This is a genomic window from Sulfurimonas limnophila, assembly GCF_059705345.1.
Window position 1 is genome coordinate 1 of record NZ_AP046127.1, and the last position, 57,671, is coordinate 57,671.

At 35.1% G+C, this 57,671-nt stretch carries 56 protein-coding genes and 1 tRNA gene (1 of these 57 running past the window's edge); 50 read left to right on the forward strand and 7 right to left on the reverse strand.

The features are described from left to right. From dnaA to queF, 5 genes are all read left to right on the forward strand, one after another. Entirely contained in the window at positions 1 to 1,308 is a 1,308-nt protein-coding gene (gene dnaA / locus AC6H33_RS00005) for a chromosomal replication initiator protein DnaA (RefSeq protein ID WP_497604953.1), read from the forward strand. Between the two features lie 166 nt (positions 1,309 to 1,474). Further along, on the forward strand, positions 1,475 to 2,542 hold the full coding sequence (gene dnaN / locus AC6H33_RS00010; protein ID WP_497604954.1) for a DNA polymerase III subunit beta: 1,068 nt from the start codon (positions 1,475 to 1,477) through the stop codon (positions 2,540 to 2,542). A gap of 147 nt (positions 2,543 to 2,689) precedes the next feature. Beyond that, complete coding sequence (gyrB, locus tag AC6H33_RS00015) at positions 2,690 to 4,999, forward strand: DNA topoisomerase (ATP-hydrolyzing) subunit B (RefSeq protein WP_497604955.1); 2,310 nt, start codon at positions 2,690 to 2,692, stop codon at positions 4,997 to 4,999. Between the two features lie 267 nt (positions 5,000 to 5,266). Further along, positions 5,267 to 6,406, forward strand: a complete 1,140-nt coding sequence (locus tag AC6H33_RS00020; RefSeq protein ID WP_497604956.1) for a bifunctional diguanylate cyclase/phosphodiesterase — start codon at positions 5,267 to 5,269, stop codon at positions 6,404 to 6,406. Between the two features lie 18 nt (positions 6,407 to 6,424). Beyond that, on the forward strand, positions 6,425 to 6,802 hold the full coding sequence (gene queF, locus AC6H33_RS00025) for a preQ(1) synthase (RefSeq protein ID WP_497604957.1): 378 nt from the start codon (positions 6,425 to 6,427) through the stop codon (positions 6,800 to 6,802). Here queF and AC6H33_RS00030 read toward each other — a convergent pair. Further along, positions 6,791 to 8,026 (reverse strand): tRNA nucleotidyltransferase/poly(A) polymerase-related protein, encoded by a 1,236-nt coding sequence (locus AC6H33_RS00030; RefSeq protein WP_497604958.1) that lies wholly within the window; start codon positions 8,024 to 8,026, stop codon positions 6,791 to 6,793. The genes queF and AC6H33_RS00030 overlap by 12 nt on opposite strands. A gap of 156 nt (positions 8,027 to 8,182) precedes the next feature. Between AC6H33_RS00030 and typA the strand changes: the two genes are divergently transcribed. Next, on the forward strand, positions 8,183 to 9,985 hold the full coding sequence (gene typA, locus AC6H33_RS00035) for a translational GTPase TypA (RefSeq protein ID WP_497604959.1): 1,803 nt from the start codon (positions 8,183 to 8,185) through the stop codon (positions 9,983 to 9,985). A gap of 109 nt (positions 9,986 to 10,094) precedes the next feature. Further along, positions 10,095 to 10,358: a hypothetical protein gene (locus AC6H33_RS00040; protein ID WP_497604960.1), complete on the forward strand. Its 264-nt coding sequence runs from the start codon at positions 10,095 to 10,097 to the stop codon at positions 10,356 to 10,358. Here AC6H33_RS00040 and AC6H33_RS00045 read toward each other — a convergent pair. Continuing rightward, complete coding sequence (locus AC6H33_RS00045) at positions 10,355 to 11,236, reverse strand: bifunctional methionine sulfoxide reductase B/A protein (RefSeq protein ID WP_497606002.1); 882 nt, start codon at positions 11,234 to 11,236, stop codon at positions 10,355 to 10,357. The two genes, AC6H33_RS00040 and AC6H33_RS00045, sit on opposite strands and share 4 nt — an antisense overlap. 204 nt (positions 11,237 to 11,440) lie before the next feature. Here AC6H33_RS00045 and AC6H33_RS00050 point away from each other — a divergent pair, with 204 nt between their 5' ends. The 9 genes from AC6H33_RS00050 to AC6H33_RS00090 all read left to right on the forward strand — a co-directional run bounded on the left by AC6H33_RS00050 (position 11,441) and on the right by AC6H33_RS00090 (position 19,200). Further along, positions 11,441 to 12,463 (forward strand): ribonucleotide-diphosphate reductase subunit beta, encoded by a 1,023-nt coding sequence (locus AC6H33_RS00050; RefSeq protein ID WP_497604961.1) that lies wholly within the window; start codon positions 11,441 to 11,443, stop codon positions 12,461 to 12,463. Then, positions 12,450 to 13,193, forward strand: coding sequence for a carbon-nitrogen hydrolase family protein (locus AC6H33_RS00055; RefSeq protein WP_497604962.1), 744 nt, complete (start codon positions 12,450 to 12,452; stop codon positions 13,191 to 13,193). Before AC6H33_RS00050 ends, AC6H33_RS00055 begins: the two co-directional genes overlap by 14 nt. After that, positions 13,177 to 13,824, forward strand: a complete 648-nt coding sequence (locus AC6H33_RS00060) for a protein-L-isoaspartate(D-aspartate) O-methyltransferase (RefSeq protein WP_497604963.1) — start codon at positions 13,177 to 13,179, stop codon at positions 13,822 to 13,824. The genes AC6H33_RS00055 and AC6H33_RS00060 overlap by 17 nt, the downstream gene beginning before the upstream one ends. Positions 13,825 to 13,895: 71 nt before the next feature. Further along, a complete protein-coding gene (locus AC6H33_RS00065; RefSeq protein ID WP_497604964.1) occupies positions 13,896 to 14,900 on the forward strand; it encodes a phospholipase A in 1,005 nt (334 codons plus the stop codon). Positions 14,901 to 14,959: 59 nt separating this feature from the next. Continuing rightward, positions 14,960 to 15,793, forward strand: a complete 834-nt coding sequence (locus AC6H33_RS00070) for an FAD-dependent thymidylate synthase (protein WP_497604965.1) — start codon at positions 14,960 to 14,962, stop codon at positions 15,791 to 15,793. A gap of 4 nt (positions 15,794 to 15,797) precedes the next feature. Beyond that, positions 15,798 to 16,016, forward strand: a complete 219-nt coding sequence (locus AC6H33_RS00075) for a hypothetical protein (RefSeq protein ID WP_497604966.1) — start codon at positions 15,798 to 15,800, stop codon at positions 16,014 to 16,016. 8 nt (positions 16,017 to 16,024) lie between these two features. Further along, positions 16,025 to 16,579, forward strand: a complete 555-nt coding sequence (locus AC6H33_RS00080) for a PhnA domain-containing protein (RefSeq protein ID WP_497604967.1) — start codon at positions 16,025 to 16,027, stop codon at positions 16,577 to 16,579. A 15-nt stretch (positions 16,580 to 16,594) separates the two neighbouring features. Continuing rightward, positions 16,595 to 17,692, forward strand: a complete 1,098-nt coding sequence (locus AC6H33_RS00085; protein ID WP_497606003.1) for a deoxyguanosinetriphosphate triphosphohydrolase family protein — start codon at positions 16,595 to 16,597, stop codon at positions 17,690 to 17,692. Positions 17,693 to 17,700: 8 nt separating this feature from the next. After that, the gene (locus AC6H33_RS00090) at positions 17,701 to 19,200 is read left to right on the forward strand and encodes a porin (protein WP_497604968.1); all 1,500 of its coding nucleotides are present in this window, start codon (positions 17,701 to 17,703) and stop codon (positions 19,198 to 19,200) included. Between the two features lie 51 nt (positions 19,201 to 19,251). Here the strand turns inward: AC6H33_RS00090 and rpsU are convergent, their stop codons facing one another. Next, entirely contained in the window at positions 19,252 to 19,464 is a 213-nt protein-coding gene (rpsU, locus tag AC6H33_RS00095) for a 30S ribosomal protein S21 (RefSeq protein WP_294890544.1), read from the reverse strand. Between the two features lie 193 nt (positions 19,465 to 19,657). On the opposite strand from rpsU, the gene AC6H33_RS00100 reads away from it, so the two are divergent. Then, positions 19,658 to 19,789, forward strand: a complete 132-nt coding sequence (locus AC6H33_RS00100) for a hypothetical protein (RefSeq protein WP_497604969.1) — start codon at positions 19,658 to 19,660, stop codon at positions 19,787 to 19,789. Between the two features lie 111 nt (positions 19,790 to 19,900). Continuing rightward, positions 19,901 to 21,553, forward strand: a complete 1,653-nt coding sequence (dnaG, locus tag AC6H33_RS00105) for a DNA primase (protein ID WP_497604970.1) — start codon at positions 19,901 to 19,903, stop codon at positions 21,551 to 21,553. Here the strand turns inward: dnaG and AC6H33_RS00110 are convergent. Beyond that, positions 21,543 to 22,490 (reverse strand): hypothetical protein, encoded by a 948-nt coding sequence (locus tag AC6H33_RS00110; RefSeq protein WP_497604971.1) that lies wholly within the window; start codon positions 22,488 to 22,490, stop codon positions 21,543 to 21,545. The two genes, dnaG and AC6H33_RS00110, sit on opposite strands and share 11 nt — an antisense overlap. Before the next feature lie 138 nt (positions 22,491 to 22,628). Here AC6H33_RS00110 and AC6H33_RS00115 point away from each other — a divergent pair, with 138 nt between their 5' ends. The 3 genes from AC6H33_RS00115 to AC6H33_RS00125 are packed head-to-tail and all read left to right on the forward strand — an operon-like array spanning position 22,629 to position 25,328. Continuing rightward, positions 22,629 to 23,825 carry a DEAD/DEAH box helicase gene (locus AC6H33_RS00115; RefSeq protein WP_497604972.1) on the forward strand — a complete coding sequence of 399 codons (1,197 nt, stop codon included), beginning with the start codon at positions 22,629 to 22,631 and terminating at the stop codon, positions 23,823 to 23,825. A 48-nt stretch (positions 23,826 to 23,873) separates the two neighbouring features. Beyond that, a complete protein-coding gene (locus AC6H33_RS00120) occupies positions 23,874 to 24,854 on the forward strand; it encodes an argininosuccinate synthase domain-containing protein (RefSeq protein WP_497604973.1) in 981 nt (326 codons plus the stop codon). Positions 24,855 to 24,911: 57 nt separating this feature from the next. After that, entirely contained in the window at positions 24,912 to 25,328 is a 417-nt protein-coding gene (locus AC6H33_RS00125) for a hypothetical protein (RefSeq protein ID WP_497604974.1), read from the forward strand. Here AC6H33_RS00125 and AC6H33_RS00130 read toward each other — a convergent pair. Then, a complete protein-coding gene (locus tag AC6H33_RS00130; RefSeq protein WP_497604975.1) occupies positions 25,315 to 25,563 on the reverse strand; it encodes a hypothetical protein in 249 nt (82 codons plus the stop codon). The genes AC6H33_RS00125 and AC6H33_RS00130 overlap by 14 nt on opposite strands. A 79-nt stretch (positions 25,564 to 25,642) precedes the next feature. On the opposite strand from AC6H33_RS00130, the gene fliK reads away from it, so the two are divergent. The 29 genes from fliK to AC6H33_RS00275 all read left to right on the forward strand — a co-directional run bounded on the left by fliK (position 25,643) and on the right by AC6H33_RS00275 (position 56,372). After that, a complete protein-coding gene (gene fliK / locus AC6H33_RS00135) occupies positions 25,643 to 27,304 on the forward strand; it encodes a flagellar hook-length control protein FliK (RefSeq protein WP_497604976.1) in 1,662 nt (553 codons plus the stop codon). Positions 27,305 to 27,320: 16 nt separating this feature from the next. Then, complete coding sequence (locus tag AC6H33_RS00140) at positions 27,321 to 27,986, forward strand: FlgD immunoglobulin-like domain containing protein (RefSeq protein ID WP_497604977.1); 666 nt, start codon at positions 27,321 to 27,323, stop codon at positions 27,984 to 27,986. An 11-nt stretch (positions 27,987 to 27,997) separates the two neighbouring features. Continuing rightward, positions 27,998 to 29,290, forward strand: a complete 1,293-nt coding sequence (locus tag AC6H33_RS00145) for a flagellar hook protein FlgE (protein ID WP_497604978.1) — start codon at positions 27,998 to 28,000, stop codon at positions 29,288 to 29,290. Positions 29,291 to 29,434: 144 nt separating this feature from the next. Next, positions 29,435 to 31,591 carry a flagellar hook protein FlgE gene (gene flgE, locus AC6H33_RS00150; protein ID WP_497604979.1) on the forward strand — a complete coding sequence of 719 codons (2,157 nt, stop codon included), beginning with the start codon at positions 29,435 to 29,437 and terminating at the stop codon, positions 31,589 to 31,591. A gap of 127 nt (positions 31,592 to 31,718) precedes the next feature. Next, a complete protein-coding gene (gene purT / locus AC6H33_RS00155) occupies positions 31,719 to 32,882 on the forward strand; it encodes a formate-dependent phosphoribosylglycinamide formyltransferase (RefSeq protein WP_497604980.1) in 1,164 nt (387 codons plus the stop codon). Between the two features lies 1 nt (position 32,883). Further along, positions 32,884 to 33,819, forward strand: a complete 936-nt coding sequence (locus AC6H33_RS00160; protein WP_497604981.1) for a D-2-hydroxyacid dehydrogenase — start codon at positions 32,884 to 32,886, stop codon at positions 33,817 to 33,819. Between the two features lie 29 nt (positions 33,820 to 33,848). After that, positions 33,849 to 34,220, forward strand: coding sequence for a YqaA family protein (locus tag AC6H33_RS00165; RefSeq protein ID WP_497604982.1), 372 nt, complete (start codon positions 33,849 to 33,851; stop codon positions 34,218 to 34,220). A gap of 29 nt (positions 34,221 to 34,249) precedes the next feature. Then, on the forward strand, positions 34,250 to 36,820 hold the full coding sequence (locus tag AC6H33_RS00170) for an ABC transporter substrate-binding protein (protein WP_497604983.1): 2,571 nt from the start codon (positions 34,250 to 34,252) through the stop codon (positions 36,818 to 36,820). Next, a complete protein-coding gene (locus AC6H33_RS00175; RefSeq protein WP_497604984.1) occupies positions 36,810 to 38,414 on the forward strand; it encodes an FAD-dependent oxidoreductase in 1,605 nt (534 codons plus the stop codon). The genes AC6H33_RS00170 and AC6H33_RS00175 overlap by 11 nt, the downstream gene beginning before the upstream one ends. Then, positions 38,404 to 39,108: a succinate dehydrogenase/fumarate reductase iron-sulfur subunit gene (locus AC6H33_RS00180; protein WP_497604985.1), complete on the forward strand. Its 705-nt coding sequence runs from the start codon at positions 38,404 to 38,406 to the stop codon at positions 39,106 to 39,108. Before AC6H33_RS00175 ends, AC6H33_RS00180 begins: the two co-directional genes overlap by 11 nt. Before the next feature lie 173 nt (positions 39,109 to 39,281). Continuing rightward, positions 39,282 to 39,779, forward strand: a complete 498-nt coding sequence (locus tag AC6H33_RS00185) for a YajQ family cyclic di-GMP-binding protein (RefSeq protein ID WP_497604986.1) — start codon at positions 39,282 to 39,284, stop codon at positions 39,777 to 39,779. Positions 39,780 to 39,788: 9 nt separating this feature from the next. Beyond that, a complete protein-coding gene (locus AC6H33_RS00190; RefSeq protein ID WP_497604987.1) occupies positions 39,789 to 40,451 on the forward strand; it encodes a helix-turn-helix domain-containing protein in 663 nt (220 codons plus the stop codon). A gap of 34 nt (positions 40,452 to 40,485) precedes the next feature. Further along, positions 40,486 to 40,574, forward strand: a tRNA-Ser gene (locus tag AC6H33_RS00195). A gap of 63 nt (positions 40,575 to 40,637) precedes the next feature. Continuing rightward, complete coding sequence (locus AC6H33_RS00200; RefSeq protein ID WP_497604988.1) at positions 40,638 to 40,967, forward strand: hypothetical protein; 330 nt, start codon at positions 40,638 to 40,640, stop codon at positions 40,965 to 40,967. 34 nt (positions 40,968 to 41,001) lie between these two features. Next, the gene (locus tag AC6H33_RS00205) at positions 41,002 to 42,891 is read left to right on the forward strand and encodes a TonB-dependent receptor plug domain-containing protein (RefSeq protein WP_497604989.1); all 1,890 of its coding nucleotides are present in this window, start codon (positions 41,002 to 41,004) and stop codon (positions 42,889 to 42,891) included. Positions 42,892 to 42,893: 2 nt separating this feature from the next. Then, positions 42,894 to 43,712 carry an ABC transporter substrate-binding protein gene (locus tag AC6H33_RS00210; protein WP_497604990.1) on the forward strand — a complete coding sequence of 273 codons (819 nt, stop codon included), beginning with the start codon at positions 42,894 to 42,896 and terminating at the stop codon, positions 43,710 to 43,712. Further along, positions 43,709 to 44,434: an ABC transporter ATP-binding protein gene (locus tag AC6H33_RS00215; RefSeq protein ID WP_497604991.1), complete on the forward strand. Its 726-nt coding sequence runs from the start codon at positions 43,709 to 43,711 to the stop codon at positions 44,432 to 44,434. Before AC6H33_RS00210 ends, AC6H33_RS00215 begins: the two co-directional genes overlap by 4 nt. Further along, positions 44,427 to 45,389, forward strand: coding sequence for a FecCD family ABC transporter permease (locus AC6H33_RS00220; protein WP_497604992.1), 963 nt, complete (start codon positions 44,427 to 44,429; stop codon positions 45,387 to 45,389). Before AC6H33_RS00215 ends, AC6H33_RS00220 begins: the two co-directional genes overlap by 8 nt. Then, a complete protein-coding gene (locus AC6H33_RS00225; RefSeq protein WP_497604993.1) occupies positions 45,386 to 46,984 on the forward strand; it encodes a YcaO-like family protein in 1,599 nt (532 codons plus the stop codon). Before AC6H33_RS00220 ends, AC6H33_RS00225 begins: the two co-directional genes overlap by 4 nt. A 10-nt stretch (positions 46,985 to 46,994) precedes the next feature. Further along, positions 46,995 to 47,420, forward strand: coding sequence for a hypothetical protein (locus tag AC6H33_RS00230; protein ID WP_497606004.1), 426 nt, complete (start codon positions 46,995 to 46,997; stop codon positions 47,418 to 47,420). A gap of 61 nt (positions 47,421 to 47,481) precedes the next feature. After that, positions 47,482 to 47,922, forward strand: a complete 441-nt coding sequence (gene mscL, locus AC6H33_RS00235; protein ID WP_497604994.1) for a large conductance mechanosensitive channel protein MscL — start codon at positions 47,482 to 47,484, stop codon at positions 47,920 to 47,922. After that, positions 47,919 to 48,416 (forward strand): bifunctional adenosylcobinamide kinase/adenosylcobinamide-phosphate guanylyltransferase, encoded by a 498-nt coding sequence (locus AC6H33_RS00240; protein WP_497604995.1) that lies wholly within the window; start codon positions 47,919 to 47,921, stop codon positions 48,414 to 48,416. The genes mscL and AC6H33_RS00240 overlap by 4 nt, the downstream gene beginning before the upstream one ends. Next, positions 48,413 to 49,135, forward strand: coding sequence for an adenosylcobinamide-GDP ribazoletransferase (locus AC6H33_RS00245; protein WP_497604996.1), 723 nt, complete (start codon positions 48,413 to 48,415; stop codon positions 49,133 to 49,135). The genes AC6H33_RS00240 and AC6H33_RS00245 overlap by 4 nt, the downstream gene beginning before the upstream one ends. Beyond that, a complete protein-coding gene (gene cobC, locus AC6H33_RS00250) occupies positions 49,132 to 49,668 on the forward strand; it encodes an alpha-ribazole phosphatase family protein (protein ID WP_497604997.1) in 537 nt (178 codons plus the stop codon). Before AC6H33_RS00245 ends, cobC begins: the two co-directional genes overlap by 4 nt. A 36-nt stretch (positions 49,669 to 49,704) precedes the next feature. Continuing rightward, positions 49,705 to 50,937, forward strand: coding sequence for a hypothetical protein (locus tag AC6H33_RS00255; protein WP_497604998.1), 1,233 nt, complete (start codon positions 49,705 to 49,707; stop codon positions 50,935 to 50,937). A gap of 12 nt (positions 50,938 to 50,949) precedes the next feature. Then, positions 50,950 to 51,801, forward strand: a complete 852-nt coding sequence (locus AC6H33_RS00260) for a mechanosensitive ion channel family protein (protein WP_497604999.1) — start codon at positions 50,950 to 50,952, stop codon at positions 51,799 to 51,801. 15 nt (positions 51,802 to 51,816) lie between these two features. Further along, positions 51,817 to 52,872, forward strand: coding sequence for a nicotinate-nucleotide--dimethylbenzimidazole phosphoribosyltransferase (locus tag AC6H33_RS00265; RefSeq protein WP_497606005.1), 1,056 nt, complete (start codon positions 51,817 to 51,819; stop codon positions 52,870 to 52,872). A gap of 86 nt (positions 52,873 to 52,958) precedes the next feature. After that, positions 52,959 to 55,946, forward strand: a complete 2,988-nt coding sequence (locus AC6H33_RS00270; RefSeq protein ID WP_497605000.1) for an EAL domain-containing protein — start codon at positions 52,959 to 52,961, stop codon at positions 55,944 to 55,946. A gap of 72 nt (positions 55,947 to 56,018) precedes the next feature. Continuing rightward, positions 56,019 to 56,372: a hypothetical protein gene (locus tag AC6H33_RS00275; RefSeq protein ID WP_497605001.1), complete on the forward strand. Its 354-nt coding sequence runs from the start codon at positions 56,019 to 56,021 to the stop codon at positions 56,370 to 56,372. Here the strand turns inward: AC6H33_RS00275 and AC6H33_RS00280 are convergent. Next, positions 56,369 to 57,553 carry an acetate/propionate family kinase gene (locus tag AC6H33_RS00280; RefSeq protein WP_497605002.1) on the reverse strand — a complete coding sequence of 395 codons (1,185 nt, stop codon included), beginning with the start codon at positions 57,551 to 57,553 and terminating at the stop codon, positions 56,369 to 56,371. The two genes, AC6H33_RS00275 and AC6H33_RS00280, sit on opposite strands and share 4 nt — an antisense overlap. Beyond that, positions 57,550 to 57,671, reverse strand: partial view of a phosphate acetyltransferase gene (gene pta / locus AC6H33_RS00285; protein WP_497605003.1) — the 3' end only. It continues 1,933 nt past the right edge of the window; the window shows 122 of its 2,055 coding nt (coding positions 1,934-2,055); the start codon falls outside the window, past its right edge — the gene reads right to left on this strand; the stop codon is at positions 57,550 to 57,552. Before pta ends, AC6H33_RS00280 begins: the two co-directional genes overlap by 4 nt.

Genomic DNA, 57,671 nt, shown 5'->3' on the forward strand with positions numbered 1-57,671 from the left:
GTGAACATCGGTCAAAAAATTTTGCTTTTGTTAAAAGAAGAGATTCCAGAAGTAGAGTACAACAGATATATAAAACATTTAACTTACGATATAAAAAAATCCACAGAAGATAATGCTATATTTCATGCCCCAAATTCTCTTGTTTTAAACTGGATAAAAAATAAATACAGCTCAAAAATAAAACATCTATTTGAAATTCAAAACTCTACAAAAGTAAATGTTAGTATTTCACTAAAAAATCAAATTGAATCTAAAAAACCAGAACAAAAAAATCTACAAAAACAGCAACATTCACTCCTAAATCCTTCACATACGTTTGAAAATTTTATGGTTGGCGGTTCCAATCAGTTTGCATATGCTGCTGTTAAAAGTGTTAGTGAAAAAGCTGGTGTTTTATACAATCCTCTTTTTATCCATGGTGGAGTAGGTCTTGGAAAAACGCATCTTATGCAAGCAGCTGGAAATGTTTTTCAAAATCAAGGCAAAGTTGTTATTTATACAACAGTCGAACAATTTTTAAATGATTTTATCCGCCATGTAAGAAATAAAACTATGGAGAGATTTCAAGAAAAATATCGCAAATGTGATGTTCTTCTTATCGATGATATACAATTTCTAAGCAATAAAGAGGGTATTCAAGAAGAATTTTTTCATACATTTGAAGCACTAAAGGGTGTTGGAAAACAGATTATCTTAACAGCTGATAAACATCCAAAAAAAATAGCAGGACTTGAAAAAAGACTTCAGAGCAGATTTGAACATGGACTTGTTGCAGATATACAACCGCCAGAACTTGAGACAAAAATAGCTATTATAGAAAACAAGTGTAAGATAAATAAAGTTGTTTTAACTAAAGATATAATCCACTACATAGCAACAGTAATAGAGAGTAATGTTCGTGAGATAGAGGGAATTTTATCAAAACTGCATGCATATTCACAGCTTATGCATGTTGATATAGATTTACAATTTACAAAAAATGTCCTAAAAGATCAACTTCAAGAAAATCGTGCAAATCTAACTCTAGATATTATTACTCAACAGGTTTCAAAAGATTTAAATATAAAACCAAGTGAAATTCGCTCAAAAGGAAGAAGTAAAAATTTAGTTTATGCCAGAAGAATTGCTATTTATCTCTGCCGTGAATTAACCCAAAATACTATGCCTCAACTTGCACAATATTTTGGTATGCAAGATCATACCGCAATAAGCCATACACTCAAAAAAATAGCCGAATTAATGCAAAATGATGAGGATTTTAAAGTAAAAATAGAAGAGCTTACAAATAAAATTACTTCATCTTCTTAAAAAATAAAAAAAAAGATATAATTTCTTAAGTGAGCAGATGTGAAATTGACTATGTTATTTCATCACATTCAAAAAGCTCTAAAATAGGGGGAAAGTGGTGTTATTCACATAATCACTCCCTCCTACTACTAATACTATAAAATTTATATAATAAATAGGAAATCAGATGAAGATAACGATACAAAAATCTATCATTGAAAATATATTAATTCATTCACAACCATTCTTAGAAAAAAAAGATACATCTCAAATTACATCACATGTTTTTATCGATGCAACAAATTCTAAATTAACTATAAAAGCTACTGATTATGAAATCGGACTAATAGTTTCTACTAACAATTTAAATATCTCTCAAGATGGAAATGTTACAGCTAATGGTAAAAAATTACTTGACATTGTAAGAATTTTAAAAGATGGAGAAATAAATTTAGAAGTTAAGGGCGATATTTTATACATATCACAATCACATTCTAAATTTAAACTTCCAACTTTTTCATATAGTGAATTTCCAGCATTTCCTACAAGCGAAGGAAAAGCACGTATACTAATTGATTCTCATACACTAATTGATTCATTAAGAAAAATAACACCATCAATTGATATAAATAATCCTAAATTTGAGTTAAATGGTGCACTTATAGATATAAAAGAGAGTAATATAAATTTTGCCTCAACTGATACAAGAAGATTAGCAGTAGTAAATGTTAATAACCAAAGTAGCTCAGAGTTATCAATAATAGTACCAAAAAAAGCAATAATAGAAATACAAAAACTGTTTTTTGATGATATCGAACTATATTATGATGAAAATAATTTAATAATTCACTCTAAAGAGTATATTTTCTTTACAAAGTTGATTAATGGAAAATTTCCTGAATACTCTAGAATAATTCCAAAAGAGATAAAAAATAGTATTACTCTACAAAAAGCCAAAATGATAGAAGCAATAAAGCAAATTACTACAATATCTACAGATGTAAAAATAACATTTTTAAATGACACAATTACATTTGAATCTTTAAGTGATGATAATATAGAAGCTAAAACAGAAATTGACTCTAAAACAGGTTTTTTATCTCCTTTTGTTATTGCCGTTAACAGCAGATACCTTTTAGACTTTTTAAATACAATAAACAACTCTGAATTTAACATAGGATTAAATGAGAGCAATCTTCCTTTTATATTAAGTGATGGCAATTTTAAAACAGTTGTTATGCCAATAGTCATCTAATTTTTTTATTTTATTGCTTTTTTATTTATCTAATCAAAAAGCAATAAACCCCCTTAAAACAGAACACTTCATAGATATAAAACTTCTTTTTAGAATATATTAGATAAAATATCTCCAATTATGTAAAAAGTTATAATGGAGTATTGAATGGAAAATTACGGCGCTAGTAATATTAAAGTCCTTAAAGGATTAGAAGCAGTTCGTAAAAGACCTGGTATGTATATCGGTGATACAGGTCATAGAGGTTTACATCATTTAGTTTATGAAGTTATAGATAACTCTATAGATGAAGCAATGGCTGGTCACTGCGATACCATTAATGTGACTCTTACAAAAAATGGAACGTGTAAAGTAACTGATAATGGTCGCGGAATTCCTACTGATATGCATCCAACTGAAGGTATGAGTGCTGCTACGGTTGTTTTAACAGTTTTACATGCTGGAGGTAAATTTGATAAAGATACTTATAAAGTTTCAGGCGGTTTACATGGTGTTGGTGTATCTGTTGTAAATGCTCTTTCATCTGATTTAAAAATGACGATTCAAAGAGAGGGCGAAATTTTTGAACAAGATTTTAAAAAAGGTATTCCTCAAGAAGTTCTAAAAGTAATTGGAACTTCTAAAAAAACTGGAACAACTATAGAGTTTTCACCAGATCCAAGTATATTTACAGAAACAGTAATTTTTGAATATGAATATTTAGCAAGAAGATTTAAAGAGTTAGCTTACTTAAACCCATTTATAACTATTATTTTCAAAGATGAAAGAACAAATGTAAAAGAAGAGTACCACTTTGAAGGCGGTATCGCTCAATATGTAACCGATTTAAATAAAAAACAAGAAGTTGCTAAAGTTTTTGTTTTTAGTTCAAAAATAGAAGATATAGAGTTTGATATCTCTCTTATGTATAATGATACTTATGATGAAAAAGTTTACTCATTTGTAAATAATATTCGTACCCCAAATGGAGGAACTCATGAAGCTGGTTTTAGAGCAGGGCTTACTCGTGTTATCTCAAACTATAATACTCAAAATGGCGCAGCAAAAGAGAAAGATGTAAAAATTAGCGGAGAAGATACAAGTGAAGGTTTAATAGCTGTTGTATCTGTTCGTGTTCCTGAACCGCAGTTTGAAGGACAAACAAAGGGTAAACTTGGAAATACTTATGTAAGACCATTAGTTCAAAAAGCTACTTATGAACTTTTGAGTAAATATTTTGAAGAAAATCCAATCGAAGCAAAAGCAATAGTTGCTAAATCATTAATGGCGGCACGTGGTCGTGAAGCTGCAAAAAAAGCAAGAGAGTTAACTCGTAGAAAAGATTCTATGAGTGTTGGAACACTTCCTGGAAAACTAGCAGATTGTCAAAGTAAAGATGCTTCTATATGTGAGTTATATCTGGTGGAGGGCGATTCTGCTGGTGGTTCCGCAAAAATGGGAAGAGATAGAGTTTTTCAAGCAATTCTTCCACTAAAAGGTAAGATTTTAAATGTTGAAAAAGCAAGACTTGACAAGATTTTAAAATCTGAAGAAATTACAAATATGATAACCGCGATGGGTTGTGGAATCGGTGAAGAGTATAATGAAGACAAACTCCGTTATCATAAACTTATTATTATGACCGATGCCGATGTTGATGGAAGTCATATTCAAACTTTACTACTTACATTTTTCTTCCGTCACTTTAGAAGTGTTATAGAAAATGGTTATTTATATCTTGCTCAACCACCGCTTTACCGTTATAAAAAAGGTAAAAAAGAGATATATTTTAAAGACGATCGTGCTATGAATGACTTTTTAATAGAAAATGGAATAGAGTTATTAGAAGAGCAGAGTGTTGGACATAATGATTTACTTTCTTACTTTAAGATGGTTGATCACTATAGAGGATCACTTGAAGCACTAAAGAAAAGATACGCCTTAGTAGAGCTTATCCGTCATTTTATAGAAAATCCTGATTTAATTGGTCTTGATATAGAAAGTATGTATAAAAAAGTTGAAGAATTTTTAGCAATTAATGGAAACAATATTTTGACTAAAACTATCTCAGAAGACTCTATTCATATTTTTGTTCAAACTAAAGACGGAATGGAAGAGTTGCTTATAAATGATGATTTATTTGGAGCACCTCACTTTGCAGAAGCTAGTTTTGTATACAGAAAAATTAGAGAGTGGAATTTAGACTTTAAAGAAGACATTTTAAAAGTTTTAGAAAATATTATAGATTATGCTAAAAAAGGTTCATATATTCAACGCTACAAAGGTCTTGGAGAGATGAATCCAGATCAACTTTGGGAGACAACGATGACTCCTGAAAATCGTGTCTTATTACAAGTTACAATTGAAGATGCAGAGCTTGCAAGTGATACATTTACTCTGTTTATGGGCGATGAAGTTGAACCACGCCGTAACTATATAGAGACGCATGCAAAAGATGTTAAACATTTAGATGTTTAAATAATAAAACAAATGCTTCTCCCACAAACTAAAGAGAGAGAATACCGTTTTAGACTAGCTCTAAGAATGGTATTTCCTATTTTCTCTTTAATTAGTGCCCTTTTTTTTCATACATTCATTACAAGTCAAGAAGTACTCAATATATCTTTTTACGTTGAGATATCATTAATACTGCTGTTTAGCATATATTTTATTTTTTACCTTATTTATAAAGGTTTTGATATAAAAATAACTGACAACATATCAAATGTTTTTACAAGAGAATATATGTATGAATACCTTAAAAAAGAGATAAAAAAAAATCATGAATATACACTTGTTCTGATAAGTGTTGATAATTTAAATGAGATAAACAGCAGATATGGTATAAAAAATGGGGATAAAGTACTTTTAGAAATTGTTTTATGGATGGCAGAGTATCTAAAAACAAAAGATATTAATAATTTTCCAATCGGGCGTATAAAAGGTGGTGATTTTATAATAGGGCTAAATGGAAATAAAGATCAATATAAAACAATAATGGAATTGATGTGTCTTAAAAGTGAAGAGTTTAAAGTCTATGAGATTGAAATACAAATATCACTTGCTATAAATGATATAAAATTTTCAAAAAACATAGATTTCTTAGTAGAAAATCTCTTTGAATTACAGATTAAAAATAGAGACTTAAAGCTCGCTACCAACATAGAAAATGATATAAATCCAAGTGATTTAGAGTATTTTGTTATAAATGCAATTAAAAATAGAGATATATCTATTTTTATGCAAGATATATTTGAAGATGAAAAAAAAGCCTTTAAAGAGTGTTCTATAAAATTAAATGCACCAGATGGCAAGTTGCTTCATCAAAAAAATTATATGAAAATTTTGGATAAGTTAAGACTTATGAATGAATATGACATAATTGTTTTAGAAAAAATAGTAGAAATTTGCAGAAAAACAGATAATGATAAATTTGTTATCTCTTTGGCACCAACTTCTATTAGAAATCAAATTACGTTTGGTAAAATTAAAGAGATTTTTTATAAAAATAGATTCCTAAAAGATAGAATAGTAGTGCTCTTTAGTGAGAATGAGTATTTTCCAAAGATAGATAAATTCAACGGATACTTAGAAGAACTAAGAGATTTTGGTGTTTTAGTCGCTGTTGATAGATTGGGTTCTCTGCATACAAGTTTTTTATATCTAAGAGATTTGAATATAGACATAGTTAGATTTGACTCATACTATAGTAAAAAAATAGGTGAAAATAGATATGAAAATATAATAAGTGGTTTTAACACAATGGCAAAGGAAAAAGGTGTTAAAACTTGGATAAAAATGATAGAAGATGAGAGTACTAAAAAAGTAGCTCAAAATATAGGTGTTAACTATTTACAAGGTAGATATTTATCACCGCTAAAATAAATTATAAGAGGATTTAAAATGAAATACGGCGAAAAAATTGTTAATGAGTTTGATGTAGAAAAAGATTTAGAAATTTGGCCAAATGAGCACAAAAGAAACTATCTTATAAAGATGACGCTTCCAGAGTTTTCTTGTCTTTGCCCTAGAAGTGGGTATCCAGACTATGCAACTATATATCTTGAATATACTCCAGATGAATTAGTAGTAGAGCTAAAAGCGATTAAACTCTATATAAACTCTTTTAGAGATAGACATATCTCACATGAAAATAGTGCAAATGAGATTTACACTGTTTTAGAGAGAAAATTAAAACCAAAATATATGAAAATAGTAGCAGATTACAATCCAAGAGGAAATGTTCACACCGTTATAGAGATTGATAGCTCAAAGATTTAGGTAGTTTTTTAACCAAACTGAAGCTTCATCGTGACTCTTAAATTCACTATTCATTTGGGCTTCATAGCAATCATTTAAAATCTTGCTAAACTCTATAGATGGGCTTAGCCCAGCTTCAACTAAATCTCGTCCTTGTAAAAGCGGAGATAGTTTTTTTGTTAGGACACTCAATTTTTTAGCTTTTTCAAAAATTATCTGACCCATTTTGTAGAGGTTTTGTGAGTTATTCGCATAGTGTATAGAACTACCTAAAATTAATAACTCTTCTATATTTATTTTTGTTGCAAGTTTGTATATAAAGTAGTTGTCTATACCATTTATATCAACATGTATAAGACTATTATAGGCTTCAACTAACTCTATAATGCTTTTACATAACTCTTTCTCATATACAATAATGCTTAAACTAGCTTCAATCTGCTCTTTTGGAATTTTAAAATATAGCCCTGCTAACATTAACACCAAATTTTGCTTTTTGTTAGTAGTTAGCTGTTTTGCAATTTCATCTATAACATTCAAGTTATCATTAAATATATCAGAACCGAACTCATTTAAAAGTTTAAAACCAACAGATGGTCTTTTTGACTTTAAAAGAAGCTTTTTAAGTTCTTCAAAAATTCTCTCCTTTGGAAGCTCTGCTAACAAACCACAAGATACCATCTCTTTGCATGTTATAGCCAAATTATGCTCTATACTTAAATCAAATCTAGCGCAAAATTGAACAGCTCTTAGAACTCTTAGCGGATCTTGTCCAAAACTCTCTAAATCTACTGCTCTAAGTATCTTATTTTCCAAATCAGCAGCACCATTAAAAGGGTCTAATATTTTTTTTGAAACTAGATCAAATCCAATTGCATTGATGGTAAAATCTCTTCTTGACGCTGCTGTTTTAAAATCAAGAACAGAGCAGGTTTGTATATCAAATCCACGATGTCCAGATGCAATTTTATTATCTTTTCTTGGAAGAGAAAAATCTAAATCATAACCTTCAAATTTTAGTTTACATACCCCAAAACTTTTCCCTACCAGATTAATTTTTCCAAATACTTGCAAAATATCTTGCAAAATTTCAAATGAAACTACCCCATAAACTTCTATATCTATATCTTTTGATTCTATAAATAGTAATGAATCTCTAATAAATCCGCCAACAATAATAGGAGTTATATCATACTCTTTGAGTTTATCGAAAATAGGCTCTAATACGCTTGGATACTTAATCATATGGGTTCCAAATATGAATATTTATAATAAAATTTATAACTTTAAGGGTAAGTATAACACTACTTTTACAAAGATATAAATTTTTTTTAGATATAATCGCGAAAATTTTTAATCTTGGTTTTATGTTATTTTAACTAAGCCAAAGAAGGACGCCTCGTGCAAAAAATCAGAAATATAGCAGTTATCGCTCACGTTGACCACGGTAAAACTACACTAGTAGATGGATTATTAGAGCAATCAGGAACATACGGTGCTCATGAGCAACATGATGAAAGAGCAATGGATTCTAACGCTTTAGAGAAAGAGCGCGGTATTACTATTCTCTCTAAAAATACAGCAATTCGTTATAAAGATTTTAAAATCAATATTATCGATACTCCGGGCCACGCCGATTTTGGTGGAGAAGTTGAGCGCGTTTTAAAGATGGTAGACGGTGTTTTAGTTTTAGTTGATGCTTACGAGGGTGTTATGCCTCAAACTAAGTTTGTTGTTAAAAAGATGTTAGCACTTGGTAAAAAACCAATCGTTGTTATCAATAAAATTGACAAACCTTCAGCAGAGCCTGATCGTGTTGTTGATGAGATGTTTGACCTTTTTGCTGCGATGGATGCAACTGAAGACCAATTGGATTTCCCAATTATTTATGCTGCTGCACGTGATGGTATTGCAAAGCTTAATATGGAAGACCCAGATGGAAACTTTGAGTGTATTTTTGAAACTATCTTAGCTCAAATCCCAGAGCCAGTGGGTGACAAAGAAAATCCTACTCAAGCACAAGTATTTACACTTGACTATGATAACTATGTTGGTAAAATTGGAATTTCTCGTATATTTAATGGCGTTATTAGAAAAGGTGATAACATCATGCTTGCAAAAGCAGATGGCGAACTAGTAAAAGGAAAAATCTCTAAACTTATCGGTTTTCATGGTCTAAACCGTATGGAGATTCAAGAAGCTGAAGCGGGTGATATCGTGGCATTTGCTGGTTTAGAGACTGTTGATGTTGGAGATACTGTTTGTGATCCTAAAAATCCTATGCCTCTTGATCCTATGCACATCGAAGAGCCGACACTTACAGTTGTATTTTCCGTAAATGACTCTCCACTTGCAGGTCAAGAAGGAAAACATGTTACTTCAAATAAACTCAAAGATAGACTTGAAGCTGAGATGACAACAAACGTTGCTATGAAACTTGAAGTTGTTGGTGAGGGTAAATTTAAAGTTTCAGGACGTGGTGAGCTTCAAATCACAATTCTTGCAGAGAATATGCGTCGTGAAAACTTCGAGTTCGGTGTAAGTCGTCCAGAAGTTATCGTAAAAGAGATTGAAGGCGTTAAGTGTGAACCATTTGAGCACCTTGTAATCGATGTGCCTGAAGAATTTAGTGGTGCAGTAATTGAGAAGCTTGGAAAAAGAAAAGCTGAGATGAAATCTATGATTCCAATGGGTCAAGGTTTCCAAAGAATTGAGTTTGAAATTCCTGCGCGTGCACTTATAGGTTTCCGTGGTCAATTCCTTACTGATACTAAAGGCGAGGGTATTATGAACCACTCATTTTTAGAGTTCCGCCCATATAGCGGTACAGTTGAATCAAGAACATATGGCGCACTTATCTCTATGGAAAATGGAGAGACGTTAGCATATTCACTATTTAACATTCAAGATCGTGGTGTACTATTTATCGGACCACAAACAAAAATTTATGAAGGTATGATTGTTGGTGAGCATTCACGCTCAAACGACCTTGTAGTTAATGCTATCAAAGGTAAAGCTCAGTCAAACGTTCGTTCATCTGGTGCAGATGAGGCTATTAAACTTATACCGTTCCGCGATATGTCACTAGAGCGTGCATTAGAGTGGATTGAAGATGATGAGCTTCTAGAAATTACACCAAAAAGTATCCGTATTCGTAAAAAATTCTTAACAGAAAGTGAAAGAAAAAGAAACGTACGTAAATAGTAAAAAGCCCTTTTGTTGGGCTTTTTAACCCGCTATACTCTACATTAAAACAGATACCTTCTCATATCAATATATGTTATACTTCTTGTAAATCAAAAAAGGATAAAAAATGGATGGAATAATGTATCCTATCTCTTTGTTGGCAATTGCTCTAATGGCTTTTACTTTTTATCAGAACAACAGCATAAAGATGATGGTTTTAATACTTGCTATTGGAGGATATATTATCTACTCCCATGAGACAGGCTATAATGCGACAGAGTTTAAAAATGAGATGATTGATTCACTTGATAAATCAGCACGAGACTTTAGTAAATCTCGCGGTACTGAAGGTTATGATGAGACTAAATTGAAAAAAGAGTTAAAAGATTAAAACCTCTTAACATATCCATGGCAATAAGGGGCACTCCCTTTTTTGTCATAGTAGTTTTGATGACTCTCATCAGCTGGATAAAAATCTGATTTTTTTATTATTTTTGTTGCAACTCTATAACCGTTAGCCTCAAGTTTGCTAATTAAATCTTCTGCGACCTCTCTCTCTTTGTTATTTTGCACAAAAATTGCAGAGAGATACTGCTCTCCTATATCTGGACCTTGACCGTTAGTTTGAGTTGGGTCATGAATCTCAAAAAAAGCTTTCGCTATCTCTTCATAAGATATTTTACTTTCATCATAAACAACTTCAACACTCTCAAGATGTCCTGTATTTGAGCGGACAACCTCATAATAACTTGGATTTTTTACAAAACCTCCCATAAAGCCTGAGGTTACCTCTTTTACTCCAGAGAGCTTTTGTAAGTAGTATTCAACTCCCCAAAAACAGCCACCAGCAAAGTAGGCATAAGATAGATTTTCATTTTTAGTATCTGGCTTTTTTACGAGATTTAAAGAGATAGAGTTTACGCAGTGTCTTGTATTTTTTGATGTAAAGCCCTCACCTTCAAAAACATGCCCTAAATGAGCACCGCAATGAGAACATACAATCTCTACTCGTCTGCCATCCTTGTCTGGGATTCTCTTTATAGCGCCCTTTATCTCATCATCAAAGCTCGGCCAACCAGAGCGTGAATCAAACTTTGAGCTTGAGTCAAACAAAGGCGCATCGCAAAGTTTACATGTGTAGATACCTCGTGATTTTTCATCTGTATATTTTCCAACAAAAGGGCGCTCTGTTCCTTTATGGAGAATTACACGCTTCTCTTCATCACTTAATTTTTCAATTTTTTTCTCTAATGATTCTAATGCATTCATGGTTGTTATAATAAGTATGAAAATAAAAATGTATCTCATACTATTCTCCTGTCTCTGTTTTTGAAATTATAAAGGAGCCCTCTATAACAGAATATAGAATATTTTTATTAAGCTAATTTATAAAGTAAAGTTAAAGATGATTTTTTATGAAATAAAAACGTTCTTAAAGATATAATCCTATACTAAAATTTTTAGGAATAAAATATGAACAGAAAAAAAATATATAATCCAGAATCAAACGAAAGTGTAAACGATAGAAGAATATTTGGTGGAAATCCTACGGGAATTTTTGAGCTTAACGATATAAAGTATCAGTGGGCATATAATCTTTGGGAGATGATGTTAAACAACACATGGTTTCCAAAAGAAGTTGATATGACTCGTGATGTTAGTGACTATAAACAGATTACTGATGTGGAAAAAGCCTCTTACGATAAAGCTCTTGCACAGCTGATATTTATGGATTCTCTTCAAACTAACAATATCATGGACAATATAAATCCCTATGTTACATCTCCAGAAATTAACCTTATTTTAGTGCGTCAAGCTTTTGAAGAAGCGCTTCACTCTCAGAGTTATGCAGTAATGGTTGACACTATCTCTACAAACTCAAAAGAGATTTATGAGTTATGGCGTCGTGATATGATGCTAAAGGGTAAAAATGATGCGATAGCTAGAGTTTATGAGGAGCTATCTAAAAATCCTAGTGAGCATAACTTTGTAAAAGCTTGTTTTGCAAATCAGATTTTAGAAGGTATCTACTTTTATAGTGGTTTTGCTTATATCTACACACTTGCAAGAAGTGGGAAAATGTTAGGCTCTGCTCAGATGATTAGATTTATCCAAAGAGATGAAGTTACTCACTTGGTTATTTTTCAAAACCTTATAAACTCCCTTAGAAAAGAGAGACCTGATTTGTTCACTGAGACGCTAAAGGCAGAAGTTGTTGAGATGTTTAAAGAAGCAGTAGCACTTGAAGTTGCATGGGGAAAATACATAACTGGCGGACAAATTTTAGGTCTAACAGATGCTATCATAGAGCAGTATATCCAGTACCTTGCAGATGATAGGCTCTCTTCAGTCGGATTTACAAAACTTTATAATGTAACAAATCCTATAAAATGGGTTGATGATTTTTCAAAATTTAATGACCAAAAAACAAATTTCTTTGAGGGCACTGTAGCCAACTACTCAAAGGGAAGCCTTACTTTTGATGATGACTTCTAATAGTAGCGAGTACAAACTCTGCTCGCTTCTTTTTGATACTATCGAGGGTGATTATCATGCTAATTTGCAAACACTGCTAAGCCTCATAAATCAAGTATCTCCAAAATCTCTTATCGTTGCGCCAGAGGTCTCTCTGAGTGGTTTTGATTATAAAAACTATGAAGAGGCGATAGCCTTTAGTGATGTTGCAGATGTGTCAATTAAAGCAGCCTCTCGTGATAAGATAATAATCCTTACTATGCTTCAAAGAAAAGATGGTGAGATTTTTAATTTTGCCAAAATTTTCTTTAATGGCGAAATAGTCTATCAAAGAGCAAAGGCAAAACTCTTTCGCTTTGGTGATGAGCATAAGTACATGTCAGAGGGCTCTACAGATGAGATTGAGATAGTTGAAGTTGATGGTATAAAAATCGGAATATTAATCTGTTTTGAGCTTAGGTTTAAAGAGCTGTGGAAAAAGCTTGAGGGGTGTGATGTAATAGCAATTCCATCATGGTGGGGAGTTCTAAGAACGGAGCATTTTAAAACTCTAACTAGAGCACTAGCTATTATGAACCAGTGTTATGTAGTTGCTAGTGATTCATTAAACAGCGAGTGTACAAAAATGAGTGGTATTATCAAGCCTCATGGCGAAGATGAGAGAAATGAAGATAGAGCATATCTTGAGCTCCCATATGATAAAAAAGAGATTCAGACAATGAGAAGATATATGGATGTTGGCATTGGATAGAATTACTGCTACAAAAACTGCAAAATTAGCGCAAGAGTGCCATAAGATTTTTTCTCTTAGCCAAAATGTTATAGATGCTATATCAAATACCTCCAGAGAAGAGTTCGTTCCAGCTGGTTTTAAACATAACGCATATAAGCTCGATGCCCTTCCTATGGGCTCTTCGCAGTGGATAAGCTCCCCGCTTACAGTTGCAAAAATGACTCACTATCTAGAAGCAAAAAAAGATGATAGGGTTTTGGAGATAGGGTGCGGAAGTGGTTATCAAGCAGCTGTTTTATCGCATATATTTCGTGGTGTTTTTACTATCGAGAGAATTGAACCACTTATACTTGAGGCAAAACAACGCTTTAGAAAACTAGGAATTAGCAACATTCATACAAAGCTAGATGATGGACAAAACGGTTGGGCGCAATATGCACCCTATGATAGAATACTTTTTTCAGCAACTGCAAAAGAGATTCCTTCAAAAATTTTTGAACAACTTTGTGATGGCGGTATCTTGGTCGCTCCTATGCAAGTAGGCGTAAAACAGGTTATAACACGTTTTAAAAAAGTTGGGAGCTCTGTACAAAAAGAGGAGCTTGAAGCGTGTGATTTTGTACCTATTTTAAATGGGATTCAAAAATAGTGTTACGCCTATTTCTGATAGCTTTATTGGCACTCTCTCTTAAAGCTTCAGTGACATATGATGAGGCGAATTTGCTTTATGAAAGAGGCGAGTATAAAGAAGCTTTTGAAGCTTTTGAAGCTTTAGCAAATGATGATGCAGATGCAGCATATATGTTAGCAAAGATGTATGAGCAAGGAGAAGGGTGTGAGAAGAGCGAACAAAAAGCTCTAGAGTGGTATAAGGCATCATCTCATATCTACTATGAACAATCAAAGCATAGTCCTTTACGAAATGTGCAAAAACAGCAAAAAGAGATATTTAAAACATTAGATAAAATCGATAACAGCGAAACTCAAGAGACATTTAGACAATATGCACAATCTCTTTACAACTTTAAAGCCCACAATGCAAACTACTTTTTGCCAATAAGCTATCGTTACGATGATAATTATGGCGATGTAAATGGACATGAAACTCGCAGAATCGAGAGTGAATTCCAAGTAAGTCTAAAATATGATTTTGCAGCTAATTTTTTTAAATTTCGTGAGATATATTCAGTAGCATACACGCAAAAATCTTTTTGGCAATCTTATTCGGATTCTGCTTTTTTTAGAGAGTCAAACTATAATCCTGAGGTTTTTGTAACAATTCCTACATCAGAGATTGGCGATGGAAGATTGTTAAAAGGTATAAGAATGGGCGTTGCTCATGAGTCAAACGGCAGAGGTGCTCAGGATGAACGCTCTTGGAACTACTTCAATACAAGCCTTTTTTTTCAGTACAATATACTACTTGCTGAGTTAAAATTCTGGGCAAGGTTGCCTGATGCTAATGATTATAATCCAGAACTGATTGACACTATGGGGCATGGATATTTAAAAATTGCAATCCCATACAAAAAAAATTTACTTGACATAAAAATAAGAGATAATTTTAACTCTAAAGGTTCTGTGGAGCTTAATTACTCATATCCAATGTCCAGCAGAGATGATCTATTTTTTTATATGAAGTTTTTTAATGGTTATGGCGAGAGTTTAATTGATTATGACAACCATGTTAAAAAAGTAGGGATTGGTTTTAGTATATCAAGATAAAGGCTTATTAGTAAGCTTTTTATAGTAAAATAATATCTAGCATAAATGAGGATAGGTGTATGGAAAGTGTGTACGGCATAAAATATTCAAGACCTGAAGTAGTCTTAATACAAGAGACGGGGATAGGTGTAGCTGAGGCTGCAGCTAGAACTTGCTATGACTCATTTGAAAATAGCGAAAATGAAGCGATTCAGTATATTGAAAAAAATATGCCTAATAGTTCAATATGCCAAGAGATAAACGGTATTGAAGGCTCAAACCTTTTAGATGATTTGGCGTGGACCTATTTTCATCACTCTATTTTAGAACATGCAAATCTAAGCTTTTTAGTACGAGGAACAAGCAGAGGCGTGCTTCAAGAACATGCACGTCATCGCATGCAAGCGATTAGCGTAAGAAGTACCCGCTACACAATGAGCTCTGTAATAAACGCTTTTGTAGCTTCAATGGCGACTAATGATAGAGATTTCTTCATAGATAAAGTTTTGAGTTTTGATATGCTTGTTACATGCGATGTGGAGTATAACAAAATAGAGATTGGTGCGATGTATGATAAGCTTCTCTACCAGTCAAAAATAGTAGAAGATTTCAATGAAATAGCCGTAGCTAAAAGCTCGTTAGACTTTTTGGATGAGTTTAAAAGCAGTCCAAAAGCTCTTTTTGATGCACTAGAGAGCGGAAAAAAGAAGCGTAATGTAGGCGATGCTTTTAAGCACATAATCAGCGATAACGTAAAAGTTGATATGGTTGTTACTTTTAACCTTAGAAGCCTGAAAAACTACTTTACATTAAGAGATAGTGGAGCTGCTTATTTTCAGATAAGATGGCTGGCACAAGAGATGATGCGAAAAACACCATCAAAATATTTAGATTTAATCATTAAAAAAAGGTAATTACATGTGGAAATATATTGCTATAAGCACTCTGTTATTTAGCGGGTGTTCATATTTTGAGTTTAACTTTGCTATGTGTGAAAATGTAGGTCCAAACAGCGATCCGAGCATGATTGAAAAGTGTAGAAACTACAACGAAGAAGAGGCACAAAAAGCCTTTGATGGAACAAAACACAAATCTACAACCGTACCAGAAGATGCGATTGAGTTTAAAAAATATTAGGAGAAATTATGAGAGTTGAAGAAGAGTTAAAGAGCAGAAGTGGTTCCAAGTGTGAGCTTTGCCAAAGTAGCGAAAATCTTAGCGTTTTTGAAGTTGTACCATCGGATGGAAGCGCAGAGCAGTCAATCTACATCTGCGCTACATGTAAAGAGCAGATAGAAAATCCTTCAACGATGGATGAAGTACATTTCAACTGCTTAAATGATAGTATGTGGAGCGAAGTACCAGCTGTTGTAGTTATGTCATATAGAGCGTTAAAGCTTCTTGGCAGAGAAGATTTAGTGGACTCAATCTATATGGAAGATGATCTCAAAGCTTGGGCAGATGCGGGAATTAGTAGCTCAAGCAATGCAGTAGTAAAAGACTCAAACGGAACTGTTTTAAATGCAGGTGATAGCGTTGTAATTATCAAAGATTTAGAGGTTAAAGGTGCTGGTTTTACTGCAAAAAGAGGCACAACCGTTAGAAACATCTCAATACCTCAAGACGTAGAGGGACATATTGAAGGCAGAGTAAATGGAACAAAAATTTATCTAAAAACAGAGTTTTTGAAGAAAGCTTAAAACAAGGGGTCTATAATAGAAGCGCATCATAGATTTTTCACAATAGATAAAGATTTTAGAAACCCATACGCAAGGGATAGAGATAGAATCATACACTCTGGGAGTTTTAGAAAACTTGAGTATAAAACTCAGGTTTTTTTAAACCAAGAGGGTGATTTTTTTCGCACACGCCTTACCCACTCAATAGAAGTTTCACAAATTGCACGCTCAATCACTTCTCATCTAGGACTTAATGAATCTTTAGCAGAGGCAATAGCACTTGCACACGATTTAGGGCACACTCCATTTGGACATATAGGCGGAGATACGCTTGATGAGTCTCTAAAGCATGACGGTTTTAAAAATGGATTTGACCATAACTTTCAAAGCTTTAGAGTTGTTTCATCACTTGAAAAGCGTTATAAAGGGTTTGATGGGCTTAACCTTACGTTTGCAACACAAGAGGGGATACTCAAGCACTCTTACCCATATAAAAAGAGCTTTCTTCCATCTTTTATTGATGAAAATTTCAATCTTGAGACACACCCAAGTATTGAGGCTATGGTAGTTGATCGCGCTGATGAGATTGCATACATAACACATGATATTGATGATGGAGTAAACTCTGGTTTGATACGTTTTGAAGATCTAAGAGAGAGCGAACTAATCAAAGAAATTTTACAAAAGGTCCAAGATGAGGGGATTTGCGAGGATGAAGATGAGATGTTTAGATACCGTTTTGTCTCACATCTAATCAACCATCTTGTATATTCTTTAATTGAGTACTCAAAAGATAAAATTGATAATAGCAAAATATATAGTGCCTCACTTCCAAGCAAGAGTGAGTTGCCTGTGGGTTTTGAGCCAACATTAGAGTCTGAGATTAAAAAATTAAAAAAACTTCTTTTCACAAAACTTTATCAACATAAAGATATTATGATAAAGATGTATGCAGGTAAACAAGCGATAAAAGGGCTTTATAAAGGGCTAAATGAAGAGCCAAAGATGATGCCAAAATTTTATCTGGAGCAGTTGCAGAGTAAAAATAAACATAGAGTTATCGCAGATTATATAGCTTCTATGAGCGATAGACATGCTTTGTCATTCTATAACGAGATGTACGGGAGAGTTTAGTTAAGGACATGAAAGAGATAAAGTTTGTACTGATTTTTGTTGTAGCTACGTCTATTATTGCGTCAGTTTTTATCTATACTCTTAAAACGATAGATAAAAAAGAGCCTCAAATAAAGAGTAAAAGCAATAGCAAAGGCACAAACGGTGCAAAACAAACCTATAAAGCTGATCAAAACGAAACGATAACACTACTCAGCCAAGAGCAAGAAGATATAAATGTTTCAATGATTGATATAGATGAAACTCTCTTAATAAGTAGCGATAAAAATGAGACAAAAGAAGAGGTAATTGTCGAAACTCCAAAGAGTGATGACTATGATCTTATTGTCGAAGAAAATGTAGCTGGAAATAGTATATTTAACAAAAGTTTCATACCACATGAGATGGTAAAGAAAAAAAAGAAAGAAAAAGATATTCAAGATACATCTTCAGGAGATGATGCTGATGCTCAACTAGAAGAGATTGTTAGCGATAGAGATAGACTTCTTAGCAATGAAAACATCCCAGAGTGGATAAAAGACGGCATAAGAGGGTTAAATGTTTTAAAATATGAGTACAACTTGGATATTGGTATATCATACAGAGGGGTTGTCCAATACGAAAGCGTGAGTGATAGTTTTGGAAGCGGTGGAAATATTGATATTTTTGGTATATATAAATCAACGCCAAATTCAAGTTTTGGTTTTAACCTAAGAAGTAGAAATAATTATGGCGGATACTCAAGCAAAGAGTATGGTGAGAAAATAGGCTCTCTTTACTCAGTTTCGCCATCCCATGATAATATTTCCCCATATATTACAGAGTTTTGGTATCAATACATTATTGAAGATTTAAGAGTTCGTTTTGGATTTTTAAATCGTAACTCTTTTATCGACAACTCATTTTATAAAAATCAAAATAAATATTTTTTAAGCAATACATTCTCACTCTCTCCGTATAACTCTCTCCCAGATAATGGGCCAGGCTTGGTTGTAAAATATAAAAAACCAAACTACTACACTCTTGCTTATCTCGCAGATGCAGATGTAAAAAAAGGAGAGTCTTTAGGAAGCATTGTAGATAGAGATTTGAAGCTATATAGTGCTTTAGAGTTCGGATTAACACCAGAAAATGGCCTATATTATATTACTTTATGGGATAAAGATTCAAAAGACAATACTAAAGAGAAAAATCAAGGCGCTATCTTCTCTTTTAACCATGTTCTTGAGAATGAGTATAAAGTATTTGCAAAATATGCACTCTCAACAGATGCTACTGAAAAACAGCACATCTCGCTTGGTATAGGGCGTACAGACTTATATAAGACAAATGACCTTTTTTCGGTTGCCATCGGTTTGGCAAAACCAAATGAAGAGTATAGAACGCAAAGCTCAGCAGAGATGTTCTACAGATATGAGATATTTCATGGGGTGCAGTTTACAACGAGTATGCAACTTATCTATCATCCCTCAAAGTCATATGAAACGTGGGCAGTTTTACCTGGAGTAAGAGTTAGAATGGTTTTTTAAGAGATTATATTTTGTATGTAGAGGAAAAAACACAGCCCGAAGGCTTATGTTCTATAGGCGTGATTCGTAACGTCTCATCATATAAAGACGTTTAAGCATTTTTTTACGAGATGCTATTAAGAATTTCTTACGCTTATCAGTTTTCGTTTCATGGAAACGACGAGCACGAGCTTCAGTAACGATTAAGTTACGGTCAGTCTGCTTCTTGAAACGGCGGTAAGATGCATCAAAATTGTCATCACTACGTAGTACAATACCTGGCATATCACATCACCCACTTTCTTTAAAATTTGAACTGGAATTGTATCATAAATAACTTCGGATAGTATTATTTAGAGTAATTTATAGAAATATTATCTAAATTGACATATATCAATAACTCTTTTTTCTAAATCGGATAAAATTTCTCTGATTTAAAAATTTAGAGCGTAATGCGTTCTTACCAAAGGAAACGAAAATGAAAAAAATCATTTTAGCAATCACGATAATGTTAGGTGCCCTCCAAGCTGATAGCGTAGTTCACTACGATGTTCAAGAAACAAACACTCCGATTAGTAAACCTAATCACCCGACTACAGATATTTATTAATATCTAAAATTTTATTTCTCCTTCTAAAATAGGTCTTACCGTGGCCTATTTTAGTGACACTCCTTATAGTTTGACAACTCCCTTTAACGTACATTTTTGTATAATTCATGCATGATAAACCAAGACTCCATAGAAGCCCTAAAGGCACGACTTGATATTGTTGATGTTGTAGGCTCTTATTTAGAGTTGAAAAAAGCAGGTGCAAATTTTAAGGCTCCATGTCCTTTTCATGATGAAAAAAGTGCCTCTTTTGTAGTCAGCCCATCAAAGCAGATATATCACTGTTTTGGTTGCGGAGCTGGTGGTGATAGTATAAAGTTTGTGATGGAGCATGAAAAATTAAACTACCCAGAAGCACTTGAGAAATTGGCTTCAACATACAACTTCTCTCTTAGTTATAGCGATAGTAAAAACTCTAAACCTCGTTCTGGAATTATGCAGACTATAGATTCATGGTATCACTATCTTTTCACAAAAACGCCACAAGCTATATCATATATAAAAGAGCGCGGTATCTATGAGAGTAGTATAGAGAAGTTTGGTATTGGATATGCACCAGATTCCAACTCAACTATTTCGTATATAAAATCGCAGCTGCTTAACATGAGTGAAGCCCTAGAGATGGGCATTATAGGGAGTGAAGGCTCAAAATCATATGCTAGATTTATAGAGCGTATAACTTTTCCTATACACTCTGCAAACGGAACGATTGTCGGTTTTGGCGGCAGAACTATAACAGGGCATCAAGCAAAGTATGTAAACTCTCCAGAGACACCATATTTTAATAAATCTCGTCTTTTATATGCTTATCATCATGCAAAACAGACTATTCATAAAACAAAAGAGATAGTTATTACAGAAGGGTATCTCGATGTTATAATGCTCCATCAAGTGGGGTTTACAAATGCTGTTGCAACACTTGGAACGGCGCTAACTCAAGAGCATCTTCCACTCTTACGTAAAGGTGAGCCTAAAGTAATAATGGCTTATGATGGAGATAAGGCAGGACGTGCAGCTGCGCTTAAAGCCTCAAAACTTCTTAGTGCTGGTGGATTTAATGGTGGTGTTGTAATATTTTTAGATGGCATGGACCCAGCAGATATGGTAAAAAATGGCGCCGTTGAAGAGCTATCAAATATGTTTAGAGAGCCACAGCCTTTTATAGAATTTGTACTAGATGAGATTATATCGCTATACAATCTTAGTGATCCAAAAGCTAGAGAGCTTTGTATGCAAGATGCAATAGGCTATCTTAAAACTCTCTCTCCAATGCTTCAAGAGGAGTATAAATCTTATTTGGCTTCAAGGCTAGGACTGAGTCCATCATTTGTAAAGATAACCTCTCAGTCCGTATCAAATCAAAATATTCCTATTATTGATAAAAGTCGTCATAAAGATATGTGGGAGTTAAGCCTTATAAAGACTGTTTTGGAACATCCTGAGTTTGTAGATCAAATTTTGGATGTTTTAGACCCATCGCTTTTAAAATTTCACTCACTTGAATTTTCCTTAGCATTAAGAGGAGAGTTTTCTCATCCACAGCTTATGGCAATATCCATTGATGATCAGATAAAAGCGCTAAAGGATGAAGAGGCTCTAAAGGCGGAGCTTGTTTCGTTTTTGATGAAGCATTATGAGAGAGAGTATAAAAAAGTCAATGTTCGCTCAGATATTACTTTTGAGCAAAAAGCTTTTTATATTCGTAAGTTTAAAGGGAAAATCGCGCTCTTAAAAAGAGGCGAACTTGTAGCTTTTAAGAGTTAGACTCATCTTTTGGCTTGCGCTCTTTTATAGTTATCTTTCTTCCTACATTTTTTGGTGCTTCTATATTTTCTCTAGGTTTTCCATCGTGTTTGTGATTTCTCTCACCACTTTTACCAGAAAACTTAGCTTTTCCATTTTCATCTTTTCCTAAAAATTTATTTGGTTTTTTACCTGATTTGTCATACTTTTTTTCGCCATCAAATTTTGGCTTATCCCATTTAGGCTTGTCAAATGGCTTACGTTCAGAATTCTCTCCATCTCTTTTTGGCTTATCCCATTTTGGTTTATCAAAAGGTTTGCGCTCAGAGTTCTCGCCATCTCTCTTTGGTTTATCAAATGGTTTGCGCTCAGAACTCTCACCATCTCTTTTTGGTTTATCCCATTTAGGTTTGTCAAACTTTTGTTTATCAAATGGTTTTTTATATTCTGTTTGTTTTTTCTCATAAGATGGTTTATCACTAGCATCTGGGTCAAATTTATAGACGCTTTTCTCTTTTTGAGGGATTTTTTGAGCTATTTTCATCTTTTCTTGAGGTTCGTATTCGTAGCCAACAAGGATATCTTGTCTAATAACTCTTTTAAGAATAGTCTCAATTGGATAGAGATTTTTCTGCTCATTTATATCAAGAAGTATAATAGCACCATCTTTTGCTCTTGATAATCTTGACATATAAATATCAGCTGATGGTAAATCATAGCTAATGAGAAGATCACACATCAAATCTGGAGATTTTGCCAACTCATCATCATTAATAACTACAATACTTTTTGGCTCTGCTATCTCTTTGATTTGCTCCACATCTACTGAAGAGACAACTACTATGTTTGTAGTGCTGTTTTGCTCTAAAAGAAGTGCCACAAGAGATAGTTTTTTATCATTTGGACAGGGATGAATACGGTGCTTATTGTGTTTTATGATGATTTGAGAGTTTGACATTAAGTGTCCTAAGAGGGTATTTGAATATTTATCTGGTATTATATCTAATATTAGAGAAAATTATGCTATTCTATGGTTATCTTAAGCTTTAACGCTTAACAAATCTTCCGCAAAAAATAGTTAAAAATCAGGAAAATAATGTCATTTACAACACTAGGTTTATCAGCTCCTATATTAAAAGCTATAAAAGAACAGGGCTATACTACGCCAACACCAATCCAAAAACAAGCTATTCCAGTTATCCTCAGTAAAAAAGATATATTAGCAGGAGCGCAGACTGGTACTGGTAAGACGGCAGGTTTTACGCTACCACTTCTTGAGCTTTTAAGCAGAGATAAGTCATCAACCAAGAAGAGAGTTCGAGCTCTTATCTTAACTCCAACGAGAGAGTTGGCAGCGCAAGTTGGAGAGAGTGTTACTGTTTATGGAAAATATCTCCCTTTCACATCAACGATAATCTATGGTGGAGTGAGTATAAACCCACAATTAGCGGCTTTGCGTAGAGGCGTGGATATAGTTATCGCAACCCCTGGAAGATTACTTGACCATCTCTCTCAAAAGAGCATAGATTTAAAAGATGTTGAGTTTTTGATACTTGACGAAGCTGATAGAATGCTTGATATGGGCTTTATAAATGATATAAAAAAAGTTCTAGCAGTTCTTCCTAAACATAAACAAACTCTGCTTTTTTCTGCAACTTATTCAGATGAGATTAAAAAGCTCTCAAACGCTCTGTTAAACTCTCCAACTCTCATAGAAGTTGAGCGACCAAATAAAACAGCACAGAGCATAAAACAGCTAGTTTATCCAGTTGACAAAGAGCGTAAACGTGAGCTTTTGGTACATCTCATAAATGAGGGAAAATGGCAACAGGTTCTTGTATTTACAAGAACAAAACATGGAGCGAACAAACTAAGTGCACAGCTTGAAAAAGATGGCATAAGCTCAAGTGCGATTCATGGAAACAAGAGTCAAAACGCTAGAATGAAGGCTCTGCAAGAGTTTAAAGATGGCGATATAAGAGTCCTTGTTGCGACAGACATAGCGGCAAGAGGGATAGATATAGACCAACTTCCTCATGTTATAAACTATGAACTCCCAAATGTGCCAGAAGATTATGTACACAGAATCGGTAGAACAGGACGTGCTGGAAGTACAGGAGATGCAATATCGCTTGTTTGTATAGATGAACATGAGTATCTAGCAGCAATTGAAAAACTAACAAAGAGCAATATCCAAAAGGTGTGGCTAAAAGATTTTAAACCAGACCCTAGCATCAAAGCTGAGCCTATAAATCAAAGAAGTCAAAGAACCACCCATAAGAAAAAAAGATAAGTAGTGTATAATTTTATAATTTAAATTATCAATTTTATAAGGATAGTGATGAAAGCAATCGCACTCTTTAGCGGCGGACTAGACTCAACTCTGGCACTAAAAATCATAATCGATCAGGGTATTGAAGTTTTAGCGGTAAATATTAATACAGGTTTTGGAAGCACTAAAGATAGGCTTGAACATATGCAAAACATGTGTAATCAAGTTGGTGCAAAGCTAAAAATCATAGATATAGAGAGTGAATTTTTACAAGATGTTCTTTTTGACCCAAAGCATGGATATGGTAAAAACTTTAACCCATGTATTGATTGTCATGCAAAGATGTTTGCAGTTGCAAAGAGAGTTATGCAGAGTGAGGGCGCATCATTTCTTATAAGCGGTGAGGTTTTAGGACAGCGTCCGATGAGCCAAAATAAAGAGGCGATGCAGACGGTTTTAAATGAGAGCAACTGCGATGGACTGCTTCTGCGTCCGCTCTCAGCAAAAGCACTTACTCCAACAATTGCAGAGATAAATGGCTGGGTAGATAGAGATAAGCTGGAGGGAATTGTAGGGCGAAGCCGTGATAGACAGCTTGAACTAGTCCGCGAGATAGGTTTGGAAGATTTTGAGAGCCCTGGCGGCGGATGTCTTTTAACAGATGAAAATTTTGCGAAAAAAATGTTTGATTTTATAAAATATGATAAGTTTGAAGTAGAAGATATTCCAGTTATGAAATTTGGTCGTCATCTAAGACTTCCAGATGGCGCCAAACTCGTTGTAGGAAGAAACAAAGATGAAAATCTTCATCTGCAAAATATAGAGAGCCAAAAATATCATCACGTAAAAACAGTAGCCCTTCCTGGTCCACACTCTCTGCTAAGCAAAAATGCTACAGATGAAGATAGAGCATTGGCATCAAAGATAATTCTTACATACTGCAAAACAAAAGAGGATACCGCGTACACTATTTTATATGACAATACACAAGAGATAGAGGCAAGAGCGTTTGATTCAAGGGATGAGCTAAAACCATATACTGTTATGTAGTTTTTCTTTTTTCTTTTAGATATACTTTATTATAAATTTTTATACAGGAGCAAACATATGGCTGGAGTACATTTTGGATTTGATAATTTTAAACAACTATTAGACCTAACGATTGGTTTGGCGCAGAGGCTTGATGAAAACCGTGCTGAGAGCTTTACACTGCTATATTGTGATTTTTCAGGTGTAAAACAGTCAGTGATAGATAGCTCACTAGAACAGATTTTAAGAAATTCAGACGCTATCGTAAATGATAAAACAGACTACTTTTTCATACTTCCATACACAGATAAATATGGTGCAGGAATTGTAAAAAATATGTTTGGGGAATTTTTTGCGATTGATTTAAAAGCGCATATGGTTAGTTACCCGATAGATGGCGAAAACGCAGAAACTCTAACTCAAGAGCTTAGAGATGTAATATCACTTAGATATAAAAATGATTTAAGATGCTTGGATAGTTTCAATCGTTATTAGAGCTATTTTCTTTTGGTTTTTTATAAAATTCTATCGCGTCTGAGATTTTTTGCTCTTTATAAACTTTTTTATCACAAATCAATCTGCAAGTTACTTTTACATTTTTAGAAGCTTGTAGATTTTCCTCACTCTTTTTCGTCTCATATATAGACAAATCCATATTTTTCATATCAAGCGTCTCAAATGGACTCTTAGCAAATAATAGTAGCGGTAAAATCATTAGTAAATATTTCATGGGCAAAATTATAACTTAATAGTGGAATACTATGTGCTACTTACTCTAAAATCTTTAATTTAAAGACAAAGGAGAGTCAGTGGTTTTATTAAATACAAAAAGCAGTGAAAACTCATCTTCATCTTCGCCACTAAGTTTGGTTACTTCAAAAGAGAAGCCTACTGTCTCATTTTCAGACCTATTAAGAGGCGTGAGTGATGCAAAAGATAAAAAAATAGTTCAAAATGGTGCACTTGTTTTAGCGCTTGGTTCTGATGAAAAAACTATCAAACTGCCAAAAACATCATCAAAAACAGCTACTCTTACCTCCTCGTTAAACACACAAGAGACTAAAGTACAAAAGAGAGACAAAGAGCCATTGGAGTTAAATCCAAAGTTGGTATCAGGCTTAAGTACAGCCGAGATAAAAACGCTTATGAATGATGCAAAAAACTATTTAAAATCAAAAATCCAAGAGAGTGACGGTTTTAAAAAAGCTGAGATTAAAGAGCTTCCAACAACGCTAAAAGGGTTAGTTGAGGTTGCAAAAAAATTTGGTATGGATGTCAGTAAGATAACCATAGAAGAGGTAAAAGAGCATAGCTCAAAAACTCTAAAGCAAGAGAGTAAAGAGTTAAATACAGAAGTTTTAAAAGAGCTGTCTCAAGAGAAAAAAGAGACAAAGACGGAAGTTTTAAAAGAGATACCTATCAATAAGAAAGAGCAAGTTGCAGAGGTAAAAAATGAGACCCCGCAAGAGAAAAAAGAGCTAAAGAGAGAGATTTCAAAAGAGATGCCTATGGCTCCAAAAGAGGTTGTAACAGATAAAAAATCTCAACCACAAGAAGTTAAGCAAGAAGTTAAGCAAGATGTTAAAATAGCACAAAATAGTACGCTTCCTCAACAAGTAGAGCAGAGCCAAAAAAATATTGATGAAAAGTATATTGATAAAAAACAAAACGAGATTGAAAAAGAGGTAAAAGCAACACCTCTCTTTAAAGCTCAAAGTGTAAGTGAGCATACTACAACAGAGCAGATAGTCCAAGCAAAAGCAACTTCTGCTTCATTAAAATCAGAACAAAAAACACCAAAAGAGAGGGCAGATGATGCTCTTAGACTGCTTCTGGGTGGAGAAAAAGTATCTAAAGAAGCACCATCTCTAACTGCTGATTTTTCAGTAAATAGTGCAAAAGTAATTGCTCCAAGCTTGACTTCGGAAAATAATAAATCTTTAGAAAAGCTTCTTCAAGGAGAATCTTTTATATCAGAGCAACCCTCTCAAGCACAAAAGACAGACTCTCTTGGTGTAAATAAAGCGGATAGTTTTGAAGTAAAAATAAATGAAGCAAAGCAGATGATTAAATATCTCTCAGATGATATTAAAAATGCTATCAATGATTATAAATCTCCATTTACAAGAGTAAAAGTTCAACTAAATCCACAAAATTTAGGAGAAGTTGACTTAACAGTTGTTCAAAGAGGCAAAAACCTGCATGTAAATATAAGCTCAAATAACACAGCAATCAATACGCTCTCAATGAATATAAATGAGCTAAAGGCACAGTTAAACAACAGTGGAATAAATAGTGCTACATTAAACTTTAATAGTAGTTCACAAAATGGTGATAACTCATCTGGTGCATCACAGCAACAGAGACAAAATGAGCAAAAAGCTCACTCAGAGTATAGCCATTTTGAAAATGAAGAGACACATGAAGAGATAATTAGCTCTTTAGAGATTATCGTTCCACGATACATATAAAGGTAAAGGATACAAAATGGCAATTACATCAACAGGATTAAATGCTGCAACAAGCGCAGAGTATACAACTTCAAGCACATCAGAAGATAAAAGTGTTTTAGGCAAAGATGACTTTATGAAGCTTCTTCTAACAGAGCTTCAGTATCAAGATCCGACTGAGCCTATGGATACGGAGAAAATCTTAACACAGACCTCACAACTTGCAACTCTTGAAGCATCTGAAAATACCAATAAAGCGCTATCTGATTTAGCAGCTTCTATGAGTGCTTCTCAACAGTTTAGTACTATCTCTGCGATTGGAAAAACAGCAGATTTGGGAAGCAATGCTCTTACGTTGGACAAAGGAACAAGCTCTACATTTGAGATCTATTTTCCAGATGATATAAACAATGGAACAGTTCAAATCCTAGATGTTAATGGAAATACTATAAAAACATTAGATGTTGGAACAAATCCAAAAGGTGTTTATGAGTTTACATGGGATGGAACAAATGCGATTGGCGGAGCTGTTGATAGCGGAATCTACTATGCAACAGCCTCTTATACAAATCCAGAGGGAGATGCTCTAAACACTAGACTTGGAGCTTATCCAATAGAGTCTGTTAGATTTGAGAGCGGTGAAACATATTTAAAACTTGGCTCTAGTTATGTACCACTTGCCAATGTTAAAGAAGTTTATTAAAGGAGTTTGTGATGATGGCTCAAGCTTTTTATACAGGAATAAACGGAATAAAAGCACACCAGAGTGCAATTGATGTAGTTTCTGATAATCTAGCAAACACAAGCACTTTGGGTTTTCGTGCATATAGCACTGAATTTTCATCTCTTTTTGAAAAATCTTTATCTAGCGTTTATGATTCAAATACTAGTATCGGTTTGGGTACATCTGTAAATGCCATTACTATGGATGAGAGCAAGGGTGTTTTTCAACTAAGTGAGAGAAGCACAGATTTGGCGATTATCGGTGATGGCTGGTTTGGTATTCAAGGCGAAGGCTCTGCGATGTATACCCGTGATGGAAGTTTTACATTTGATAGAGATAGAGATTTGGTAACTGCTGATGGGTATTATGTATTAGGAACTATGGGTTCAAATATCAATAACGGCATCTTAAGTGAGCAGTTGGCAGAAGTAGAACTCGGTAATGTTTCGACTCAGCAAAAACTGCGCTTTCCAGATGAACTCTCTTTTCCAGTTCAACCAACAACAGAAGCTAAATTTTTTGGAAATTTAGGCGTTGATGATGAGACAAGGGTTGTAAGTGCTAAAGCCATTGATGCGCAAAGCAACTCAAACAGCATAAGATTAGAGTTTGTAAAAAGTGTTCCTCAGCCATCTACTGGAACTCAGTGGGATGTTGTGGCAACAGCTCAGAGCTCTGGTACAAGATCAGAGTACAACGATGAAACAGGAGAGACAACTTATCTCCCAAATGAAATTTATGATACACAAAATGGTGTTGTACTCTTTGATGAGAGCGGTGTTTTGATCTCAAATACTCTCTCAACTATAAACAATAACGGTACACCAGTAGCTATAAACTTAGGTAGCGGTTTTGATGGTCTTATCTCTATGAACAACCCTTTTGGCGGTTCAAGCAGTTCAAATGGAACGCAATCCGGTGAGCTTTATGGGTATGATATAAATAAAAATGGTCAGATTATCGCAACTTTCTCAAACGGTATGCAAAGCTCTATTGGAACGGTTGCTGTATATCATTTTCAAAATGACAGAGGGCTAGAGAGAGTAAGTGGTTCGAGATTTTCAGAGTCAAACAATAGTGGCGAACCAATCTTTTTTCAAGATGCAAATGGAAAAAATATAATTGGTACGGATTTGACAAACTTTAAACTAGAGGGCTCAAACGTACGTATGGAAGCTGGACTTACAGACCTTATAATAATGCAAAGATCGTATGATGCAAATTCAAAATCTATAACAACAGCAGACGAGATGCTGAAAAAAGCTTTGAGTATGGGCGCTTAATAGAGTTGGAACACTAAATGCTAACTAATCATACAAGTAAAAATAATTTTGCCTCTTTTTCTAAGAGGTCTTAGTGCCAAAGATGGCTAGTTTGGCTAAGAGGTAACTCTTAGTTTTTGGAAATTAATAGACAAGGGGTTTACTATGTTAAAATCACTTTTTGCTGGAGTCTCTGGGCTTCAGTCTCACCAAGTTGCAATGGACGTAGAGTCAAACAATATTGCAAACGTAAATACAGTCGGGTATAAATATTCTCGTGCAAACTTTTCAGACCTTTTAGCACAAACAAGAGCAATCGCTACTGCACCTCAGGGAGAGCTTGGCGGTAAAAATCCTGTTCAGGTTGGTCTTGGGGCTACTGTTAGCTCTATGACACGCATCTTCTCTCAAGGTTCGGTGCAAAATTCAGATAAAAATACAGACGTTGCTATTCAGGGCGATGGCTTTTTTATCATCTCGCCAGATGGCGGAAATACTTACAAATATACACGTGCGGGTGACTTTAAGTTTGATGCTAGTGGAAATTTTGTTGATAACAACGGATTTATCGTTCAGGGATGGTTAAGAGACAGTTCGACAGGTTTGGTTGATGCAACTGCGCCCATCACAAATATCAATGTTCCTCCAGGGCTTACAACTCCAGCATCTCCTACACAAAATGTAGTTATCAAAGCAAATCTAAATTCAGGTCCGTTGGTTTCGACATTTTCCCCTGCTTATGAGGTAGAAAGCTATCCTACTGGGACAGCTCTTCCAACTCCTCCAGCTGTAGATGAAAATGGAAACGCTATAGACTCTGGAAATATGGGAGTACTCTTTAATGACTCTGGAGAAGCATTTAACCTTCAAACAGGTCAAGGTATCTGGGCATCATTTACCCCTACAACAACAGTTGCAACAGGAGCTGTAGTAGGTGGAGCAGCAGAACTGGATATAACTTTAGAGCTTGATGATGGAACTACAAAGCAGATAACTACCAATGGTGGACTTGCAGGAAATACTGTTGCTGAAAATGCTGCACGCTATGTCTCAGCTATTAATGCTCAAACGTCAGTAACGGGAATAATTGCTACATATAGCGGTGGTTTTATCAATCTTGCCAACTCCAACTCAGATATGAATGCTTCTCATAATATTAGAATCAGTGCAGTAGGAAATGCAAATAGTGGTTTAGCAGTAGGGGATTCTGCAACTACCGCATATAGATATCAGTATGATCCAACAGGTGCTGTTACAGTAGCAGGTGGAGATAAGAAATTTACAACTATTGCAGATTTACGTGAAGCTTTAGAGAATCAAGCTCGTGCCGTAGGTAATGGAGATTTAGATGCTACACCAAACGAGAATAATATTGAGATAAAGATAAACGCTCAAGGAAAGTTTGAGCTAACAAACCCTGGCGGCTCTCAAGATGGTGATTATGATATCAATCTAGCTATTACAGGAATGAGCGCTAGTAGTATTGTGGGCGGTGGAATAACTGAAAATAGTAAATTTACTAGAAATATGGAAGCACTAAACGCAACACTTCCAGCAGGAAGTACAGGAAAAGCATTTTCACAAAGCTTTAATGCTGCAACGCACTCTGCTAGTATAGATATTTTTGACTCCCTTGGTTCAAAACATACGTTAAGAACAGAGTTTAGAAAAGTTGCAGTTGATACTTCAACGGGAAGTACTTGGAATATGAAAATAAGTGTTCCAGAACCAGCAACTATTGACTCTGTTGCACCTTACAATGAAAAAACAGGTTTTGTTCGTTTTAACAGTGATGGCTCACTTGCAACTTTCAACCCGCCTAACGTCTCTTTTACGGGAAATAACGGTTCAGCTGCAAATCAGCAGGTAGCAATTAAGCTTGGTACTTCTAACAGTTTTGACGGGATGACAAGTTTTGACTCTAAATCAGCGACATCAGGAATCTCTCAAGATGGATTTACTGGCGGGGATTTAGTTGGTGTAAGAATAGATCAAAGCGGAACATTAATTGGTTCATTTAGTAATGGTAGAAGTTTTGGTCTTGCACAAATTGGTATGGCAAAGTTTACTAACAACGAGGGACTATCTACTGAGGGCGGAAATGTTTATGTACAGACTGCAAACTCAGGAGACCCAATCATCGGAACGGCTGCAACAGCTGGACGTGGATTTATGCAGTCAGCAGCTCTTGAAGCTTCAAATGTGGATTTGTCTTTGGCACTTACACAGCTAATTATCATACAAAGAGGTTATCAGGCAAATGGTAAAACTATTACCACTTCTGATCAGCTTCTTCAAACTCTAATCGGACTAAAACAGTAAGTTTAATCCCTTTTTGATATAATTCCTCTGCTTTTAAAGTAAGCTTTAGTCGCTATTGCGACGTAAGCATAGCCAAACGGGTAATCCCGTTTGGTGTTTTAAATTTAATCAAAATGAAGGAATTATCATGCGTTTCTCTGCTCCTCTAAAATCAAATTCAAAAAAAATTATGCTTCTAGGTTCTGGTGAATTGGGTAAAGAAGTTGCTATCGAAGCTCAAAGACTCGGTCTTGAGGTAGTAGCAGTCGATAGATACCAAAACGCTCCAGCGCATAGCGTTGCACACAGAAGTTATGTTGTAAATATGCAAGATAAAGATGCACTTCTTGAGATAATATATCGTGAAAAACCAGACTACATTTTGCCTGAGATTGAAGCTATAAGCATTGATGCTCTTTTTGCTGCTGAAGATAAGGGCTATAACGTTATCCCAAATGCAAACGCTGTTAGCAAAACTATGAACAGAAAAAATATCCGTACCTTTGCGGCTGAAGTTTTAGAGCTTAAAACTGGTGCGTATGAGTTTGTAACAACAAAAGAGATGTTAGCAGCTGCTGCAGGGCGTTTGGGCTTTCCATGCGTTATAAAACCTGTTATGAGCAGTTCTGGACATGGGCAGAGCGTAGCAAGAAGTGCTTCTGATATCGAGGCTTCTTGGGAGATAGCAAAAGAGGCTAGAGGCGATGCGAGTGAGTTAATCGTTGAAGCATTTGTAGATTTTGATTATGAGATAACAATGCTAACTGCAAGAAATGGAAAAGAGACAGTTTTTTGTGAGCCAATCGGGCACGAGCAAAGAGATGGGGATTATGTTTTCTCATGGCAACCGATGCAGATGAGTGAGATAGCAAAGCAAAGAGCCGAGGATATGGCTAAAAAAATCACTGATGGACTTGGTGGTCGCGGTCTTTTTGGTGTTGAGCTATTTATAAAAGGGGATGAGGTCTATTTCTCAGAAGTCTCTCCTCGTCCGCACGATACAGGTATGGTAACACTTATAACCCAATCTCAAAGTGAGTTTGCACTTCATTTAAGAGCTGTTCTTGGGCTTCCTCTTGAGTTTACATTTTATGGAGAGGGTGCGAGTGCTGCATTTAAGTCAGAGGTTCATAACTTCTCTCCAGTTATTGAGGTAGATGATAGCCTCTTTAGCAAAAACAGTTTTGTTAGAATTTTTGGCAAACCAGAGGCTCATAAAGGGCGAAGACTTGCAGTTGCGTTGGTTTTTGATAAGGTAGAACAAGCGTTAGAGAAGGCAAGAGAGCTTATAACAAAGGTTAAGGATAGTTAAGTTGAAGATTGTAATCTTAGATGCTCTTACGTTTGGAGATAGCGATTTAAGCCCAATCTCATCGCTTGGGGATACTAAGATATTTCAAACAACCACACCTTCTCAACTACAAGAGCGCATAAAAGATGCAGATGTTATAGTTACTAACAAGGTTGTTATAACAGACGAAGATATGCAAAATAGCCCATCTTTAAAGCTTATATGCGTTGCTGCTACTGGTATGAACAATATAGATTTACAGAGCGCAAAAAATAGAGCCATAGATGTAAAAAATGTCTCTGGCTACTCAAGCGACTCTGTAATCCAACACACATTTTCTATGCTTTTATATCTCGTAGGACACTCAAAATATTATGACAACTATGTAAAAGAGGGCTTATATGCAAAGAGTGATATTTTTACAGATATATCACGTCCATTTTTTGAGATAAAAGGCAAGAAATGGGGCATTATAGGGCTTGGTGAGATAGGCAGAGGTGTGGCAAATATCGCAAAAACCTTTGGCGCAGAGATTTGCTACTACTCAACAAGCAAAAAAAACCAAAACAGCGAATACCCATCTGTTTTGCTTGATGAGCTTTTGATCAGTTGCGATATTATCTCCATACATGCTCCGCTAAATGAAGATACACTCAATCTTTTAGATTATAAAGAGTTGCAGATGTGCAAAGATGGTGCGGTTATCTTAAATCTTGGTCGTGGTGGCATTATCAACGAAGAGGCGGTTTTGCGCATAGTTGATGAGAGAGATATTCTCTTTGGTTTGGATGTTTTAAGCCGTGAACCAATGGAACAAAATAACCCACTTCTACATGTTAAAAATAGAGATAACCTATATATAACTCCACATATTGCTTGGAGCAGTATAGAGGCAAGAAAAACACTTATAGAGGGTGTTGCAAACAATATAAAATCTTTTTACGAGAAAAACAAATAGCAGAGTTAGCTCTCTTTTTATCTGCCTTCTTGGCAGCCACAATCCTTCCATTTAGCTCTGAGATAAGCTTTGTTGCAGCGCTAGAGAGTGGTATGAGCGTAAAAAATGCTATGTTTTTTGCTTCAAGCGGAAATATTTTAGCCATTATCCTTAACTACTCTTTGGGTTATCTTCTGTATGAGAAGACAAAAACAAAACTTCTTAGCTCAAAAATCGGCAGAGCTTCATACGGGTATGGACACCGTTATGGCTACACAGCACTTCTTTTTTCATGGCTTCCAATCATAGGTGACCCACTAACGTTAGTAGCTGGTGTTTTAAGACTAAATTTTGTGTATTTTCTCCTCATAAGTGCCACACTTAGGGTGTTAAGGTATTACTTTTTAACTCTTATGCTATAATTTATAAGATTAAAAATAGGGGTTTTGTTATGAAATATATAGTTGCTCTTCTTCTGTGCATCTCGCTTTATGCTTCACAAAAACCACTTGACAAAGTCTCCTTACGTCTTCAATGGCACGATCAGTTTCAGTTCGCAGGTTACTATATGGCAAAAGAGAAAGGCTTTTATGAAGATGTAGGGCTTGATGTAGAGATAAAGAAGTTTAGCCCTGAGATTGATGTAGTAGAGGATGTTCTAAGCAAAAATACAACTTATGGCATAGGACGCTCAAGTTTAGTTTGGTATCACGCAGAGGGCAAAAACATAACGCTTTTAAGTGCAACTTTTCAATCTTCGCCAATGGTTTTATTGGCTTTAAAATCTTCAAATATAGATAGTATAAAAGAGTTTGCAAATAAAAAAATCATGATGACAGTAGATGCTCTTGAGAGCGCACCGATATATGCCATGATAAGGTCTTCCCAAGCTGATGAGAAGAGTATAGAGTTTGTAGAACACTCTTTAAATATTGATGATTTGATTCAAAAAAAAGTTGATTTGTATACTGGATACAGTTCGAATGAGCCATTTTTACTAAAAGAGAAAAAGATAGATTTTGAGATTTTTTATCCAAATAAAAGCGGCTTTGATTTTTATAGTGATATTCTCTTTACGTCAGAGGAAGAGGCAGTGCAAAATCCTCATAGAACAGATAATTTTAGAGAAGCCTCTATTTGTGGGTGGGAGTACGCATTTAACAATATAGATGAAACAGTATCTATCATTTATGAGAAGTACAACCCAATGAAAAAATCAAAAGATGCTCTAAAGTTTGAAGCACTTGAACTCAAAAAATTAGCTTATATGGATGGAATTCCTCTTGGTACAATTAAGCAAGAAGAAATTATAAGAGTATTGGACATATATAGACTGATGGGGCTTGTTAATTCAAAGAGAGATACAGATAAGCTTATATTTAAGAGCAAAAATAGATTATTAACAGATGCAGAAGAGCAGTTTTTAAGAGATAAAAAAGAGCTAAGAGTTTGTGCTATTTCAAAACTTCTACCATTTAGTGATATGAAAGATGGTGCATTTGCAGGTATCTGCTCGGATGTTTTAGGATTAACAAAAGAAAATGTGAATATCCCATATAGAGCAGTATATGCTTCTAGCTGGGAAGGGAATTTAGCAAATCTCAAAAACAGGAGATGCGATATTTTACCAATGGCTACTCAGAGGCTTAAAAAAGAGTCAATCTCAGTCGTCAATCCATACTACAAAGAGCAACCAGCCATAGTGACTAAAAAATCTCAAAACTACATAGTAGATATAAAAAATGTGTTTGATAAAAAATTTGTCGCAACAAAAGGAAACCCATTTGTCATAGAGCTAAAACTTAAGCACCCAATGCTTGATATCTCTTATGTAAATTCGCTTCAAGAGGGGTTTGAGCGTGTTGAGAGAGGAGAGTACTACGGATATATAGATACTTTAGTTGCAACTGCATACGCTTTTAAAAATATCTCCAATGGCGATTTGAAAATCGCTGGAGCTTTTGATGATAAAGTAGGTGTTGGTTTTGGATTTAGAGAAGAAGATAAAGAGCTGTATAATATTTTTAAAAAAGCTTCACAAGAGATACAGCCCTCAGATATAGATAAAATTGTAAGTAAGTGGATCTCTGTAAGCTATGTAAAAAGTATAAATTTTGAGTATCAAAAAGAGATAGTTGTTCTTCTCTTTTTGGTAATTGGATTCTTTTTTTATAGACAGCACATTTTAAATAAAAAGAACCAAGAACTTGAAGCTCTTAAAAACGAGTTACAGAAAAAGGTTCAAGTGGCAATCGCTGATATACAAAAAAAAGATACGTACATGCTCCATAAATCAAGACTAGCTCAGATGGGCGAGATGATAAGCATGGTAGCGCATCAGTGGAAACAGCCTCTTAGCTCTATCTCAGCACTTCAAATATCTATTTTGATGGCAGTGGAGCTTGAAGAGTATGATTTATCCAATGAAAACGAGAGAGAGCAATTTTTACTCTACTTGCAAGAGAGATTAAAGAAGATAGGAGAGCAGACTCAAGCGCTTAGTCTGATTATCTCTGATTTTAGTGATTTTTATAAACTAAATAAAAATCAAGAACTAATAGGGCTAAATGTTTTAGTGGTAAAGGCATATAAACTATTGGAAGATAATTTAGAATTTGATGAGATTGATTTGTGTCTAGAGCTTAGTTCAAAAATGAGCGTCGTAGTATATAAAAATGAGTTTATACAAGTTATTTTAAATATCATAAACAATGCAAGAGAGCAGCTTTCGCAAATAAAGAGAGCTGATGCACAAATTTTGATAAAGAGCTATGACAGAGATGATATATGTGTCCTAGAGATAAGTGATAATGGCGGCGGAATTAACGAGAGTATAAAAGATAATATCTTTGATCCATATTTCTCAACAAAGTTTGACAAAAATGGTACAGGACTTGGTCTTTATATGTCAAAGAGCATTATAGAACAGCATCATAAAGGTAAAATTTATATGCAAAATATAGATAATGGTGCAAAATTTATTATAGAGTTACAAGCAAGTGAGGATGAAGATGAGAGATAGAGTAGTAGTTGTAGGAGCAGGTGGCGCAGGGCTTGTAGCAGCACTTAGTGCGCATGAGAGCGGTGCAAAAGTGAGCGTAATAACAAAAGAGTATCCAACAAGAAGTCAAACATGTATGGCACAAGGCGGTATAAATGCTGCGCTATCAAATGTAGATGAAGATAGCACAGAGTTACATATACAAAACACACTAAAGTCAGCACACTCTTTAGCAGATGAAGAAGCTGTAAAACTTCTATGCAACTCTGCACCAGATGCAATAGCGTGGTTAGATAGTATAGGAGTTCCTTTTAGCAGAACAGAAGATGGCAAAATCGCTCAAAGAAAATTAGGTGGAGCCTCTGCAACTAGAGCTTGTTATGCACAAGATTATACTGGTTTAAAAATACTTCACACACTTTATGACAGATGCGTAGCGAGTGGAATTGAGTTTTTAAATGAGCGTTATCTCTTGGATTTTATAACAGATGAGAGTGCTAACAAAAAGAGCGTTTGTGGTGTTAGTGTTTTAAACAAAAGAAGCGGAGAGGTTGAGCTCATCCAAAGTTGTAGCGTTATAGTTGCAACTGGCGGATACAGTAGAGTTTTTCATAACTACTCAACAAACTCTGTTTCTTCAAGTGGAGATGGGATTGCAGCAGCTCTTAGAGCTGGAGCAGTGGCAAGTGATTTGGAGTTTATACAGTTTCATCCAACAGCACTAAAGGGCTCTTCTATCTTAATCTCAGAGAGTGCAAGGGGCTTGGGAGGTTATCTTCTTAACACAAATGGCGAGAGATTTGTAAATGAGTTAGCACCTCGCGATGAGGTCTCACGAGCGATACATGATGAGATTTTAAAGGGCGAAAATATCTTTTTAGATATTCGTCATTTAGGCTCTGAGTTAATTGAAAAAGAGTTGCCACAAGAGGCAAAGCTTGCAAAACTTTATGAAAATATTGACCCTGCATTAGAGCTTATTCCCATAAAGCCAGTAGCGCACTATACAATGGGCGGCATAGATGTTAACAATCGTTCATCTACTTCTGTTGAGGGGCTTTTTGCTGTTGGCGAGTGTGCAAACCATAGAGTCCATGGAGCAAACAGACTTGGCGGAAATTCACTCCTAGAGCTTGTCGTATTTGGAAAAATAGCAGGAGAGAGCGCAGCAAAATTTGCTAAAGAGAGCACTTTAGAGATAGATATTCAAGAACGCATTAAGATAGTTCAAGCAAATTTGCAACAGATAAAGTCTTATACAAATGAGATAAATTTTTATGAAAAACATTCAGAATTAGGCGAGATATTTTATAAAAAAGTAGGAATAAAAAGAGATAAAAAATCTCTACTCTCTACCCTTGATAGTGTTAGAGAGATGAAACAAAATCTTAAAAAGATGGGTGTTAGTGATAAAGAAAAAAAGTATAACACAAATCTTATAGAGTTTTTAGAGTTTAAAAATATGCTCTTTTTAAGTGAGCTGATTTTGCTTAGTGCGATTCAAAGAGATGAGAGCAGAGGCGCACACTTTAGAGTAGATGCGCAAGAGAGCGTAAAAGCATTTGAAGCACATACTATAATCGATAGAGATGGAGTAATAAGCTATGAAAATTAGTATAAAAAGAGAAGACTCATATGTAGAGTATGATGTTTTATCGAGCGATGTAACTCTCTTAGAGGTTTTAAACGAGATAAAGAGCAAAGTCGATGCAACTCTAGCATATAGCAGTGGATGTAGAAGCAGTGTTTGCGGAAGTTGCGCGGTTAGAGTAAATGGCAAAGAAGTTTTGGCATGTTCGTACAAAGCAGAGGATGGGGATATAGTAGAGCCACTTTTAAACACTCCTCTAGAGCGTGATTTAGTAGTAAATATGGACAAGGCTTATAGCTTCAATGCAAAAGCAAAAGCGTGGCAGAGCACAATAGTGCAAAACGTAAAACTAACTGATGAAGATGAGAAGCGAAATGCACTTCAAAGTGACTGTATAATGTGTGGCTCATGTTATAGCGCATGTCCAGTATATGCCACAAACAGCGACTTCTTGGGACCATTTTCACTAACAAGAGTTTGGCGTTATGTGAGCGATAAAAGAGAGCAGAACCCAAAAGATAAGATTGATAACATCCAAGTGAATGGTGTTTGGGATTGTACTCTGTGTAACGCATGTACGCTTGTTTGTCCGCAAGATATTTCTAGTAAAGCAGATATAGAAAAGCTAAGAGCAAGAAGTGTTATGTTTGGTTATAACGACCCATCGTTTGCTAGTTTTGGTGGTGGATTTGGCTTTGATGGAAATCCTAGTTTCTGACTTATTTTATACGCTCTCTTAGCAAGGCCCATAAAACGGTAGGTGTAGACGTACTTACAACCCACCCCATAAGGCTACATGCATCAAGAGATGAATGAGAGATAACTTACTTTTTATTTTGTTTGTTATATAATCAAAACTTGTTAGTTTTAAATAAATATGGAGTGTTAAGTATGGCAAAAGAGTACTCATTTGATATAAGCGCAAAGATAGATATGCAAAGTTTTAAAAATGCTATAAATCTAGTAGATAAAGAGGTAGCTAACCGTTATGACTTTAAAGGTACAACCTATGAAGTTGACTATAAAGAGAAAGATAAACTTCTAGTTATGATAGCTTCAAGCGATAACAAGCTCGATGCTCTAAAAGATATTGTTATAACTAAGCTTCTAAAACAGAACCTCTCATCAAAAGTATTAGAGGAGCAAAAGACCGAAAATTCAAGCGGAAACAACAGAAAAGTAACTTATAAAATTGTTGATTATATTGAGTCAAAAGAGGCAAAAAAGATAACAGCTGAGATAAAAAATCTAAAACTAAAAGTTACCGCTCAAATAGAGGGAGACTCTATAAGAGTTAAGGGTGCCAAGCTTGATGATTTGCAAAAAGTTATAGCAACTATCCGCTCAATGGAGTGGGAAGCACCGCTAGTTTTTGAAAATATGAGATAAGGATAGGGTATGTCAAAGCTAACTATCTCTGATGCAGCGCAGTTTTTAGGAGTATCTAAAGAGGCGATTCATAATCGTATAAGAAGAGGAACTCTGCACTGCATAGTTGAAAATGACGTAAAACTTGTGGTTATTAGCGAGGATGATAGTTCTGCTAGCGTAGTTAAAAAATCTTTTACTCCAAAGCAGACGACAACACATGGTAATGAGAAATATTATAAGTTTTTAGAAGAACAAAACACAAAACTACAACACAGAGTTGATACGCTTGAGGGCGAAACAAGAACTCTGCGAGATCAAAAAGAGCAAATGCTCATAGATGAGAGAATCAAGATAGAAAATATCTACAAAGAAAAAGATGAACAGCTAAAAAACATCATAAATGCAATATCTTCAAAACTGATGTTAGCTACTCCACAAGAGGTGCAAGAGACGATAGAGGGCGAGATAGACGAAGATACAGATGAAGATGAACAAGATATGGATACAGACAAAAGCAGACTCATCTCGCTAAACAAGTATCTAAAGGGCCAAGATTTCTCAAAGAAAAAAATCGCGAAGATAAAAGAGAAGTTCAAAGAGAGAGCAAAAGATGACTCAAGAGTAGTAACAATTGGTAAAAAGTATTATATAGACTTGCACAAATATGATTATAGTGACTTCTCTATTTAAGCGTTTTATAGATAAAATTCGCACCCAACAACATGGACAATTGGGAGAGTTGGTTTAATCCAGTCGCCTGGAACGCGGCCGTAGGGTAACCTACCGTGAGTTCGAATCTCACATTGTCCACCATCCACTTCTAATAAACAGACAAAATTAATAGTGCTATAATTGCAAAAAAAATATGGGGCATTTTTGAGACTTCCTAAGGGCTTTGGCAAAAACTACTTTACTCTAAGAGCGATTACCGCTACTACAAATCAGGTGACGCTAAACGCTGAGGCATCTTGTGTGCAAAGTTTTCATATGTCAAACTTCAACGGTGATGAGCAAGAAGCAGAGATAGAAGATGATGATCCAGCCGCCTCACTACTCTTAGAGCTATCTTCAAAACCTTGTCATTGCAACTGTTACTATTTTAAACGTACCAAAAAAACCCTACTTCTATGCAAATTTCAAAGACTAATCCCAAACTACTTTAAAAATCTAAACAACAACATCTCTCCACCTTTTTTATACTTTTAATCAACAAACAAAAAAATTAAATTATGGAAAAAAGATGAAAAAAAAAGTACTTTTATCACTACTTGCTTCAAGCGTATTAGTCGCTCAAAATATCGAGCTAGAATCTTTGAGCATCGTATCAACTGCCATAAAAACAGATGAGTTAAAATCGACTGACGCAGTAGAGATATATACAGCAGAGGATATACAAAATGCACACGTACAAAATATTTATGAGTTTTTAAATCAACAGACTTCAGTTACAGCAATGCCTTCTTACGGGAATTCATATGCGCAAATGATAGATTTTAGAGGCTATGGAATTGACAGCGGATATCAAAATATCCTCATAACAGTTAATGGCAGAAAAATCAATAACATCGACATGGTGCCTCAACTTCTCTCGAGTATCTCGCCTGATTCGATACAGAGGCTGGAGATTATCAAATCAAGCGGGATAGTAAAGGGTGGAGATGGCGCAAATGCTGGAGTTATAAACATCATAACTAAAAATAGCAACGCAAAAGAGATAACAATCTATGGCGGAACTCATGGAGTAGCAGATGGCTCATTTTATCTAGGACATAGCGAGGAGAAGCTATCTATAAATGCTAGTGGCGAAGCACAAAGAGGCGATGGAAGCCGTTACATAAACAGTAATGGAGACAAAGATGAGAGCTCTTTAAAGACTGGCTCACTAAATATCGCTTATAATCCAATCGATGCGTTAGAGTTACGCGCTGGTGTATCTTTTGCAAGAACGGATATTACTTATGCAAGTTTTTTAACACTTGATGAGTATAACAACGATACTAAGAGTGCTGGAGCATTTAACTGGGGAGCAGCAAATCAAAAATATGACACAGATGCTCTAAACTTGGGCTTTAGCTACCATCTTAGCGATAAACTCTCTATAAATATTGACGGTACAAAAGAGAAGAAAAAATCACTCTATAACTCTAGCTCACAAACAGATTATGAGTATGACTCACTGGGCTCATCATTAAATTATGTTGATAATATCTCTAGTTTTACTTTTGGTTATGATATCTTTGATGGCAATCTTATAAACGCTAACAATGACCTAACAAAAACTTCTAACGCACTTTACTTTTTAGATGAGTTGTACCTAGGAAGCAGTACTATAAAACTAGGAGCTAGATACGAAGATATATCTTTTAAAAGTAAGGGTGGTGAGGATCAAGACGATAAGCTTTATGGCGCAGAACTTGGATATAACTTTGCATTTGATAGAGAAAAATCACTCTTTGCAAACTATTCACATGGTTATCAATCTTCTAGTTTAGATAGACTCTTTCACTGGAGCACAGGCGCATTTATGGGCTATGTAAAGCCATCAGAGTCAGACAACTTTACAGTTGGATTTAACCATATATTGCCAACAAACAAACTAAAAGTCTCTCTTTATTACATCTCTTTAGAAGATGAGATTTACTACTATGCAGATCCGACTTGGGCAAACTCTAGAAATACAAATATCGATAAATCATACAAATATGGTTTAGATATTTATGACAAATGGCTCATAAATGAAGAGTTGAGTGTACTCTTAAACTATAACTATGTTCAAGCGATTATTGATGAGGAGGAGGGCTATGGCGGAAATAATCTTCCTGGAGTCTCAAATCACAACATAAAAGCGACACTCAGCTACTCTCTAAATAGAAGTACAATTTTATCTTTAACTCAAACTTATCGTTCAGAGGCGTATGCTATAAACGACTTTAACAATAACTTTGCTCAAAAACAAGATGCGTATAGAAGTACTGACATCTCCATAAGCTACACAAAAGATAGTTTGGAACTTTTCGCTAAAATAAACAATCTGTTTAATCAAAAAAATGGTTTGTGGGTTGAAGATAATGCAATCTACCCTATAAACTTTACTACAACTGCAATCGCAGGGTTCAAACTAAAAATCTAAGGATGCAAGTGAGCATAAAACTCTTTTTTTTAGCACTCCTCTTTGTGTTGGCACTACAAGCTAATGAAAGAGTTGTCTCTCTCACGCCATCAGTCACAGAGATAGTATATGGGCTGAAAAAAGGAGACACTCTTGTCGCAACTAGTGAGTTCTCGCTCTATCCGCCAGAGGCTGGGGGGCTTGAGAGTATCGGCGGATACTCAAATCCAAACTTGGAAAAAATCATCTCTCTCTCCCCTACCTTGGTAATCGGACAAGATTTTAATCAAGCGACGTTAGAGAAGTTACAGAGATTTGGCATCAAAACTTTTGTCGTAAAACTGCAAACCATTGATGATATAAAAGGCTCTATCGTAAAAATATCTCATGCACTAAAAGCGGACGCGAAACCTTTAGTTGATGAGATAGAATATGCGATACAAAGCGCTCCAAAGAGTAAAAAGAGCCACAAAGTTATGATAGTTTTTGGGTTACATGAGGATTTGAGCAGGGGCATTTATATAGCTGGAAATGATATATTTTTTAATGATATTATTAAGATTTGTGGCAACACTAACGCTTATACGTCAAGTGATACTAACCAACCCTCACTCAGTTATGAAAATGTTATAGCACTAAATCCAGACCAGATAATCATACTTCACTCAAATGCCTCAAACAGTGGAGTTAACATAGAAAAAGCATTGAGCGCTTGGCACTCACTTCCAACTAACGCAAGTAAAAACAGACGTATAACAGTTGTAGATGAGAGCTATCTTCACATCCCATCACACAGAGTTGCTCTTAGTATCAAAAGACTCTCTTATGAGATGAGCAGATGATAGAGCTAAAAAATCTCAGATGCAGGTATGATAAAACTATAATTCTTCAAGATATAAACCTAAAAATAGCCTCACACCTAAGCATACTTGGAGCAAACGGTTCTGGTAAAAGTACACTAGCCCGTGCTTTATCTGCTTTGATTGATTATGATGGGGAGATAGTTATAGATGGTGCAGATTTAAAGAGTTTATCAAACAAAACAAGAGCAAAAACTATCGCTTACGTTCCCCCAAAACTAGAGCTCTATGACTCTTTTATAACACTTTATGAGTTTGTTTTACTAGGAAGATTTGCTTATAAAAAGAGCTTTTTTGACTACTCAAGTGAGGATAGGGAGATAGCAGACAAGTATATAAAGCTTCTTGGTTTAGAGCACTTGAGGGGCCATACTCTTTTGTCTTTAAGCTCAGGAGAGCAACAACTCTCGCTTATGGCAGCGGCTCTTTGTATGCAGAGTCGTATCATGATTTTTGATGAACCAACTGCAAATCTTGATCCGCTAAACTCTAAAATAGTAGCAAAGTATATAAAAAATCTAAAACGCACTCACCAAATCATCCTCATAACTCACGATCTGCATCTTGCCTCTTTTATCGGCTCTGATATAGCATTTATAAAAGAGCAACATGCAGAGTTTTATGGAAGTGAATTTTTTAGCGATAAGGTTTTAGAAGAGCTTTATGGTGTATCTTTTAACTCATTGGTGATAGAGTATGAGTAGATTTTTCATATGGTTTGGTCTAGTTGCTTCTCTTGTCATCTCTCCATTTATCGGCTCAGTAACGCTCCAACTAGCTGATATATTTGACCTCTCAACTCTGCATTCACAGATATTTTTTGAGTTGCGTCTTCCTAGAGTTATGTTTGCCTTCATTGCTGGTGCTATCCTCTCTGTAAGTGGACTTCTGTTTCAAACACTCTTTAGAAATGCACTGCTGACTCCATATACACTTGGTGTTTCAAGTGGCGCAGTTTTGGGTGCTGGAATCGCCATAAAACTAGGGCTTGGAGCGCTATTTTTTGGGATAAGCGCTATAAATATCTTTGGTTTTTTTGGAGCAATTCTTACACTGCTTTTACTGCTTTATCTAAGTAAATTCATAAAAAATGTAAAAAGTGAATCACTCCTGCTCTTGGGAATCGCTCTCTCGCTCTTTTATGCTTCAGCGCTAATGATAATTTTTTATCTAGGAAGTGCCATCCAAAACGATACACTTATACGTTTTACGATGGGTTCTCTCTCTATAATAGGGTGGCAAAATCCTCTGTTTATCGGCTTGGTTGCGTTTGTGCTTGTTCTGGTTGTATATCTTTATAGATTTGAGTTGCAACTCTTAGCAACATCTGAGGAGAGCGCAAAACTAAAAGGTCTTGATAGTAAAAAAGTAACCTATATGCTTCTGCTCATCTCCTCTTTCGCCGTAGGTTCACTTGTTAGTATTAGCGGTCCTATCGGCTTTGTAGGGCTTATAACTCCTCATATAGTATCTATGTTATATCCATCTTCCATAAACTCAAGAATTCTCAAAACTGCACTCTTTGGGGCTCTATTTTTGGTTTTTTGTGACACAATAGCGAGATTGCTATCTACTCAAAACGATTTACCAATAGGAATCGTTACAGCGCTAATTGGTGGGCCATTTTTTATATATCTGATTATTAGGAAAAAAGAGTGAATATGTTATCAAAAGAGGCTCCGCTAGAGGTCTCTATCAAAAGAATGAAAAAAGTTTTAGAAGATGTTGGATGCAAAGTCACAACCTCAAAAGAGCATCATCCTCTACAAAACTGCTACTCGCTAAACCTTAGTTCAGTTGAAGCACCCTTACATATCTACTCAAACGGCAAAGGCACACTTGAAGATTCTGCACTTGCGAGTGCATTTGGAGAGTACATCGAGAGGCTTCAAACAAATATGTTTTTTAGTGACTTTTATCTTCCAAGCAGAAAACACTATCCAGATGAAGTAGAGTTTGAACTCGATGGAGATTTTTTGAGTGAAGTGTTGTTTGACATATATGACCCAGAGGGCGAACTTATGGGAGACGCTTATGTTGATTTTAACAGTGATAGCCAAAAAGTTATATCGCTTCCTTTTAAAAAACTCTCTACAAATGAGAGGGTTTATTTTCCTGTAAATATTTTGCATAACCTCTATGTCAGCAACGGCTTATCCGCTGGAAACACACCAAAAGAGGCTCAAGTTCAAGCTCTAAGTGAGATTTATGAGAGATACGCAAAGTTTGAAATCATCAAAAATGGATACGCTCTTGCAAAATTTCCGCAAAGTGTAATAGAGTCATTTTCAAAACTAAACGAAGATATTTCAGCTCTGCGTAACCTTGGATATATCGTAGAAGTTCTCGATGCCTCTCTTGGAGGAGTTTTTCCAGTAACTGCCATCTCGCTTATAAACCCAAAAAACTCAACTCTTTTTGTCTCTTTTGGTGCGCATCCGATTCTTGAAGTAAGTTTGGAGCGAACCATGACAGAGCTTATGCAAGGGCGCTCGTTAGAGACTCTTGATGACTTTGAGACGCCAACATTTGACATGAGTATAGTCTCAGATAGCTTCAATCTTGAGTCTCATTTTGTGGACTCAAACGCAAAACTCGGGTTTGCATTTTTAAGCTCCAAAAAGAGTTTTGAGTTCTCTGCTTGGAAGTATGATACGAAAATGGATGAACTAGAGTTTTTAACAAATATCGCCTCGGATATGGGCAAAGAGATCTACTTAAGAGAGTATGACTATCTAGGTTTTTACTCATGTCAGATGCTAATCCCAAGCATCTCAGAGGTCTATCCGATAGATGATTTACTCTATAACAACAAAAACAGCGCAAAAGCCATCCGTGATATGGTTTTAAACTTTAGTGACTATGATGCAGAGGATATTTTAGACACGATTGTCTCACTTGATGACTCGCTTAGCATGGAGAAATACATAGGCGTTATCTTTAAAAACAACTTCACAATGGCAGAGTTCAAGGCGCATCTATCTCTTCTTATGGATGATAAAGAGAGTGCTTTAGAATTTTTACAATACAGCTCAAAGAGTGATGCAAAAGTCATCTCAGAACTTATCAGCATGGAACTCCAAGAGGAAGATTATGAGGAGTACGAAGAGGCTCTTTTTAATATATTTTCAAAACAAAGCGTAGAAAAAGCCCTAAAAATCCTAAGCAAAGAGGACTCTTTTATAGATATAACACTTCATAACGACTACTATAACATGTTAGCGATGTATGACAGACTTGCAGAGAAAAAGTAGTGATGATATGATGAGCTATGAAGAGTGGTTTGAGCAACATGCACAAAAGCATAAAAAAATCGTAGATAAACTTCTAGCAAAAGGCTACAGCGAAGATGAAATCATAGAGTATTTTGAGTTTGAGAACATGGTAAAAGAGGAGAACGACTTTTGTCCTCTCTATGAGGATAACAAAAAATGCCACGATATGAAAAAACTAAACTGCTATCTTTGCGCTTGTCCCCACTTTAGATTTAACGATAAAGGCATAGAGGAAAAAGAGTCAAAAATGCTTTACAGTTTCTGTGAAATAGAGTCAAAAAATGGCAAAGAAACAACCTATGGAGATAGCATCCACCAAGATTGCTCAGACTGCATCGTGCCTCATACAAAGGCGTATGTAAAAAATAACTTTGATTTGGACTGGAAAAATATTATGAAAGATTGCAAAGAGTAACCTTTGCAAAAAAATAATTTCTAACTATGTTAAAATTACATATCACTAAAAGGATTAATGAATGTTTGAAGAGTTTAAAAAGTTTCTTATAAAAGGGAACATGGTTGATATGGCGGTTGGTTTTATCTTTGGGGCTGCGTTTGCTACTCTTGTTCAATCACTAGTTAAAAATATAGTTATGCCTCCTGTTGGTATGCTTCTTGGAAAAGTTGATTTTTCAAACCTCTTTATCGCACTGGATGGGAATAGTTATAACACTATTGCAGAGCTAGAAAAAGCGGGTGCTCCAGCTATAAAAATAGGTGTTTTTGTAAATGATGCCATCTCATTTTTGATTTTGGGAACAGTTATGTTTATGCTTGTAAAGAGCTATAACAAACTAAGAGTTAAGGAGGAAGCGGTGCCAGTACCTCCACCTTCTGAAAAAACATGCAGTGATTGCGCTATGAGTATTCCTGTTGCTGCAAAAATATGTCCATATTGCGGAAACAAAGAGGTTTGAGTAAAACCCTCTTTATCGGTGGCATTAAGAGCGGTAAATCTCTTAATGCCCAAAACTACATATTGGCTTTATCATCTAAAAAACCTATCTATCTTGCCACAACTGAGTTTGTAGACAATGAGATGCAAGAGCGTATAAACGCTCATAAACAGAGCAGAAGCGATGATTTTAAGAGCATAGAAGAGCCTCTAAAAATCTATAACACAATTGCTAAGTGTGATAGTGCTGTTTTAGTAGAGTGTGTTAGCATGTGGATAAATAACATGCTATATCATGGCTTTACGTTTGCTGATATGAAAGAGGAGCTGGAGAAGATTTTAGAGCTTGATAAAACAGTAGTTTTTGTTTTAAATGATGTTGGAAGTGGAGTTATCCCAGACAATGCTCTGGCAAGGGAGTTTGTAGATATAAGCGGTAAACTATCCCAACTCATAGCTTCAAAGTGCGATGAGGTTTATCATACTATTGCTGGTATTTCAACGAGGATAAAATGAGAGATATTTTTAAAGGGTTTGCACTAGCCGTATCTATGTTAACAACTGTTCCTTTTTTTAAAATCCATGATTTTTTTAAGGGCATAAACGGCTATGCGGTGATGTTTTATCCGCTTGTTGGATTTTTGCTCGGGCTTATTCTTTGGGGTGTTCAATCACTTTTATCCCCTTTTGCGCCATCTTTTCATGTTGGAATTATCATCTTTGTTTTGTGGGTTTTGCTAACTGGCGCACTTCATCTTGATGGGTTAAGTGACACTGTTGATGGACTTTATGTCACAAAAGAAAAAGCTCTAAAAGTGATGAAAGATTCACATGTCGGTGGGATGGGGATGATTGTTAGTGCTACTTTTTTGATAGCAAAAGCGTCATCTTTAGCGCACTTTGAAGCATTTTATCTACTGCCAATTATTCTTATGCTTCCAAGACTAAATGTTGTTTTAGCAATCTACTTCTACCCTTATGTAAGTCCAAATGGAATGAGCACTTTGGCAAAAGCCGAACTTACAAAAACAGAGCTCTTTATCGCTCTTTTTTACTCTCTTGTTTTAGTTGCCTTTTTTAATATCTGGTTAGCTTTAGTTAGCGCTTTGTTAGTTTTGTTTGTTATAAAAAGCTTTTTTATAAAGCGTTATGGCGGTTTTACTGGCGATATTTACGGCTTTAGCATAGAGGTAACAGAGCTTATTTTGTTAAATGTACTTCTCTTTAGCTTATGAAACTAACACTAGTTCGCCACTGCGAAGTTGATGAGAGATACAAAAACTGCTATAACGGACACAACGATATAGGACTCTCAAAAAATGGAGAATTTCAAGCAAAAGAGTTGTGCAAAAAGCTTGATGCCTTAGTGTTTGACGCTCTCTTCTGCTCTGATTTGAGACGTGCCAAAGAGAGTCTAAAATACTCTTTTCATGCAGAGGACACAATATATACAGACAAACTAAGAGAGAAATCGTGGGGTGTGCATGAAGGCATGAGTTATGATGAGATTGTTGAGAGAGAAAATATTGAGTATATAGAGTTTATGCAGTGGATAAATGTTCTTGGTGGAGAGCCTTATATAGAGTATATAAAGAGAGTAAAAGAGTTTTTTTATGACTATTTGCCCTCATTAAATAGAGAGAGCATCTTAGTTGTAACACACGCTGGAGTTATTCGTGTGTTGTTCTCAATCGCCCACAATATAAGCCTCGAAGAAGCTTTTTGTATGAAAGTAGGCTATAGCTCTATAACACTATTAGAAATATGATAAAATGCACCAATATGTCAAAATAAGGCTAAACGTATGAGCAGTGATAAATCTCAAATAGCACAAAATGGAAATTTTATAACTTACATAAAAAACAAAATATCTGAGTTAAAAAAAGTGATAGGTGTTGTTGATGAAAAAGAGCCCATCTCTTTTAAAATCTCAGAATTTATGCAAGAAGTTGACGCTTCACTTACTGAACTACCAAAAGAGTATAAAAATCTTTATGAGTTAAAACCAGCCGAGGGCGATTTTTTTATAAATCGAGAAGAAGAGATACAAAAGCTTGAACTCTCTTATGAGAACTGGATGAAAGACCGCTTTGTGACATGTGCTATCATTGGGGAAAAAGGGTGTGGAGTCACCTCAACGCTAAGCGCCTTTTTGAAAAAAATTCCTAAGATAGAGACAATAAGAGCAGAATTAAGTCAAAAGATATATACGGATGAGAGCTATTTTACCTTCTTTAACTCCCTGCTAAAAACTGAGGGTATAAAAAGCAATAAAGGGCTGATTGACTCTTTAAACGATACTCAAGATCACAAAATCATCATAATAGAGAATCTCCATCATATGTTCTTAAAAAAAGTGGGTGGATTTGAGAGTATGGAGATGCTCTTTGAGCTTATTTCATATACAACAAAAAAAGTGCTTTGGATAGGAGTTTTCACACCTCAAACATGGAACTATCTTGATAAAACTATCGCAATATCAAACTATTTTACAAGCGAGATAGTTATGCATCAGTTGACCTATGAGACCATAAAAGAGATTATGCTCAAGCGAATTGATTGCGAATTAACAAGAGTTGAGTTTATCCCAAATGAGCAAACCATAGAGAGTAAAACTTTTCAAAATTTACAAGAGAGTGAAAAACAACCTTATTTGGAGGAGAAATTTTTTAAACTTCTAAGTAAGCTCTCAAACGGAAATATCTCTCTTGCACAGCTTTATTGGATACGTGCCATAAGTACAGCTGAGGATGATAAGAAGTTGATAGTTAAAGAGATTGACGATTTTGACTACTCTTTTATCAAAAATTTATCCTCAGAGGCTCTCTTTACTCTTCAAGCACTGATTTTGCATGACGGGTTAACTATAAACGATTTTGCAGTTGTTATGCATGAACCGCTAAGCGAGTGTCGCAAAACGCTTATGCCTATGCTTGAGAGAGGTTTGCTAATCCAGCCTCGTAAAAAGTACAACATAAATCCTGCCATATACAAACCTGTACACAACTATCTCTCATCAAAAAATTTTATTCACTAAGAGGGGCGCTATATGAGACTTATAACACTTATATCTTTACTTTTTTTTACTCAGCTCTGTTACGCTACAGATGAGCAAACAGTAAACTTTATTGAGATTATCTCTATCTCAAAAATTCTTCTAAGCATTCTCTCTTTGATAATCAGTTATTTTTTTATAACACTATTTACTAAAATAGTCGAATTTTTTGCAGAGAAAAGCTCTAAACTAAGGATAACAGTAAAAGGGCTTATCCCAATAGCAAGAATTGTTCTTTGGATTACTTTTATATCTATAACCGTAAAAGTAATCTATAATCCGCCAATAGAGATGCTTATGACGGCTCTTGCATCAGTAGCAATAGCGATAGGTTTTGCTACTCAAGATCTGCTCAAAAATATATTTGGCGGAATTATGCTTCTATTTGATAGACCTTTTAAAGTTGGAGACAAGATACTTGTAGGGGAAAATTACGGTGAAGTTTTAACGATTGGTCTTAGAACTACACGCATCGTGACTCCTGATGACTCAATTGTAGTTATCCCAAATATGGAGCTTATGAACACAGCTGTTTCAAACTCCAACTCTGGAGAGCTCTATTGTCAAGTTGTCGCAAAGATAGTTCTTCCCGTACATGTAGATACACAACTAGTTCGTAAAATCGCGATAGAAGCGGCTCAAGTCTCAAGATATATCTATCTAAATATGCCAATAGAAGTTCTCTTTTCAAATAGAATCTATCAGCGTAAATCTTTTTTAGATGTAGAACTAAAAGCGTATGTTATGGATATACGCTATGAGTTTGCCTTTAAAAGCGATATGAGTGAGATAGTCATAAAAGAGCTTTTAAAACAGGGCGTAGTAGATAACAATGAGCTTGAGTAGTTAAAAGGATAAAAAATAAAAACATATAACATATTTACAAACAAAGAAGATTCTCTCCCAAGCGGCAAGGCAGATTTTTTACTAGCCGCCTCAGTTACTCTGACATGTGAGATAGAGGGAATCACTCAAGCTGGGATTGCAGGGATGATTCCGCTTACGCCGACACTTGATGCGGAGTTTATAACTAACTCAAAAGTTTTCTCTTTAGGTGAAGTTGCTGAAACTCCAACAGGTGTGCCAACCCCCGCTATCATAACAAGAGCAGTTCATAACCTAACCCCATTTAGTAGTATCGAGATACTTGATTTGGGGCTTACAAAACTACCTCAGAACTCTACATATCACACTTTTGGCATAACTCCATCTGGCTCAATTGCAACAGGAGCAAATATAGATGCAAGAGATGTGTTTGAAAAAGGGGCAAGAGCAGGGCGGAGTTATGAACTAAAAGGAAGCTATCTTATCTTGGCGGAGAGTACACCAAGCGGAACAACAACGGCGGCAGCTACTGCTCTAGCTCTTGGATATGAGTGCGAAGATGACTTCTCATCAAGCTTTTTAAATGTTCCGACAACTATAAAAAAAGAGACAATTGACAAAGCGCTATCTTTGATAAACGACGATATGACAAATTTTGAAAAACTCTCTTATGTTAGTGATAACATGCTTCTGTTTTGCGCTGGTTTTTTACTTGAAGCCTCAAGAAGATTTCATGTAGTTTTAGCTGGTGGAACACAGATGGCAGCGGTCTTACTCATAGCAGATAAGTTAAGAGAAGATGTGCTTATGCGTATCAAGAGTGATAATGTCACTCTTGCAACCACCTCATGGATAGCAAATGATAAAAACTCAGACATCGCTCATATACTCTCACTTCTTAGCTACAAACCTCATGCGGTTTATACAACTTTTTCATTTCAAGAAGCATCAATTGGTGTGTTAAAAAAGTATGACGAAGGTGAAGCAAAAGAGGGTGTCGGTGTTGGAGCAGCTTTAGGATATGCTTGTGCAAACGGAGCGGATAATAAAAACCTTTTAGAAGAAGTAGAGTTCATTTTATATAATTTATAACTGTTCTTAACAAAAAAATAGCGCTTTATATGCTAAAATAGGCCTTGATATAAATTATTTTTATAATACAACAATGGATTTTATATATGAAGCTAGATTTAAAATTAAGATTATTAATTATTCTCGTTATCCCTCTTCTTTTTGTTATAGGGTTATCACTAACTCTGCTTTATAGCATACTTGATGATAAAAAGAATTTAGAGTTTACAAAGCATCATATACTAGAAGCAGAAGCCATCTCCAGAACAGTTCACTCTTTACAGGTAGAGCGAGGAGTGACTACTAAAGTAATGGCAGACGGTAAAGTAGATGAAAACTCCAAAGAGCTATTAGCAGCAAAAGAGATTTCAAATGTTGCAATAAATGAAGCAAAAAGAAGAATGCTCTCATGTGGAACATGTATAGATAATGCTTCCATAAAGATACTAGACGATCTTAAATCGCGAGAAAATGCAAATATACTAAATATGCCTATCTCAGAAGCAAGATGCTTTTACAGCAAAAAGATTGCTGCTCTACTTAACCTTATAAAAATAACACCATCATTGATTGAGGACAAAGAGAACAGAAACTATATACAGTCTTACAGCTATCTCTCATCTGCCAAAGAAGAGTTAGGTCAAATTCGTGCCCTGCTTGTCCAGATTCTTCTAAGCAAAGAGTTTTCAAATGACACTTTTATTCTTTTTAAAGAGTATCTAAAGATATATAACAATGAGGCGCAAAACTTTAAGACGGTCGCAGATAAAGAAATTATCAGCTTTTATGATGATACATTTAAAGGAGAGGATGTTGATGAGGTATTTAAAATCATTGACACCGTTATAAAAAGTAGAGAAAAGGCTACTTTTGGTATAGACCCAATTATATGGTTCGATAAAGCAACAAAAAGTATAAACTTACTAAAAAATGTAGAAGATCATCTCTTTGACACAGTCCATGCTCTTATAAATAAAAAACTCGATTCTATCTATTATAAACTAGCAATGCTTCTATCATTTTTGGGTATATCGGCGATAATTATTACTATTCTTTTACTCCTCATTGCGAGAAAAATCCTCTTTTCAGCAAACTCTTTAGAGAGCAAATATGACAACTCAATTCTTCTTTTAGAGCAGTACAAATCAACAGTTGATGGAAGTTTTATAGTTTCAAAAACTGATGAAAATGGGATAATTACATACGTAAATGACGAATTTTGCAAAGTTAGCGGTTACTCCAAAGAGGAACTTATAGGAAAAACTCATAGTGTTATGAGGCATCCAGATGTTGATTTGAAACTGTTTTCTGATATGTGGCATACGATTAAAGATCTTAAAAAACCATGGATAGGTGAGATAAGAAATCTATCAAAGAGTGGACAAACGTATTGGTTAAAGGCTATTATCAGCCCTATTATAGATAAAGATGGCAATGTGGTAGAGTATATCGCTATGCGAAGTAATATTACCCAGCAAAAAGAGATAGCTACCTATTTTGAGGGTCAGTTAAAAATATCTACAAATAATTTCAACTGCTCAATGCACCTCTCAAAAGAGTACGAAAAAGCTATCGATTCAAGTACTATTTTGCTAAGAACAGATGTTGATGGGGTGATTACATATGCAAACGATAAGTTTTTAGAGATAAGTAAATATTCACTTCAAGAGCTTGTCGGGAAAAATCACAACTTTATGAACTCTCAAGATGAAGCTCTCTCTAATCATCAGACTTTATGGCAAGGAGTCATAAAAAGCAAAACAAAAGATGGTGTAGATTTTTGGACAAAAACAACTATCGTCCCGATAAAAAATCTAGATAATGAAATCATAGAGTATCTTGAGATTCGTTTTGATATTACCGAGATTATGCGTCATAAAGAGGAGTTTGAGATAGCTGCAAAAACCGACTCTCTAACAGGATGTGGCAACAGGCTTAGACTTCACTATGATATGCAAGAGAGAGAAAATCAATCGGTAGTTGTATTTAATCTAGATAATTTTAGACAGATAAATGACTTTTATGGACACGATTTTGGGGATTTGGTTATTCAGACAATAGCAAATAAAATCTATAAATTCATCTATCATGATAAAAATTTAAAGTTTTACAGACTTCAAGGAGATGAGTTTATAGCTTTAGCTGTTGACTACCCAAAAGAAGCGCTTATAGAAAAAACAAAAAGCGTTATAGAGCTTATTAAACAAAAGTTTTATGTGCGAAATGAAGAGATACTTATCTCTTGTTGCGCTGGTATCTCTTTTGAGCCTAAAGAGAATCTTCTCTCTACTGCTAACATGGCACTAAAAATTGCTAAAAAGAGCAATAAGGATTTCTTGGTTTACAGCTTAGAAACCTCTTTAGAAGCGCAGTATAAAAATAATCTCAACTGGACAAGAAAACTAGCAAACGCATTTAAAGAAGGAAATTTAGTAGCTTACTATCAGCCAATCATAGATAACAAAAGCCTTTTGAGAAATAAATATGAGTGCTTAATCCGCATGGTTGATAACAATAAAGCAGTATCTCCATACTATTTCCTAGAAGTTGCAAAACAGACAAGACAGTATTTTGAAATTACTAAAGCAGTTATATCTCAATCTTTTGAATTGTTTAAGGACTTAGATGCTCATTTTTCTATCAACCTATCTGTATTGGATATTTTAGAGCCTCAGACAACAGAGTTTATCTTTGAGATGTTGAGGGAGTACGGTATTGGTGAGAAGGTTATTTTTGAGATTGTAGAATCTGAGTCGATAGATAATTTTGATGATATTGTAAACTTTATAAGTGAAGTAAAAAAGTATGGATGTAAGATTGCGATAGATGATTTTGGTACAGGATATAGCAACTTTGAGTACCTAATCAAGCTTCAAGCAGACTACCTAAAGATAGATGGCTCACTTATAAAAAACCTAAACAAAGATAAAAATGCTCTTTTGGTTGTATCTACAATTGTTGAGTTTTCAAAGAAACTAGGTATGAAAACAGTTGCAGAATTTGTTGAAAATGAAGAGATTTTTAACATCGTAAGGGATTTGGGAGTTGACTACTCTCAAGGATATTACTTCTCTGAAGCTAAAGCAGATATCTGATTTTAGCAGAAGCACTAAAACACTAAGAAGTTTTGGTAGAATGAACGTCAAAATTTATAATAAAGTAAAAAGATGAAAACAACAGAAAAAAAGCAGACTAAACCAAGCCAAAATAGAGGAAATTCCAGTAGAGTAAATCAAAGCAGAAGTGTTAAAAAATTTCCCAAAGACAAACCATTAGACATTGCTCCAAAAAATGAAGTCAAAGAGATGTTTTTACAGTGGTTTAAAAAGCGTAACATTATCGGTCAAGTTATGAGCAAACAAGATGTTGTTAGCAGTGTTATAGCAAAACTGGATGCTAAACAAAATGATGCGTTAGAAAAAGCGATGGATGAGCTCATAAACAACGGCTTTATAGAAGTTCAAGAGGATGGTGTAACGCTTGTGCTAACGCAAAGAGGCTCTGAATTTATAAAAGATTAGTTTGCTTTAGTGTTTTTCTCAATAAGAGCAGTAGCTTCTAAGGCTATCTCTAGCTCTTCGTCTGTCTTTATAACAAAAAGCTCTATTTTGCTTGTTTGTTTTGAGATTTTTGTTAGATTTTTCTCGTTTGCCTCACTCTCTAATTCTATGCCAAAGAGTTCAAGATTTTGCACTATCTTCTCTCTTATGAGTGGAGAGTTCTCGCCTATTCCTGCACAAAAAGCTATCGCGTCAACCCTTCCTAAGAGCGCCATATATGAGCCTATATATTTTTTGACTCTTCTACTCATCATATCGATTGCAAGGCGTGAGAGTTCATCATCTTTTTTTATTATCTCTCTTAAATCAATCTCGCCACAAATCCCTAAAAGTCCAGAGCCTCTGTTTAACATTTTCTCTGTTTCATCCATGGTGTATCCAAGCTCTTTTTGAAGATATATAACTATCTGAGGGTCTATGTCTCCACTTCTGCTTCCCATGATAAGCCCCTCAAGTGGAGAAAACCCCATAGAAGTATCAATGCTTTTTCCATTTTGTATAGCACATGCACTAGAGCCGTTTCCTAGATGGAGTGTTATGATGTTTAGCTCATCAGCTCTTTTTTGCATCAAATGGGCTACTTTTTTTAAAACATAGGCATGTGATATGCCATGAAAACCGAATCTTCTGATTTTATGCTCTTTATAAAGCTCATAAGGCAGAGCGTAGAGGTATGCCTCTTTTGGTAAGCTAGAGTGAAAGGACGTATCAAATAGAGCTATTTGAGGAACATCTGGAGCTTTTTTTAGACTAACTAAGATACCTTCTAAGTTTGCCTCGTTATGAAGAGGAGAGAGCACAATTAGCTCTCTTATTTTAGAAATCACATCTTTATCAATGAGTGTGGCACTCTTAAAAAAATCCCCGCCATGAACTACTCTATGCGCAATAGCATCAAGCAAAGAGAAGTGCTCTAATATCTGATACTCTTTTAGAGTCTTGTTTATAAACTTTAATCCCTCATGATGAGTATCTATTTTATTTTCAAAGAGCTCTTTTTTATCTGCATATCTAAAAGTGATTTTAGATGACGCCTCCCCAATCTTCTCTATATGCAGATGAGCCAAAAGCTCACTTTGAGGCATTTTGTAGAGTTTAAATTTTATGGACGAACTTCCTGAATTTATTACAGCTATTTTCATATATTTGCTTGAATCGCAGTTATCAAAATAGTGTTTACTATATCAGCTTCACTGCATCCTCTACTTAAATCATTTACTGGCTTTTTGAGTCCTTGCAAAATCGGACCAATTGCTAGAG

What these genes read in the sequence shown, in the direction of transcription:
- AC6H33_RS00210 (WP_497604990.1), top strand. Translation starts at nt 42,894, where the DNA reads ATGCAAGTGAGCATAAAACTCTTTTTTTTAGCACTCCTCTTTGTGTTG.
- AC6H33_RS00080 (WP_497604967.1), top strand. Translation starts at nt 16,025, where the DNA reads ATGAGAGTTGAAGAAGAGTTAAAGAGCAGAAGTGGTTCCAAGTGTGAG.
- gyrB (WP_497604955.1), top strand. Translation starts at nt 2,690, where the DNA reads ATGGAAAATTACGGCGCTAGTAATATTAAAGTCCTTAAAGGATTAGAA.
- rpsU (WP_294890544.1), bottom strand. Translation starts at nt 19,464, where the DNA reads ATGCCAGGTATTGTACTACGTAGTGATGACAATTTTGATGCATCTTAC.
- AC6H33_RS00190 (WP_497604987.1), top strand. Translation starts at nt 39,789, where the DNA reads ATGTCAAAGCTAACTATCTCTGATGCAGCGCAGTTTTTAGGAGTATCT.
- AC6H33_RS00110 (WP_497604971.1), bottom strand. Translation starts at nt 22,490, where the DNA reads ATGTCAAACTCTCAAATCATCATAAAACACAATAAGCACCGTATTCAT.
- AC6H33_RS00070 (WP_497604965.1), top strand. Translation starts at nt 14,960, where the DNA reads ATGGAAAGTGTGTACGGCATAAAATATTCAAGACCTGAAGTAGTCTTA.
- AC6H33_RS00120 (WP_497604973.1), top strand. Translation starts at nt 23,874, where the DNA reads ATGAAAGCAATCGCACTCTTTAGCGGCGGACTAGACTCAACTCTGGCA.
- AC6H33_RS00075 (WP_497604966.1), top strand. Translation starts at nt 15,798, where the DNA reads ATGTGGAAATATATTGCTATAAGCACTCTGTTATTTAGCGGGTGTTCA.
- AC6H33_RS00185 (WP_497604986.1), top strand. Translation starts at nt 39,282, where the DNA reads ATGGCAAAAGAGTACTCATTTGATATAAGCGCAAAGATAGATATGCAA.
- AC6H33_RS00145 (WP_497604978.1), top strand. Translation starts at nt 27,998, where the DNA reads ATGATGGCTCAAGCTTTTTATACAGGAATAAACGGAATAAAAGCACAC.
- AC6H33_RS00020 (WP_497604956.1), top strand. Translation starts at nt 5,267, where the DNA reads ATGTATGAATACCTTAAAAAAGAGATAAAAAAAAATCATGAATATACA.
- AC6H33_RS00130 (WP_497604975.1), bottom strand. Translation starts at nt 25,563, where the DNA reads ATGAAATATTTACTAATGATTTTACCGCTACTATTATTTGCTAAGAGT.
- AC6H33_RS00215 (WP_497604991.1), top strand. Translation starts at nt 43,709, where the DNA reads ATGATAGAGCTAAAAAATCTCAGATGCAGGTATGATAAAACTATAATT.
- AC6H33_RS00175 (WP_497604984.1), top strand. Translation starts at nt 36,810, where the DNA reads ATGAGAGATAGAGTAGTAGTTGTAGGAGCAGGTGGCGCAGGGCTTGTA.
- AC6H33_RS00280 (WP_497605002.1), bottom strand. Translation starts at nt 57,553, where the DNA reads ATGAAAATAGCTGTAATAAATTCAGGAAGTTCGTCCATAAAATTTAAA.
- AC6H33_RS00060 (WP_497604963.1), top strand. Translation starts at nt 13,177, where the DNA reads ATGTTGGCATTGGATAGAATTACTGCTACAAAAACTGCAAAATTAGCG.
- AC6H33_RS00180 (WP_497604985.1), top strand. Translation starts at nt 38,404, where the DNA reads ATGAAAATTAGTATAAAAAGAGAAGACTCATATGTAGAGTATGATGTT.
- AC6H33_RS00245 (WP_497604996.1), top strand. Translation starts at nt 48,413, where the DNA reads ATGAGAGATATTTTTAAAGGGTTTGCACTAGCCGTATCTATGTTAACA.
- queF (WP_497604957.1), top strand. Translation starts at nt 6,425, where the DNA reads ATGAAATACGGCGAAAAAATTGTTAATGAGTTTGATGTAGAAAAAGAT.
- AC6H33_RS00040 (WP_497604960.1), top strand. Translation starts at nt 10,095, where the DNA reads ATGGATGGAATAATGTATCCTATCTCTTTGTTGGCAATTGCTCTAATG.
- cobC (WP_497604997.1), top strand. Translation starts at nt 49,132, where the DNA reads ATGAAACTAACACTAGTTCGCCACTGCGAAGTTGATGAGAGATACAAA.
- AC6H33_RS00125 (WP_497604974.1), top strand. Translation starts at nt 24,912, where the DNA reads ATGGCTGGAGTACATTTTGGATTTGATAATTTTAAACAACTATTAGAC.
- AC6H33_RS00270 (WP_497605000.1), top strand. Translation starts at nt 52,959, where the DNA reads ATGAAGCTAGATTTAAAATTAAGATTATTAATTATTCTCGTTATCCCT.
- AC6H33_RS00230 (WP_497606004.1), top strand. Translation starts at nt 46,995, where the DNA reads ATGAGCTATGAAGAGTGGTTTGAGCAACATGCACAAAAGCATAAAAAA.
- flgE (WP_497604979.1), top strand. Translation starts at nt 29,435, where the DNA reads ATGTTAAAATCACTTTTTGCTGGAGTCTCTGGGCTTCAGTCTCACCAA.
- AC6H33_RS00045 (WP_497606002.1), bottom strand. Translation starts at nt 11,236, where the DNA reads ATGAATGCATTAGAATCATTAGAGAAAAAAATTGAAAAATTAAGTGAT.
- purT (WP_497604980.1), top strand. Translation starts at nt 31,719, where the DNA reads ATGCGTTTCTCTGCTCCTCTAAAATCAAATTCAAAAAAAATTATGCTT.
- AC6H33_RS00050 (WP_497604961.1), top strand. Translation starts at nt 11,441, where the DNA reads ATGAACAGAAAAAAAATATATAATCCAGAATCAAACGAAAGTGTAAAC.
- AC6H33_RS00260 (WP_497604999.1), top strand. Translation starts at nt 50,950, where the DNA reads ATGAGACTTATAACACTTATATCTTTACTTTTTTTTACTCAGCTCTGT.
- dnaG (WP_497604970.1), top strand. Translation starts at nt 19,901, where the DNA reads ATGATAAACCAAGACTCCATAGAAGCCCTAAAGGCACGACTTGATATT.
- AC6H33_RS00030 (WP_497604958.1), bottom strand. Translation starts at nt 8,026, where the DNA reads ATGATTAAGTATCCAAGCGTATTAGAGCCTATTTTCGATAAACTCAAA.
- AC6H33_RS00255 (WP_497604998.1), top strand. Translation starts at nt 49,705, where the DNA reads ATGAGCAGTGATAAATCTCAAATAGCACAAAATGGAAATTTTATAACT.
- AC6H33_RS00220 (WP_497604992.1), top strand. Translation starts at nt 44,427, where the DNA reads ATGAGTAGATTTTTCATATGGTTTGGTCTAGTTGCTTCTCTTGTCATC.
- AC6H33_RS00055 (WP_497604962.1), top strand. Translation starts at nt 12,450, where the DNA reads ATGATGACTTCTAATAGTAGCGAGTACAAACTCTGCTCGCTTCTTTTT.
- mscL (WP_497604994.1), top strand. Translation starts at nt 47,482, where the DNA reads ATGTTTGAAGAGTTTAAAAAGTTTCTTATAAAAGGGAACATGGTTGAT.
- AC6H33_RS00140 (WP_497604977.1), top strand. Translation starts at nt 27,321, where the DNA reads ATGGCAATTACATCAACAGGATTAAATGCTGCAACAAGCGCAGAGTAT.
- AC6H33_RS00115 (WP_497604972.1), top strand. Translation starts at nt 22,629, where the DNA reads ATGTCATTTACAACACTAGGTTTATCAGCTCCTATATTAAAAGCTATA.
- AC6H33_RS00275 (WP_497605001.1), top strand. Translation starts at nt 56,019, where the DNA reads ATGAAAACAACAGAAAAAAAGCAGACTAAACCAAGCCAAAATAGAGGA.
- AC6H33_RS00100 (WP_497604969.1), top strand. Translation starts at nt 19,658, where the DNA reads ATGAAAAAAATCATTTTAGCAATCACGATAATGTTAGGTGCCCTCCAA.
- AC6H33_RS00090 (WP_497604968.1), top strand. Translation starts at nt 17,701, where the DNA reads ATGAAAGAGATAAAGTTTGTACTGATTTTTGTTGTAGCTACGTCTATT.
- AC6H33_RS00205 (WP_497604989.1), top strand. Translation starts at nt 41,002, where the DNA reads ATGAAAAAAAAAGTACTTTTATCACTACTTGCTTCAAGCGTATTAGTC.
- AC6H33_RS00170 (WP_497604983.1), top strand. Translation starts at nt 34,250, where the DNA reads ATGAAATATATAGTTGCTCTTCTTCTGTGCATCTCGCTTTATGCTTCA.
- dnaN (WP_497604954.1), top strand. Translation starts at nt 1,475, where the DNA reads ATGAAGATAACGATACAAAAATCTATCATTGAAAATATATTAATTCAT.